At 68.2% G+C, this 57671-nt stretch carries 57 protein-coding genes (2 of these 57 running past the window's edge); 5 read left to right on the forward strand and 52 right to left on the reverse strand.

Annotated elements, in window-relative coordinates:
• The 29 genes from gltB to E3O46_RS04090 form a co-directional block, all read right to left on the reverse strand.
• Positions 1-182 carry the 5' portion of a glutamate synthase large subunit gene (gltB, locus tag E3O46_RS03950; RefSeq protein ID WP_134561150.1) on the reverse strand. Its footprint begins 4396 nt before the window's first position, so only the first 182 of its 4578 coding nucleotides appear in the window; the start codon lies at positions 180-182; its stop codon lies off the left edge, out of view.
• A gap of 125 nt (positions 183-307) precedes the next feature.
• Complete coding sequence (lgt, locus tag E3O46_RS03955; RefSeq protein WP_416173107.1) at positions 308-1291, reverse strand: prolipoprotein diacylglyceryl transferase; 984 nt, start codon at positions 1289-1291, stop codon at positions 308-310.
• A gap of 73 nt (positions 1292-1364) precedes the next feature.
• Entirely contained in the window at positions 1365-2207 is an 843-nt protein-coding gene (gene trpA, locus E3O46_RS03960; protein WP_420897716.1) for a tryptophan synthase subunit alpha, read from the reverse strand.
• Positions 2204-3421 (reverse strand): tryptophan synthase subunit beta, encoded by a 1218-nt coding sequence (gene trpB, locus E3O46_RS03965; RefSeq protein ID WP_134560083.1) that lies wholly within the window; start codon positions 3419-3421, stop codon positions 2204-2206. Before trpB ends, trpA begins: the two co-directional genes overlap by 4 nt.
• Positions 3422-4192, reverse strand: coding sequence for an indole-3-glycerol phosphate synthase TrpC (gene trpC / locus E3O46_RS03970; RefSeq protein ID WP_134448732.1), 771 nt, complete (start codon positions 4190-4192; stop codon positions 3422-3424).
• Between the two features lie 4 nt (positions 4193-4196).
• Positions 4197-4424 (reverse strand): DUF6704 family protein, encoded by a 228-nt coding sequence (locus tag E3O46_RS03975; protein WP_134448733.1) that lies wholly within the window; start codon positions 4422-4424, stop codon positions 4197-4199.
• Between the two features lie 98 nt (positions 4425-4522).
• Positions 4523-5170, reverse strand: coding sequence for a Trp biosynthesis-associated membrane protein (locus tag E3O46_RS03980; RefSeq protein ID WP_134448734.1), 648 nt, complete (start codon positions 5168-5170; stop codon positions 4523-4525).
• The gene (locus E3O46_RS03985; RefSeq protein ID WP_134448735.1) at positions 5171-6715 is read right to left on the reverse strand and encodes an anthranilate synthase component I; all 1545 of its coding nucleotides are present in this window, start codon (positions 6713-6715) and stop codon (positions 5171-5173) included. It abuts the gene before it with no gap.
• Positions 6712-7146, reverse strand: coding sequence for a phosphoribosyl-AMP cyclohydrolase (gene hisI / locus E3O46_RS03990; RefSeq protein WP_134561151.1), 435 nt, complete (start codon positions 7144-7146; stop codon positions 6712-6714). The genes E3O46_RS03985 and hisI overlap by 4 nt, the downstream gene beginning before the upstream one ends.
• Positions 7146-7907: an imidazole glycerol phosphate synthase subunit HisF gene (gene hisF / locus E3O46_RS03995; RefSeq protein ID WP_134448737.1), complete on the reverse strand. Its 762-nt coding sequence runs from the start codon at positions 7905-7907 to the stop codon at positions 7146-7148. The genes hisI and hisF overlap by 1 nt, the downstream gene beginning before the upstream one ends.
• Before the next feature lie 68 nt (positions 7908-7975).
• Positions 7976-8815 (reverse strand): ATP phosphoribosyltransferase, encoded by an 840-nt coding sequence (gene hisG / locus E3O46_RS04000; RefSeq protein ID WP_134448738.1) that lies wholly within the window; start codon positions 8813-8815, stop codon positions 7976-7978.
• 66 nt (positions 8816-8881) lie between these two features.
• Positions 8882-9145, reverse strand: a complete 264-nt coding sequence (locus E3O46_RS04005) for a phosphoribosyl-ATP diphosphatase (protein ID WP_134561152.1) — start codon at positions 9143-9145, stop codon at positions 8882-8884.
• Positions 9146-9157: 12 nt separating this feature from the next.
• The gene (rpe, locus tag E3O46_RS04010) at positions 9158-9826 is read right to left on the reverse strand and encodes a ribulose-phosphate 3-epimerase (RefSeq protein WP_134448740.1); all 669 of its coding nucleotides are present in this window, start codon (positions 9824-9826) and stop codon (positions 9158-9160) included.
• 105 nt (positions 9827-9931) lie between these two features.
• Complete coding sequence (locus E3O46_RS04015) at positions 9932-11323, reverse strand: RsmB/NOP family class I SAM-dependent RNA methyltransferase (RefSeq protein ID WP_134448741.1); 1392 nt, start codon at positions 11321-11323, stop codon at positions 9932-9934.
• Positions 11320-12237 carry a methionyl-tRNA formyltransferase gene (gene fmt, locus E3O46_RS04020; protein WP_134448742.1) on the reverse strand — a complete coding sequence of 306 codons (918 nt, stop codon included), beginning with the start codon at positions 12235-12237 and terminating at the stop codon, positions 11320-11322. The genes E3O46_RS04015 and fmt overlap by 4 nt, the downstream gene beginning before the upstream one ends.
• Entirely contained in the window at positions 12238-14307 is a 2070-nt protein-coding gene (locus E3O46_RS04025; RefSeq protein ID WP_134448743.1) for a primosomal protein N' family DNA-binding protein, read from the reverse strand.
• 2 nt (positions 14308-14309) lie between these two features.
• Entirely contained in the window at positions 14310-15503 is a 1194-nt protein-coding gene (metK, locus tag E3O46_RS04030; protein ID WP_134448744.1) for a methionine adenosyltransferase, read from the reverse strand.
• Positions 15504-15549: 46 nt separating this feature from the next.
• Positions 15550-16764 (reverse strand): bifunctional phosphopantothenoylcysteine decarboxylase/phosphopantothenate--cysteine ligase CoaBC, encoded by a 1215-nt coding sequence (coaBC, locus tag E3O46_RS04035; RefSeq protein ID WP_134560068.1) that lies wholly within the window; start codon positions 16762-16764, stop codon positions 15550-15552.
• A gap of 37 nt (positions 16765-16801) precedes the next feature.
• Entirely contained in the window at positions 16802-17059 is a 258-nt protein-coding gene (gene rpoZ, locus E3O46_RS04040; RefSeq protein WP_134448746.1) for a DNA-directed RNA polymerase subunit omega, read from the reverse strand.
• Positions 17060-17112: 53 nt separating this feature from the next.
• On the reverse strand, positions 17113-18033 hold the full coding sequence (gmk, locus tag E3O46_RS04045) for a guanylate kinase (RefSeq protein ID WP_134448747.1): 921 nt from the start codon (positions 18031-18033) through the stop codon (positions 17113-17115).
• Complete coding sequence (pyrF, locus tag E3O46_RS04050) at positions 18026-18892, reverse strand: orotidine-5'-phosphate decarboxylase (RefSeq protein WP_134561217.1); 867 nt, start codon at positions 18890-18892, stop codon at positions 18026-18028. The genes gmk and pyrF overlap by 8 nt, the downstream gene beginning before the upstream one ends.
• The gene (gene carB, locus E3O46_RS04055) at positions 18892-22179 is read right to left on the reverse strand and encodes a carbamoyl-phosphate synthase large subunit (RefSeq protein ID WP_134448748.1); all 3288 of its coding nucleotides are present in this window, start codon (positions 22177-22179) and stop codon (positions 18892-18894) included. Before carB ends, pyrF begins: the two co-directional genes overlap by 1 nt.
• Positions 22179-23315 carry a glutamine-hydrolyzing carbamoyl-phosphate synthase small subunit gene (carA, locus tag E3O46_RS04060; protein ID WP_134448760.1) on the reverse strand — a complete coding sequence of 379 codons (1137 nt, stop codon included), beginning with the start codon at positions 23313-23315 and terminating at the stop codon, positions 22179-22181. Before carA ends, carB begins: the two co-directional genes overlap by 1 nt.
• Before the next feature lie 94 nt (positions 23316-23409).
• Positions 23410-23958: a PH-like domain-containing protein gene (locus tag E3O46_RS04065; protein WP_134448749.1), complete on the reverse strand. Its 549-nt coding sequence runs from the start codon at positions 23956-23958 to the stop codon at positions 23410-23412.
• Complete coding sequence (locus E3O46_RS04070; RefSeq protein ID WP_134448750.1) at positions 23951-25291, reverse strand: dihydroorotase; 1341 nt, start codon at positions 25289-25291, stop codon at positions 23951-23953. Before E3O46_RS04070 ends, E3O46_RS04065 begins: the two co-directional genes overlap by 8 nt.
• Positions 25292-26242 carry an aspartate carbamoyltransferase catalytic subunit gene (locus E3O46_RS04075; RefSeq protein ID WP_134448751.1) on the reverse strand — a complete coding sequence of 317 codons (951 nt, stop codon included), beginning with the start codon at positions 26240-26242 and terminating at the stop codon, positions 25292-25294. It abuts the gene before it with no gap.
• Entirely contained in the window at positions 26239-26781 is a 543-nt protein-coding gene (pyrR, locus tag E3O46_RS04080; RefSeq protein ID WP_134448752.1) for a bifunctional pyr operon transcriptional regulator/uracil phosphoribosyltransferase PyrR, read from the reverse strand. Before pyrR ends, E3O46_RS04075 begins: the two co-directional genes overlap by 4 nt.
• An 81-nt stretch (positions 26782-26862) precedes the next feature.
• The gene (locus E3O46_RS04085; protein WP_134561153.1) at positions 26863-28563 is read right to left on the reverse strand and encodes an HNH endonuclease signature motif containing protein; all 1701 of its coding nucleotides are present in this window, start codon (positions 28561-28563) and stop codon (positions 26863-26865) included.
• Positions 28564-28856: 293 nt separating this feature from the next.
• On the reverse strand, positions 28857-29120 hold the full coding sequence (locus E3O46_RS04090; RefSeq protein ID WP_198413684.1) for a toxin-antitoxin system YwqK family antitoxin: 264 nt from the start codon (positions 29118-29120) through the stop codon (positions 28857-28859).
• Between the two features lie 164 nt (positions 29121-29284).
• On the opposite strand from E3O46_RS04090, the gene E3O46_RS04095 reads away from it, so the two are divergent.
• Together E3O46_RS04095 and E3O46_RS04100 are read left to right on the forward strand one after the other, a co-directional pair.
• Positions 29285-29962, forward strand: coding sequence for a CG0192-related protein (locus tag E3O46_RS04095; RefSeq protein WP_134561154.1), 678 nt, complete (start codon positions 29285-29287; stop codon positions 29960-29962).
• A 148-nt stretch (positions 29963-30110) separates the two neighbouring features.
• A complete protein-coding gene (locus tag E3O46_RS04100) occupies positions 30111-30317 on the forward strand; it encodes a hypothetical protein (protein ID WP_134449470.1) in 207 nt (68 codons plus the stop codon).
• Positions 30318-30333: 16 nt separating this feature from the next.
• Here the strand turns inward: E3O46_RS04100 and E3O46_RS04105 are convergent, their stop codons facing one another.
• The 16 genes from E3O46_RS04105 to E3O46_RS04180 all read right to left on the reverse strand — a co-directional run bounded on the left by E3O46_RS04105 (position 30334) and on the right by E3O46_RS04180 (position 47069).
• Positions 30334-31398, reverse strand: a complete 1065-nt coding sequence (locus E3O46_RS04105; protein ID WP_134561155.1) for a thioredoxin domain-containing protein — start codon at positions 31396-31398, stop codon at positions 30334-30336.
• 42 nt (positions 31399-31440) lie between these two features.
• Positions 31441-31881, reverse strand: a complete 441-nt coding sequence (nusB, locus tag E3O46_RS04110) for a transcription antitermination factor NusB (protein ID WP_134559877.1) — start codon at positions 31879-31881, stop codon at positions 31441-31443.
• The gene (gene efp, locus E3O46_RS04115; RefSeq protein ID WP_134449467.1) at positions 31881-32441 is read right to left on the reverse strand and encodes an elongation factor P; all 561 of its coding nucleotides are present in this window, start codon (positions 32439-32441) and stop codon (positions 31881-31883) included. The genes nusB and efp overlap by 1 nt, the downstream gene beginning before the upstream one ends.
• 182 nt (positions 32442-32623) lie before the next feature.
• Positions 32624-33049, reverse strand: a complete 426-nt coding sequence (locus tag E3O46_RS04120; RefSeq protein ID WP_134561156.1) for a DUF779 domain-containing protein — start codon at positions 33047-33049, stop codon at positions 32624-32626.
• A 132-nt stretch (positions 33050-33181) separates the two neighbouring features.
• Positions 33182-34705 carry an acetaldehyde dehydrogenase ExaC gene (gene exaC, locus E3O46_RS04125; RefSeq protein ID WP_134449465.1) on the reverse strand — a complete coding sequence of 508 codons (1524 nt, stop codon included), beginning with the start codon at positions 34703-34705 and terminating at the stop codon, positions 33182-33184.
• 80 nt (positions 34706-34785) lie between these two features.
• Positions 34786-36273, reverse strand: a complete 1488-nt coding sequence (locus E3O46_RS04130; protein ID WP_174774632.1) for a GAF domain-containing protein — start codon at positions 36271-36273, stop codon at positions 34786-34788.
• An 86-nt stretch (positions 36274-36359) separates the two neighbouring features.
• Positions 36360-37481, reverse strand: coding sequence for a 3-dehydroquinate synthase (gene aroB / locus E3O46_RS04135; RefSeq protein ID WP_134561157.1), 1122 nt, complete (start codon positions 37479-37481; stop codon positions 36360-36362).
• Positions 37474-38034 (reverse strand): shikimate kinase, encoded by a 561-nt coding sequence (locus E3O46_RS04140; RefSeq protein WP_322135774.1) that lies wholly within the window; start codon positions 38032-38034, stop codon positions 37474-37476. Before E3O46_RS04140 ends, aroB begins: the two co-directional genes overlap by 8 nt.
• 13 nt (positions 38035-38047) lie before the next feature.
• Entirely contained in the window at positions 38048-39268 is a 1221-nt protein-coding gene (aroC, locus tag E3O46_RS04145; protein WP_134449463.1) for a chorismate synthase, read from the reverse strand.
• Positions 39269-39331: 63 nt separating this feature from the next.
• Positions 39332-40702 (reverse strand): endolytic transglycosylase MltG, encoded by a 1371-nt coding sequence (gene mltG / locus E3O46_RS04150; RefSeq protein ID WP_241984959.1) that lies wholly within the window; start codon positions 40700-40702, stop codon positions 39332-39334.
• A 2-nt stretch (positions 40703-40704) separates the two neighbouring features.
• Positions 40705-41211, reverse strand: a complete 507-nt coding sequence (gene ruvX / locus E3O46_RS04155; RefSeq protein ID WP_174774631.1) for a Holliday junction resolvase RuvX — start codon at positions 41209-41211, stop codon at positions 40705-40707.
• A 3-nt stretch (positions 41212-41214) separates the two neighbouring features.
• Positions 41215-43869, reverse strand: coding sequence for an alanine--tRNA ligase (alaS, locus tag E3O46_RS04160; RefSeq protein WP_134561158.1), 2655 nt, complete (start codon positions 43867-43869; stop codon positions 41215-41217).
• A 57-nt stretch (positions 43870-43926) separates the two neighbouring features.
• Complete coding sequence (locus tag E3O46_RS04165; protein WP_134449459.1) at positions 43927-44160, reverse strand: hypothetical protein; 234 nt, start codon at positions 44158-44160, stop codon at positions 43927-43929.
• A 112-nt stretch (positions 44161-44272) separates the two neighbouring features.
• On the reverse strand, positions 44273-44647 hold the full coding sequence (locus E3O46_RS04170) for a DUF948 domain-containing protein (RefSeq protein ID WP_134449458.1): 375 nt from the start codon (positions 44645-44647) through the stop codon (positions 44273-44275).
• Between the two features lie 141 nt (positions 44648-44788).
• Complete coding sequence (rpsD, locus tag E3O46_RS04175; RefSeq protein WP_134449457.1) at positions 44789-45418, reverse strand: 30S ribosomal protein S4; 630 nt, start codon at positions 45416-45418, stop codon at positions 44789-44791.
• A 256-nt stretch (positions 45419-45674) separates the two neighbouring features.
• Positions 45675-47069, reverse strand: a complete 1395-nt coding sequence (locus E3O46_RS04180) for a replication-associated recombination protein A (RefSeq protein ID WP_134561159.1) — start codon at positions 47067-47069, stop codon at positions 45675-45677.
• 110 nt (positions 47070-47179) lie between these two features.
• Here E3O46_RS04180 and E3O46_RS04185 point away from each other — a divergent pair, with 110 nt between their 5' ends.
• The 3 genes from E3O46_RS04185 (at position 47180) to E3O46_RS04195 (ending at position 50030) form a co-directional block, all read left to right on the forward strand.
• Entirely contained in the window at positions 47180-47992 is an 813-nt protein-coding gene (locus tag E3O46_RS04185; protein ID WP_134449455.1) for a peptidylprolyl isomerase, read from the forward strand.
• 85 nt (positions 47993-48077) lie between these two features.
• Positions 48078-49310, forward strand: a complete 1233-nt coding sequence (locus E3O46_RS04190; RefSeq protein WP_134559867.1) for a DUF349 domain-containing protein — start codon at positions 48078-48080, stop codon at positions 49308-49310.
• A 105-nt stretch (positions 49311-49415) separates the two neighbouring features.
• Positions 49416-50030 (forward strand): hypothetical protein, encoded by a 615-nt coding sequence (locus E3O46_RS04195; RefSeq protein WP_134561160.1) that lies wholly within the window; start codon positions 49416-49418, stop codon positions 50028-50030.
• Here the strand turns inward: E3O46_RS04195 and E3O46_RS04200 are convergent.
• The 7 genes from E3O46_RS04200 to ruvC all read right to left on the reverse strand — a co-directional run.
• Positions 50017-52287 (reverse strand): RelA/SpoT family protein, encoded by a 2271-nt coding sequence (locus E3O46_RS04200; RefSeq protein ID WP_134449452.1) that lies wholly within the window; start codon positions 52285-52287, stop codon positions 50017-50019. The genes E3O46_RS04195 and E3O46_RS04200 overlap by 14 nt on opposite strands.
• Positions 52288-52416: 129 nt before the next feature.
• Positions 52417-53433, reverse strand: a complete 1017-nt coding sequence (secF, locus tag E3O46_RS04205; RefSeq protein ID WP_134449451.1) for a protein translocase subunit SecF — start codon at positions 53431-53433, stop codon at positions 52417-52419.
• Positions 53433-55151: a protein translocase subunit SecD gene (gene secD / locus E3O46_RS04210; RefSeq protein WP_134561161.1), complete on the reverse strand. Its 1719-nt coding sequence runs from the start codon at positions 55149-55151 to the stop codon at positions 53433-53435. Before secD ends, secF begins: the two co-directional genes overlap by 1 nt.
• A gap of 63 nt (positions 55152-55214) precedes the next feature.
• Positions 55215-55661: a preprotein translocase subunit YajC gene (gene yajC, locus E3O46_RS04215; protein WP_134449449.1), complete on the reverse strand. Its 447-nt coding sequence runs from the start codon at positions 55659-55661 to the stop codon at positions 55215-55217.
• Positions 55662-55739: 78 nt separating this feature from the next.
• Entirely contained in the window at positions 55740-56753 is a 1014-nt protein-coding gene (gene ruvB / locus E3O46_RS04220) for a Holliday junction branch migration DNA helicase RuvB (RefSeq protein ID WP_174774635.1), read from the reverse strand.
• A 53-nt stretch (positions 56754-56806) separates the two neighbouring features.
• Complete coding sequence (gene ruvA / locus E3O46_RS04225; protein WP_134561162.1) at positions 56807-57436, reverse strand: Holliday junction branch migration protein RuvA; 630 nt, start codon at positions 57434-57436, stop codon at positions 56807-56809.
• Positions 57433-57671, reverse strand: partial view of a crossover junction endodeoxyribonuclease RuvC gene (gene ruvC / locus E3O46_RS04230; RefSeq protein ID WP_174774634.1) — the end only. 361 nt of this gene lie beyond the right edge of the window; only the last 239 of its 600 coding nucleotides appear in the window; its start codon lies beyond the right edge, outside the window; it ends in the stop codon at positions 57433-57435. Before ruvC ends, ruvA begins: the two co-directional genes overlap by 4 nt.

The raw sequence follows: 57671 nt of genomic DNA on the forward strand, positions 1-57671 counted from the left end.
GCGCCGCGGTGTTCGAGGTTCCGGAGGGCGTCGAGGGCGATCGTGATGATGTCGTGCCCGGCGGTTCCGCGGAGTGTCGCGACCATGGCGAGCCCGCAGGCGTCCCGCTCGTCGGCAGGGTTGTACAGCCCCTGGGGCTGGGGAACGGTGCTGAAGCGGGAAAAGAGGGGTGACTGCGGCATGGGACCGTCCTCAGAGATAGCTGGCAAGTGGGGACGACGCTGGCCCGCGGGGGTGGAGATCATCTGCGTACAGTTGCGCGCCGACCCGTCGTACCGGGAGGGAGGCGGGAGCCGGGTGTACGGTCTCAGGCCTGGAGGCGCGGGTTGCTGGTGCTTGTGGCTGCAACGTCGCCCGATGCGGCGGGTTCGACGGCCTCATCACCGTGGTCCTCGAAATCCGTATCAAACTCTTCAGATTCTACCTCAGGGACGGGGCGCTTCCATTCCCGACCTGGGCGATAGACGCTGACTTCGAGTCCGGGGTGCCTGCGGCCCTGCACCACGATGAGGATGATGCCGAGGACCACCGCGATGATCGCTGCCCAGACGTTGGTGCGGATTCCGAAGAAGATCTCGCTCGGGTCGATGCGGATCGATTCGAAGAACGTCCGGCCGAGGCCGTACCAGACCAGGTACACACCGAAGGCGCGGCCCCAGCGGAGCGTGATCCGGCGTTCGATGAGGAGGATGACGATCACGCCGATCGTGTTCCAGATCATCTCGTAGAGGAAGGTCGGGTGGAACAGGGTGCCGGCCGGGAGCCCGACGGGGAAGGCCGGGTTGGTCGACGGCACCTCGAGGCCCCAGGGCAGGGTCGTCGGCAGGCCGAACAGTTCGGTGTTGAACCAGTTGCCGAGGCGTCCCATCGCCTGCGCGATGAGCATTCCGGGGGCGAGGGCATCCGCGAAGGACCAGAATTTCACGCCGGAGATCCGGCAGCCGATGTATGCTCCGACGGCCCCGCCGATGAGCGCACCGAAGATGGCGTTTCCGCCGTGCCAGATCGCGAAGACCTCCCAGGGGTTCGCACCGGCGTAGAAGTAGTCGGCAGGGTGGGTGAGCACGTGGTACGCCCGGGCGCCGACGATGCCGAGCGGAACGGCCCAGAGGATGATGTCGAGCACGACGCCCGGCTCGCCGCCGCGATTGCTGAGGCGCCTGCTCGTCATGACCGTCGCCGCGATGATGCCGGCCAGGATGCACAGCGCGTACGCGTGGATCGGGAACATACCGAGGTTGAAAGAACTCCACTCGGGGCCTGGGCTCGGAATGCTCAGCAGAAAAGACACCTGGGTATTACCTTTCGTAGCGGGGAAGCGTGGGAGCTCGCCTCGGTCAACTTACCCTAAACGGTCGCGTGCCCTAAACGGCGGCGCGGATCCCGGTCGCTCCGGCTGCAAGCCGGGCGGCCAGGGCTCCGAGGGCGGGGACTCCCCCGTCGGACAGCGCCTTGACCAGCGCGGAACCGACGATGGCGCCGTCCGCGTAGCCGAGGATCTCGCGCACCTGCTCCGGTGTCGAGATCCCGAGCCCGACGCACGCGCTCGTCGCGCCGGCGAGGCGCAGCCGGTCGATCAGGATGCGGGCGGCCGAGTCGACGTCGGAACGCGCCCCGGTGATGCCCATGGTGGAGACGGCGTACACGAAACCCCGGCTGACCTCGACCGCGTGGGCGAGCCGTTCGTCTGACGACGAGGGCGCGGCGAGGAAGACCCGGTCGAGCCCGGTGCGGTCGCTCGCCGCGAACCAGTCTGCTGCGTCGTCGGGGATGAGGTCGGGGGTGATCAGGCCTGCGCCGCCTGCGGCGAGCAGGTCGTCGGCGAAGCGGTCGACCCCGTACTGCAGGATCGGGTTCCAGTAGGTCATCACGAGGACAGGGGCGTCGACGCGTGCGGTGATCGCCGCGACGGCTTCGATTCCGTGGCGGAGCCGGAAACCGTTGGCGAGGGCCTGCTGGGTGGCCGCCTGGATCACGGGGCCGTCCATCACGGGGTCGGAGTACGGGAGCCCGAGCTCGATGATGTCGACGCCGTTCTCCGCGAGGGCGACGGCGGCCTCGATGCTCTCAGCGAGGGTGGGGAATCCGACGGGAAGATAGCCGATCAGGGCACCGCCGCCCTCTGCCTTGCGCCGGGCGATCGTGGCTTCGACCCTGCTGGTGCGGTTGGGCGTCATCGGTGTGCTGGTCTTCGTCGTTGCGGTCATAGCTGCTGTGCACCCTCGTCGAGCAGGTCGAAGTATCGGCCCGCCGTTTCCATGTCCTTGTCCCCGCGACCGCTGAGGCTGACCAGGATGGTCGCCTCCGGTCCGAGCCGTTTGCCGAGCTCGAGGGTTCCGGCGAGGGCATGGGCCGACTCGATCGCCGGGATGATGCCCTCCGTGCGGCTGAGGAGGCGGAACGCGTCCATCGCCGCGGCGTCGGTGACGGGCAGGTACGTCGCCCGTCCGATGGTCGAGAGCCAGGAGTGCTCCGGTCCGACCCCCGGGTAGTCGAGTCCGGCCGAGATGGAGTGCGACTCGACGGTCTGGCCGTCCTCGTCCTGCAGCATGAGGCTGCGCGCCCCGTGCAGGATCCCCGGGCGTCCCTTGGTCAGGGTCGCGGCGTGGCGCGGGGTCTCGATGCCCTCTCCGCCTGCTTCGTACCCGTAGAGGGCGACAGCAGGGTCGTCCAGGAAGGCGTCGAAGATTCCGATGGCGTTGGAACCGCCGCCGACGCACGCGGTGACGGCGTCGGGGAGGCGCCCGGTGAGTTCGAGCACCTGGGCGCGGGCCTCTTCTCCGATGATCTTCTGGAAGTCGCGCACCATCGCGGGGAAGGGGTGCGGACCTGCGACGGTGCCGAAGATGTAGTTGGTGGTCTCGACGTTCGTGACCCAGTCGCGCATGGCGTCGTTGATCGCGTCCTTCAGGGTGCGCGACCCGGTGCGGACGGAGACGACCTCTGCACCGAGGAGGCGCATCCGTGCGACGTTGAGGGCCTGCCGTTCGGTGTCGACCTCGCCCATGTAGACGACGCACTCGAGCCCGAACAGCGCGGCGACGGTCGCGGTCGCGACGCCGTGCTGGCCGGCGCCGGTCTCGGCGATGACCCGGGTCTTGCCGATGCGCTTGGTAAGAAGCGCCTGGCCGAGGGCGTTGTTGATCTTGTGTGACCCGGTGTGGTTGAGGTCTTCGCGCTTGAGGATCACCCGGGCGCCGCCGGCGTGCGCGGCGAACCGCGGCACCTCCGTGATGATCGACGGTCGGCCGGTGTAGCTCCTGTGCAGTTCCATCAGCTCAGCGGCGAAGGCCGGGTCGACCTTGGCCAGCGCATATTCGTTCGTGAGCTCGTCGAGGGCTGCGACGAGCGACTCCGGGACGAACCGGCCTCCGAAGTCGCCGAAGTACGGGCCTGTTTCGGTTCGAAGGGACGTGGACATTTAGACCGCCAGAAATTCGGTAAGGGTGAGGATGGGATCGTTCGTGACGAGCGCTTCGCCGACGAGGACGACGTCGGCGCCGGCGGCACGATAGTGGGCGACGTCCGCGGCCGTCTTGACCGCTGATTCGGCGACGCGGATGACACCGGAGGGGATCCGGTCTGCGAGGCGGCCGAAGAGCTCCTGGTCGAGCTGGAACGTCGACAGGTCGCGGGCGTTGACCCCGACGAGGCTTGCACCGATATCCAGCGCACGGTCGACTTCTTCGGCGCTATGGGTCTCGACGAGGGCCGTCATGCCGAGTTCGCGGACGAGGGCCTGGAGGGACCCGAGGGTGGCCTGGTCGAGTGCCGCGACGATGAGGAGCACGAGGTCTGCGCCCGCGGCCCTGGCCTCGAGGACCTGGTACGGCTCGCCGATGAAGTCCTTGCGGAGGACAGGGATGGACACGGCGGATCGCACCTGTTCGAGGTCGGCGAGGGACCCGAGGAAACGGCGTCCCTCTGTGAGCACGCTGATGGCGCTCGCCCCGCCGAACTCATAGGAGACGGCGAGGGCGGCAGGGTCCGAGATCTCGGCGAGGGTGCCCCGGGAAGGACTCGCCCGCTTCACTTCCGCGATGATCTTGACCCTGTCGGCCGGTGCGAGGGCGTGCAGTGCGTCGATGGCGGGGGCGCGATCGAGGGCCGCCGATTCGACGGCGGCGAACGGACGGGTGAGGCGCCGTTCAGCGGCGTCTGACAGTGCCCCGGCGAGGAGTTCGGACAGCACTCGGCTAATGACTTTCGTGCGGCGCTGCGTCGGCGACGCCGTAGCCCAGCCGGCTCAGTACGAACCCGGCGATCGGGCCGAGGACGAGGAGGACGACAGAGGCCCACACCAGCCACGGCACATCGAGGAAGAAGGCGACGGTGCCGATCGTGATCGCGACGAGCATGACGACGACAGCCGTCCAGGCCGCGATCGAGTGGCCTTCGCCTGGGTCTACCGACTCGAAGCTCATGGTTCTCCTTCTGGGCGTCAACTGCGTACGCATGGGCGTCATCTGCGGACGCGTGGATTGTGGGTCCTGGTGCGGCTCAAGTCTAGCGGCGGCGCCGATCACCGGTCACCGGCCGTTTCGGTGGGATCATCGCCGCGCGTGAGCCCGTCCCAGGTGATGACGGCATCCTCTCGCGCGTCTTCACCGGCGGAAGCAGCCGGCTGGCCGCCGGGTGCACCGTCCGCGGGCTCGAAGCGCACGGCCTGGTATCGACTCGTCGCGCCGGGCCAGCGGCGATTCGTGACGAGGATGCCGACACCGGCCGCGGCCATGATGACACCGGCCGCGAAGCCGGCGAAGGCCCAGGGTGTGAGGGCGGCCGCAGTGACGCCGTCCTGGATCGAGGCGTTACCCGCGATGCCCGTCGCTTTGGTGATCGCGGCCGCGCTCGCTGCGGCGGGGTTGCCGATGGCGAGGCCGGCACCGAGGGAGACCGAGAAGCCGAGAAGCACCTCGAGGGCGCCGAGTACGACCCGGATCACGGGGCCCGCGATCGTGAGTGCGCCGGCGAGGGCGAGCCCGGCGAGGGCGAGGGCGCTCAGCGCGCCCGCTGCGGTCGAACCGCTGATCGGCAGGTCGACGGTCGATGACCCCTGCACGACGCGCACGTCGATCCAGACCTGGCTCCAGGCGAGGAGCGCGAGTCCGCTCGCGGCGATGACGAGGAGCACCAGCCGGAGCTTGAGGGTGCGACCGGTTCGCTTCACCTAGTGCACCCGCTTCATGGCGTTGGCGATCGCGACGGCGCGCAGCGGTGCCGCGGCCTTGTTGACCGATTCCTGGAACTCGCTCGCGGGATCGGAGTCTGCGACGAGGCCTCCCCCGGCCTGCACCCTGGCCACACCGTTGCTGATCGTGGCGGTGCGGATGGCGATGGCCAGGTCCGCGTCCCCGGCGAACCCGAAGTAGCCGACCACTCCCCCGTAGACACCGCGCTGGGTGGGCTCGAGATCGTCGATGATTTCGAGCGCCCGCGGCTTCGGCGCCCCGGACAGGGTTCCGGCCGGGAAGGTCGCCCGGAACACGTCGATGGCCGTCTTCCCCTGCAGCAGGTTGCCCTCGACGGACGAGACGAGGTGCATGATGTGGCTGAATCGCTCGATGCGTTTGAACTCGGTGACCTCGACGGAGCCGGGTGCGCAGACCTTGAGCAGGTCGTTCCTGGCGAGGTCGACGAGCATCAGGTGTTCCGCACCTTCCTTGGGGTCACCGGCGAGCTCGGTCTCGAAGTCGGCGTCCTGCTCCGGGGTGGTACCGCGCGGCTTGGATCCGGCGATCGGGTGGGTGAACACGCGCCCGTTCTGGACCTTGACGAGGGCCTCAGGGGACGATCCGACGATCCAGTACGGTTCCCCTGTCGCGGACTCGAGGCCGAGCAGGTACATGTACGGGCTCGGGTTGAGGCTGCGGAGCACCCGGTAGACGTCGATCGGGTCGGCCGTGCACTCCTGGTCGAAACGCTGGGAGATGACGACCTGGAAGATGTCCCCGTCGACGATGTGCCGCTTGGCGGTGTCGACGGAGGCCAGGAAGTCGTCGCGGGTGGTGCGGGCGCGCATCGTCGCGGGGGCCGACATGTCGACCTCGGCGAGCCAGGCCTCCGCAGGCACGGCGAGCCTGGCCTGCATCGAATCGAGCCTGGCCTGGGCGGTCGCCCAGAGCGTGTCCGCGGCGTCGATCCCGTCGTTCAGGACGTTGGCGATCAGCTGGACCGTGCCGAACTTGTGGTCGATCGCGACGAGGTCTGCCACGAAACTGAAGGCCTGGCCTGGTACGTCATAGTCTGCGGTGGGCTGGTTGGGCAGGCGTTCCAGCTGACGAACGGCCTCCCAGCCGATGAACCCGACGAGACCGCCGGTCAACGGCGGGTGCCCGGGAAGCCGCGGCGTCTGCCAGCGGGCGTACAGGGTGGCGAGGGCCTCGAGCGGCGGCTGGGCCGCTGCCGGGCCGAGGACGCGTGCGGCGTCGACGCCGTAGGGGATCCACCGGGTTTCCGAACCCTGCTGGGTCAGGACGCCGAACGACGACACCCCGACAAAGGAGAACCGCGACCAGATGCCGCCCTGTTCCGCCGACTCGAGCAGGAAGCTGCCCGGTTGACCGGCCGCGAGTTTGCGGTAGATGCCGACGGGGGTCTCCCCGTCCGCGAAGAGTTCGCGGATCACGGGGATGACGCGGTGCCCTGCTACCAGCGCGTCGAACTGCGCGGCCGTCGTCGTGCCGGCCGTACTCGTCTGGGAATCCGTCGTCATGCGTGTTCTCCGTCTGTCGCGTCGGGGTCTGTCGCATCGGGGTCTGTCGCATCGGGGTCTGTCGCATCGGGCCTGGCGCCGTGGGCGACGTCGATGTCCCGCCCGTCGAAGCACGTGTGGGTTCCGGTGTGGCAGGCCCCGCCGACCTGGTCGACCTGGACGAGCAGGGTGTCTGCGTCGCAGTCGAACGCTGCGCCGCGCACGTACTGAGCGTGCCCGGACGTGTCGCCCTTGCGCCAGTATTCCTGGCGCGAACGTGACCAGAATGTCACGCGGCCCTCTGAGAAGGTCCGCCGGAGGGCTTCCTCGTTCATCCAGCCCAGCATGAGCACCTCGCGGGTGTCCCACTGCTGGATCACGGCGGGCAGGAGGCCGTCCGCATTGAAGACGGCGCACCCGAGGGCATCCTCGATGGTCTGCAGGGGTGTCATCAGCGCACCACGAGTCCTTCCCTGGCGAGTTCGTGTTTGACGTCTCCGATACTGAGTTCGCCGTTGTGAAAGACGGATGCCGCGAGGACGGCGTCTGCGCCTGCCCGGATCGCGGGCGGAAAATCTTCGACCCGTCCAGCGCCGCCGGAGGCGATCACGGGTACGCTGCTGATTTCGCGCATGAGGCCGATCAGCTCGAGGTCGAAGCCATTCTTGGTCCCGTCCGCGTCGATGGAGTTGACGAGCAGCTCCCCCGCTCCGAGTTCGATCGCGAGCCTGGCCCAGGCGAGGGCGTCGAGGTCGGTCTCCGTGCGGCCGCCGTGGGTCGTCACGACGAACCCGGATTCCGTGCGGTCGCTGCGCTTCACGTCGAGGGACAGCACGAGCACCTGTGAACCGAAGCGGTCGGCGATCTCGCCGATCAGGGCAGGGCGGAGGATTGCGGCGCTATTGACGCCGACCTTGTCAGCGCCGCTCGCCTGCAGCCGCGAGACGTCTTCGACTCCCCGGATCCCGCCGCCGACGGTGAGCGGGATGAAGACCTGCTCCGCTGTGGCGCGCACGACGTCGTACGTCGTCGCCCGGTTGTCGACGGTCGCGGTGACGTCGAGGAACGTGAGTTCGTCTGCACCCTGCTCGTAGTACCGTCGCGCCAGTTCGACCGGGTCGCCCGCGTCCCTGAGGTTCTGGAAGTTGACGCCTTTGACGACCCGGCCGTTGGCCACGTCGAGGCACGGGATGACCCGCACGGCAAGACTCACGATTGCACCTCCGGGGCTCTGCTGCCCAGTGTTGTTCCGCCCGTTGCTATTCTGCCCACAATCGGGTTCTACAGGCGGGCGTTGTGGATGGCGCTGATCAGGATGGCCCGGGCGCCGAGCTCGTAGAGGGCGTCCATGATGTGGTTGCTGTCGTGACGCGGGACCATCACGCGCACGGCGACCCAGTCGGGGTCGTGCAGGCTCGACACCGTGGGTGACTCGATCCCGGGGGCGAGCAGGCAGGCCGCGTCGAGTTTGACGAGCGGGATGTCGTAGTCCATCAGCACGTACTGGCGGGCGACGAGCACGCCCTGCAGACGGCGGAGGAGCGTGTGGATGCCGGCGTTCTCGTTCTCGGAGGTGATCAGGACCGCCGTCGATTCGAGGATGACCGGGCCGAAGATCTCGAGGCCGGCCTTGCGCAGGGTCGTTCCGGTCGAGACGACGTCGGCGACAGCATCCGCGACACCCAGCTGGACGGCGGACTCGACGGCGCCGTCGAGGGTCACGAGGGTGACCGTGACGGAGTGACGGGCCAGGAAGGCTTCGACGAGACCGGGGTAGCTCGTCGCGACGCGGAGCCCTTCGAGGTCACTCAGCTCGCCGAAGCGTCCGGCGGGGCCCGCGAAGCGGAAGGTCGAGTCGCCGAAGTCGAGGCTCGCGATCTCCCGTGCCGGGGAGCCGGAATCAAGCAGAAGGTCCCGGCCGGTGATTCCGACGTCGAGCGCCCCGCTGCCGACGTAGGTGGCGATGTCCCGCGGACGCAGGTAGAAGAACTCGACGCCGTTGCGCGGGTCGGACACGACGAGGTCGCGCGGGTCGCGACGCCCGGTGTACCCGGCCTCGTGCAGCATCTGCGCCGCGGTTTCGGACAGGGAGCCCTTGTTGGGCACGGCAATTCTCAGCATCTCAACACTCTCAGCAGGTCAGTTCTCGGGGTAGGGATGGCGGCGCCGGCCGCTGCGGCGGCCGGTTCAGAGGTGCTTGTAGACGTCGGCGAGGGTGAGCCCCTTCGCCAGCATCATGACCTGCACGTGGTAGAGCAGCTGGCTCATCTCTGCGGCGGTTTCCTCGTCGCTCTGGAACTCCGCTGCCATCCAGACTTCGGCAGCTTCTTCGACGATCTTCTTGCCGATGGCATGCACTCCCGCGTCGAGTTCATGGACGGTTCCGGAGCCTTCCGGCCGGTTGAGTGCTTTTTCGCCCAGTTCAGCGAAGAGGTTGTCGAATGTTTTCACTCCCCTAGGTTACTAGTGCGCGTGCGAGTGCGCGGTCGCAGCAGTCCTCAGGAGAGCGATCCGGGCCTCGGGATCCGGGAAACCGAACACGCTCGAGCCGGCGACGAAGGTATCCGCGCCCGCCTCTGCGGCCACGACGATGGTCTCCTCCGTGATGCCGCCGTCGACCTGCAGCCAGATGTCCCTGCCACTGGCCCTGACGGCATCCGCCACCGTGCGGAGCTTGCGCATGGTCGACGGCAGGAAGCTCTGGCCGCCGAAACCGGGCTCGACGGTCATCACGAGGACCTGGTCGAATTCGGCGAGGAACTCGAGGTACGGCTCGATGGCGGTGCCCGGCTTCAGGGCGATGCCCGCGCGGGCGCCTGCTGCCCGGAGCTTGCGCGCAAGCGCGACCGGGTTGGTCGTCGCCTCACCGTGGAAGGTCACGGAGAACGCTCCGGCCTCGGCGAATTTCGGTGCCCACCGTTCCGGATCCTCGATCATGAGGTGCGCGTCGACGGGCAGCGCAGAGACCTGCATGATGCGCTCGGCGACGGGGAGCCCGAAGGTGAGGTTCGGCACGAAATGGTTGTCCATCACGTCGACGTGCACGAGGTCGGCGGTGCGGATGCGACCGAGGTCGCGTTCCAGGTTCGCGAAGTCTGCGGCGAGAATGCTGGGGCTGATCCTGATCGGCATGCCTTCACCCTATCGCCGCAGGCATGCCACCCCACTCCGTGAGGTGTCGCACATCGACCTTCATTCGCCCGGCGAACGTCGATATGCGACACCTCACGAGTATTGCTAAGCGGTGCGCTCGAGCAGGGTGATGAACATCGCGTCGGTTCCGTGGCGGTGCGGCCACAGCTGCACGCTCGTTCCGTCGCCCGGCAGGTCGAGCGGGGTGCCGCTGAATCCCTGGACGACCGCGGCCGTGTCGACGGCCCGCACCCGGTCTCCCCACTTCTTCAGCGCCGTGGCGACAATGCCGCGGCTCTCCGCGATGTGCGGTGAGCACGTGACGTATGCAAGGAGGCCGCCGGGCTTCAGTGCGCCGAGCGCCGCGTCGATGAGGCCGGACTGCAGGTCGGAGAGTTCGGCGACGTCGCGCGGAAGCTTGCGCCAGCGCGCCTCCGGCCGGCGACGCAGTGCGCCGAGACCCGTGCACGGTGCGTCGAGCAGGATGCGGTCGAATTCCTCGGAGTGGTTGACGGCGATGCGGGTCCCGTCGAGTTCCCAGACCGGAACGGTGCCCGGGACCGCGGAGAGGGCGCGGCGCACGAGCGTGGCCCTCGCCGGAACGAGCTCGTTTGCAACGAGTTCGGCGCCACCCGCGCGCGCTTCTGCGGCGAGCAGGGCCGCCTTGCCGCCGGGTCCGGCGCAGAGGTCAAGCCAGCGTTCTCCCGGCGTGATGGGGCGTGCCCGGCTCAGGGTGAGTGCTGCGAGCTGCGAACCCTCGTCCTGCACCCGGATGCGGCCGTCGTGGTCGGTGACGAGGTGAACGGGGTCTCCGCCCGCGAGCATGAACCCGACCGGGGAGTACTCGTTGGGTCGGCCGAGGCCGGCGGTCTCCTCTGCTGTCGTGATGCCAGGCAGCGCGACCATGTTGACCCGGGGGGCGGCGTTATCGGCGATAAGCAGGTCTTCGAGTTCGTCCTCACGGCCTTCGAGGCGCAGCGACTGCCTGAATGCGCGCACGACCCACACCGGGTGCGAGTGTTCGGCGGCGAGCCGGTCGTCCGCGGAGCCTGCTCCGGCGAGGACCCGTTCGCGCCACTCCTCCGGGGTCGAGCGGGAGATGGTGCGAAGCACGCCGTTGGTGAAGCCCGTCGCTGCACGGGAGCCGACCTGGCGGGCCAGTTCGACGGATTCGTTGACGGCGGCGTGGGTCGCGACGCGCGTCGCGAGCAGCTGGTGGGCGCCGAGGCGCAGTACGTCGAGAATGGCCGGGTCGATCGCGGAGACCGGCCGGCCGGCCGCTTCCGCGATCACGAGATCGTAGTAGCCCTGCATGCGCAGGGTGCCGTAGGTCAGTTCGGTGGCGAGGGCGGCATCCGCCGTGCTGAGGGCGGCCCGCTGGATACGGGTCGGCAGCAACAGGTTCGCGTAGGCGTCCGACTCACGGACGGCCGCGATGACCTCGTAGGCGACGCGGCGGGCGGGCTGGACGAAGCCCTGGTGCTGTTGGACGCTCATGAGGCGACCACGTCCGTCGCCGCCATGCCGCGCCACCAGTCGATTGCCTTCATCTGTGTCTTTCCAGCCGGTTGCACCGTGACGAGCTCTAGCGGCTCCGTCCCGGTTCCAACCAGCACTTTCTTGTCGAATTCGCGAATCACGCCCGCCGGAAGCGGCTGGGCGCCGTGGGTCGGCGCGAGGTCGAGGACCTTGAGGCGCGCTTCGCCGAGCATGGTGAAGGCTCCGGGTTCCGGCGTCACGCCGCGCACCCGGTTGTAGACGACCTCAGCGGATGCGGCCCAGTCGATCCTGGCGTCGGCGAGGCCGAGCTTGGCGGCCGTGGTCGGCTCGCCCACCTGGGGCACCGCCTCGATCGTGCCGGCCTCGAGCTGGTCGACGACGTTCCTGAGCAGCACGGCACCGCTGTGACTCAGGGACTCGAGGAGCCCGCCGGCGGTCGCGTGCCGGGAGATCGGTTCGGAGAAGCTCGCGAACACGGCGCCGGCGTCGAGCTCGGCGACGAGCTGGAAGACCGCGGCTCCCGTCCGTTCGTCTCCGGCCATGATGGCGCGCTGCACGGGCGCTGCCCCGCGCCAGCGCGGCAGCAGGGAGAAGTGCAGATTGATCCAGCCGAGGCGGGGAACGGAGAGCAGGGGTTCCCGCACGAGCCCGCCGTATGCGACGATGACGCCGAGGTCGGGTTCGATGGCTTCGATTCGTTCCGTCGCCGCAGCGTCGAGGCGATTGGTCTTGAGCAGCGGAAGTCCGAGCCCGGCAGCGGCCTGCGCGAGGGGTGACGGGGTGAGCACGCGCTTCCGGCCGAGGGGGGCATCCGCCCGGGTGATGACCGCCGCGATGGAGTGCGGCGAGTCGGCAAGGGCCTGGAGACTGGGCACCGCCACCTGGGGCGTGCCCGCGAATACGAGTTTCATTTAGAGCAGCTCCGGGTCGTCGAATCGTACTTTGAGTGTAGGTGCCGGGCGGAAGGCGGCGCCCTTGGCCCGGCGGCGGCGCGCTGCATTGCGCACAATCGCAGCCTTCACGAGCCTCGCCACGTCGTCGCCGTCGACGTAGTTGAACCGCACGACGGCCCGGACGAGGGGGTCGACGGTTGTGACAGGACCGAGCACATCGAGGCCGGGAACGTCCGTGAGATCCTCGACCGCCGCTGCGACATCGGCGGCGGTCCCCGTCACAGAGGCGACGCGCACGGCGGGCGGGAAGCGCAGCTGCCTGCGGTCAGCGAGTTCTGCCGCTGCGAAGGCACCGGGCTGCCACGCGTTGAGCGCCGTCGCGAGTGCCCCGCCGACGCCGGCGAGCATGACGGACGCGCCGGGGGCGGCGAGGGCTGCTGCGTTGCTCCACCAGCGCAGGCAGTCCTCTGCGACGCCGAGGGACTCGCGGGCGAGCATCTTCTCACCGTCGAGCAGGAGGATCGCCCGGTAGCCGCCTTCGGGGATCGGCTCGGCACCGCGCGTCGCGACGACGAGGGCAGGGGCGGCCCCGATCTGCTGCAGCGGATGCTCCCCGTCGGCGACGAGGACCAGCGCGCCGGGAAAGGCGCGGCCCAGTTCCTCGGCGGTGCGCCCGGTTCCGAGGGACACCACCCGCAGGGACCTGCCCTCACAGTGCAGGCAGCTCCAGCCTGCCGCAAGCTTGCCGCACCAACGGCAGGACGGCACGGCGTTCGCGCTCGCGAGGGCGAGCGGTCCCTGGCAGTGCGTGCAGCGGGCCGATTTCTTGCAGGTCTGGCAGGCGAGGGTCGGCGCGTACCCGGGGCTCGCGACCTGGACGAGGACGGGTCCGTCAGCGAGGGCGGCCCTGGCCACCTGCCAGGCGGCGGAGGGGATCCGGTTGGTCCGCTCCTGGCGGTCGGGACTGAGCTGGAATTCAGTAGGGATCACCCGGGGATGCCGAGGGCTCAGGGGGTGCGCCTCGCCGAGAAAGCCCAGTTCGAGGAGCCGCTGCACGGGCACGCTGCGGGTGTGCCCGAAGAACATCAGTGCGCACCCGCTCAGGGCCTGGCGGACCAGTGCTGCGTCGCGGGCATGGACGTAGGGGCTGAGCGGTTCGGAGTGCAGGGGGTCCCCGTCGTCCCAGAGCAGGATCGCCCCGAGGTTGTGCGCCGGCGCGTAGACCGCAGACCGGTTGCCGAGGATGATCCGCGGGGTGGGTTCCAGGCAGGCGAGGAAGGCGCGGTAGCGCTCGGGGTTGGGCTGGCGGGCATCGACCCTGCTCACGGTTCCCGCGGGCGCGCAGGCATCGAGGGCGGCCTGGAGCTGGTCCTGGTCGCGGTAGTCGGGAACGCAGAGGATGGCGCTTCGCCCGCTCCGAACGGTTGCCGTGGCGAGTTCGGCCATCGTGGTGGCCCAGTGGCCGACGGTGCGCCCGTCCGGCAGGGCGACGAGGGCGGGTACGGCGGCCACGCTGAGGCGCCTCTGCTCGGCCAGGGCCGCGTCGAGCAGACCGGCCGGGTAGTCAGCGAAACCGGCGGATGCCGCCGGTTCGGCTTCCGGAGCAGGTTCGGCTTCGTCCTGCGCGGCTTCGTCCTGCGCGGCTTCGTCCTGCGCGGCGAGCCAGGCCTTCTCGACCCGCACAGCGCGAGGGGGGATCGCGAGCCGGAGCACGTCGCTCGCGTTGCCGGCCGCGCGGTCGGCGACGCGACGTGCGAGCCGCCAGACCTCCGCCGTGAGCACAGGGGCAGCGGACACGATGGCCTCGACCGGGCTCAGGGCGCCATGGAAGTCGGCGGCGGCGTCCTTCGGGGGCTCGATGCCGGACACCGGTGCGTTCAGGGTCGCGAGGACGGCTCCCCCGGCATCGAGGACCTCGATCAGGTAGCCGTCGGCGACGCGTCCGGCCGAGCGCAGGGGCACCCGGACCCGCACTCCCGGCCGCGCGGCCGCGGCGAGGTCGTCCGGGATGCCGTAATCGAAGAGATGGTCGAGCTGGGGCAGTGTCGACTCGATCAGGACGCGTGCCACGAGGCCCGTGCGTCCCATGATCAGATCCCGGAGGCGCTTCTCAGCTCGTCGACGCGGTCCAGCCTCTCCCAAGTGAACTCGGGGAGCTCGCGACCGAAATGACCGTATGTCGCCGTCTTCTGGTAGATCGGGCGGAGCAGGTCGAGGTGGTGGATGATCGCGGCCGGTCGCAGGTCGAAGACCTCGCGGATCGCCGCGGTGATCTCCTTGTCCGGCAGTGCCCCTGTTCCGAAGGTCTCGACGTAGAGCCCGACGGGCGCTGCTTTGCCGATCGCGTATGCGACCTGGATCTCGAGCCGTTCGGCCAGCCCGGCTGCCACGGCGTTCTTGGCGACCCAGCGCATCGCGTAGGCGGCGGAGCGGTCGACCTTGGACGGGTCCTTGCCGCTGAAGGCGCCACCGCCGTGACGGCTGGATCCGCCGTAGGTGTCGATGATGATCTTGCGGCCGGTGAGTCCGGCGTCGCCCTGGGGGCCACCGATCTCGAAGCGGCCCGTCGGGTTGATCAGCATGGTCAGGCTCGAGGAATCGAGTTCGACGCGGGACAGCACCGGGCGGATCACGAGCTCTTCGACCTCGGCGCGAAGACGCTCCGTCGTGACGGAAGGGGCGTGCTGGGTGGACAGGACGACGGTCTCGACGGTGCGCGGGATGATGCCGTCGTAGCCGATCGTGACCTGGGTCTTGCCGTCGGGGCGGAGGTAGTCGAGTTCGCCGGACTTGCGGACTTCGGCGAGGCGTTCGGCGAGGCGGTGCGCGATCCAGATCGGGATCGGCATGAGCTCGGGGGTCTCCCGGGTGGCGTAGCCGAACATGATGCCCTGGTCCCCGGCACCCTGGCGGTCGTAGTCTTCGGCACTCGCCTGTTCGCGGTGCTCGAAGGCGTCGTCGACGCCCTGGGCGATGTCGGGAGACTGGCCGCCGATGGAGATCTCAACGCCGCAGGAGCGGCCGTCGAACCAGACGTCGGAGGAGTCGTAGCCGATGTCGGTGATGCACTTGCGCACGATCGACGGGATCTCGACGTACGCTTCCGTCGAGACTTCGCCGGCGACGTGGACGAGGCCGGTCGTGACCAGGGTCTCGACGGCGACGCGGCTGTTCGGGTCCTCGGTGAGGAGGGCGTCGAGGATGCTGTCGGAGATCTGGTCGCAGATCTTGTCCGGGTGACCTTCGGTGACGGATTCGGAAGTGAAGAGGCGAAGATCGCTCATCTGGCCTGTCTCTGTGTCGTTGGTAGAAAAGTATGGATGGAGGGGATCAGCCGAGTCCGGCGACCACAACGTCAAGGATGCGTCCGGCCACCGACATTTTTGTCCCCGCGGCCTCCGCCACTATAACTCCGGCAGAATCGAGGATCCGAACCTCGTTGCGTTCCGCGGCGAACCCTTCGGTCCAGCCGACCCTGTTGAGAACAAGGTAGTCGCAGCCCTTGCGCGCGAGCTTCTCGCGGCCGAGGGAGAGGAGCCGGTCGGGGTCCGCCTCCGTCTCTGCCGCGAATCCGATCACGAGCTGACCGGTGGTCTTCGCCGCGGCGAGGCCCGCGAGGATGTCCGGGTTCCTGACGAGTTCGAGGGTGAGGGTGTCCCCCTCGTCGTCTTTCTTGATCTTGTCGCCGCGGACCGTGGCCGGGCGGTAGTCCGCGACCGCTGCGGCCATGATGACGGCGTCCGCGCCCGCAGCCGCGTCGGTCACGGCGGACTGGAGTTCGAGTGCGGTGCCGACGAGGCGGGTCTCGATGCCCGCGGGTACCGGGATCTCGAGGTTCGCCGCGATGAGCACGACCGACGCTCCCCGCGCGGTGGCGGCTTCGGCGAGGCGGACGCCCTGCTTGCCACTCGATCGATTGCCGAGGAAGCGGACGGGGTCGAGGGGTTCCCTGGTGCCGCCGGCTGTGATGACGATGCGCCTGCCGGAGAGGTCTCTGGCCGGGGTTCCCGGGTGAAGGGCGGCGAGGGCCGCAGCGACGATGACGTCGGGTTCTTCCATCCGGCCGGCACCGGAATCCGATCCGGTCAGGCGTCCCACGCCGGGGCCGACGACGATGACGCCGCGGTTCCGGAGGGTCTGCACGTTGTGCACGGTCGCCGGGTTGTTCCACATCTCGGTGTGCATCGCCGGGGCGATCACGAGTGGCGCGGTGCTCGCGAGGATCGTGTTGCCGAGCAGGTCGTCGGCGAGGCCGGCCGCGAGCTTGGCGATCGTGTTCGCCGTCGCAGGGGCCACCACGATCAGGTCCGCCGACTGCCCGATCGCGACGTGGCGGACTTCGGCGACGCCCTCGTAGAGGTCGGTGTGCACCGGGTTCCGGGAGATCGCCTCGAGTGTCGGCCTGCCGACGAAGCGCAGGGCCGCTGGGGTCGCCACCACGTGGACGGAGTCCCCGAGCAGCACAAAAGCGCGCACGATGTTGACCGCTTTGTACGCGGCGATGCCGCCGGTGATTCCGACGACGATCGTGCGTCCTTGCGACATCCTGCGCGCTTCTGGTGTGCTTCTGGTCTGCTTCGTGTTACTCGACGATCGGTCGGGAAACGAGCTTGTCTTCGTTGATTTCGCGGAGGGCGACGGAGAGCGGCTTGTCGTCAACGGTCGAGTCGACGAGCGGTCCGACGTTGTCGAAGAGGCTGCCTTCGTGCAGGTCAGCGTAGTAGTCGTTGATCTGACGAGCGCGCTTGGACGCGAAGATCACGAGCGCGTACTTGGAGTCGACCTTGGTGAGCAGGTCGTCGATGGGCGGGTCAATGATACCGGTGGGCTTGTTGGCCAAGGTGGCACTCCTTCAGAGCGTTTGCGGCGAGTAGACGGATAAGTCGGAGTGCGTTAAAGCAGCGAGGGTGCTTTACGCAGATTCATCAAGTCTACGACTTCCCGGGCCGCCACATTGACCTCCTGGTTGACCACACGGAAATCGAACTCGTCCTGGGCCGCCAGCTCGAGCTTCGCGGTCTCCAGGCGGCGTGCCTGTTCCGCGGGGCTTTCGGTGCCGCGGCCGATGAGGCGGCGGACCAGTTCATCCCAGCTCGGCGGAAGCAGGAAGACCATTCGCGCTTCGGACATGGCCGCGCGCACGGAGCGTGCGCCCTGAAGGTCGATTTCGAGGAGGACGCTGTGTCCGCTCGCGAGTGCCTGTTCCACGGGCTCGCGAGGGGTCCCGTAGCGGAAGGCATTGTGGACGACGGCCCACTCGAGCAGCTCCCCCGACGCGACCATACGGTCGAATTCGGCGTCGGAGACGAAGAAGTAGCTCTTTCCTTCGACTTCGCCCGGCCGCGGGGCACGGGTCGTCGCCGACACGGAAAGATGCACATCGGGGTAGTTCTCGCGGATATAGCCGGCGACGGCACCCTTACCGACCGCCGTCGGCCCGGCGAGCACGACGAGGTGTGCGTCGGTGGATCCACGACGGGACACGGTCCGGTTCGCGAGGAATTCGCGCAGGCGGTCGCGCTGGTGCTTGCCGAGGCCGCCGAGCCGTTTGGACGGCGAGATCTCGAGCTGGGTCATGATCCGGCGCATCTTCGTGACACCGATGGCCGGGATGCTGACGAGGAACTCCGTCGCGCGCAGGCGTCCTTCGACGCCGTCCGGATGCTCGATGGCGGCAGAGAGCACGGCAAGCGGCGTGCGCTTCCCTGCTGCGATCTCGGCCTTGACCGCTGCGCGCGCTCGGCGCGCTGCCACGGCTGCGCGCGATGCGGCAACCCGATCGACGTCTGGTGGGGTAGGGCGATTCTCAGCCACGGGCCGCTCCTGCTTCAAGTACTCGGCGTGCGATCGCCTGTCCGATTCGTTCCGGGCCTGCTGACAACACGCTACGAGATTCACTCACTATTACGGAATGAGCGTACCCCCCAAAGAGGTTTCCCAGATCAGCGACATGCGCACCCTGGTGACCAAATCCGGGAGCGAGGATCGGGGTGGCTCCTCCGACGGGTGCAACCGAGAGGTCGAGGCCGAAATCGGCGAGGTCGAGTGTCGCACCGAGCACGACGCCGATCGAGCCGAGCCGACCCGTTCCCCCCGCCCTCGCGTTGCGTTCGGCGACGTCGTCGAAGACGGCACGGGCCACTGTGGCACCGGCGTGCGGGCCGTCGGGGACGCGGGCGCGCTGGATGGCGCTCGCCTCCGGATTCGAGGTTGCCGAGAGCACGAAGAGCCCCTTGCCCGCAGCGGCGGCCCGTTCGAAGACGGGCTCGAGCGAACCGACGCCCATGTACGCGTTGACGGTGATCGCATCCACTTCGAGCGGGGAACCGGGGGTGAGCCAGGCCTCACCGTACGCAGCGACGCTCGTTCCGAGATCGCCGCGCTTCACGTCCGCGATCACGAGCAGTCCTGCTGCGTGGGCATCCGCGAGCACGCGTTCGAAGGCGAGGTACCCCCGCGACCCGAAACGCTCGTAGAAGGCGAGCTGGGGCTTGATGAGGCCGACCCTGCCTGCGCACGCGGCGACGACGAGACGCCCGAAGGTCTCGGCGCCGTCAGCGGTGTCCGGCAGGTTCCAGTCCGACAACAGCCAGGCGTGGGGGTCGATACCCACGCAGAGCTGGCCCCACCGGCCGAACGCGGCCTCGACACGGTCGCCGAACGTGGCGTCGATCACAGGGCGGCTTCCCGCGTGAGTGCATATTCCTGGAGCGATGTCACCTCGAACCCGCCTCGAATCGCGTCGATGGATGCGACGGCAGCGCTGAGCTCCGCGATCGTCGTGAACAACGGCAGGTCCGCGGCGACGGCCGCCGCCCGGATCTCGTAGCCGTCGGCACGGGCGGTGCGACCGCCGGGGGTGTTGATGACGATCTGAACCTCTTCGCGGCGGATCAGCTCGACGATCGACGTGTCTTCCTCATCGTGCTTCTCGCTGAACTTCGTGACGACCCTCGCGCGGATTCCGTTGCGCTGCAACACCTCCGCGGTGCCCTCCGTGGCGGCGATCTCGTAGCCGAGCTGCTGCAGGCGCAGCATCGGCAGGATGATCGCACGCTTGTCGCGGTCGGAGACCGAGACGAACACGGTTCCGCTGAGCGGGATTCCACCGTACGCGGCGAGCTGGCTCTTGGCGAAGGCGCGGGGGAAGTCACGGTCGATGCCCATCACCTCTCCGGTCGAGCGCATCTCCGGGCCGAGCACGGAATCGACGACGTGGCCTTCCGGGGTGCGGAACCGGTTGAAGGGAAGCACGGCCTCCTTCACGGCGACCGGCGATTCCATCGGGACGCGGGAGCCGTCGATGAGCGGCAGCTTTCCACTCGCCTTGAGTTCGGCGATGCTGGTTCCGACCATGATGAGCGCGGCGGCCTTGGCGAGGGTGATCCCGAGAGCCTTCGCGACGAAGGGCACCGTGCGGGAGGCCCGCGGGTTGGCCTCGAGCACGTAGAGCACGCCGGCCCCGATGGCGAACTGCACGTTGAGCAGGCCGCGCACGCCGATGCCCTGCGCGATCCCGAGGGTGGCCTCGCGGACCCGGTTGATCTCGGCACGGCCGAGGGTCACGGGTGGCAGGGTGCAGCTCGAGTCACCGGAGTGGATGCCGGCTTCCTCGATGTGCTCCATGACGCCGCCGATGTACAGCTCGGTGCCGTCGTAGATCGCGTCGACGTCGATCTCGATGGCGTCGTCCAGGAACCGGTCGACGAGCACGGGGTGCGACGGGCCGATGATGCCCTGGCCCTGCATCCGCTCGAAGTAGTCGGCGAGGGACAGGGAATCGTAGATGATCTCCATGCCGCGGCCGCCGAGCACGTAGCTCGGGCGGACGAGGACGGGGTAGCCGATCTCCTCAGCGACGACGACGGCACCGGTGAAGTCGGTGGCGACGCCGTTGCGGGGGGCGAGCAGGCCGGCCTCGTCGAGGATCTTCGAGAACAGGCCGCGCTCCTCCGCGAGGTCGATCGCGGTGGGCGAGGTGCCGAGGATCGGGATTCCCTCCGCCTCGAGCCCCTTCGCGAGCCCGAGGGCCGTCTGGCCGCCGAGTTGCACGACGACGCCGACGAGTTCGCCGCTCTGGCTCTCCGCGTGGATGACCTCGAGCACGTCCTCGAGGGTGAGCGGCTCGAAGTAGAGCCGGTCGCTCGTGTCGTAGTCCGTCGAGACGGTCTCGGGGTTGCAGTTGATCATGATGGTCTCGTAGCCGGCCTCGGAGAGGGCGAACGAGGCGTGAACACACGAGTAGTCGAACTCGACGCCCTGGCCGATGCGGTTCGGGCCTGAGCCGAGGATGACGACCTTGCGGCGGTCGCTGGGGACGACCTCCGTCTCCTCGTCGTAGCTCGAGTAGTGGTACGGGGTCAGGGCGGGGAACTCCCCCGCGCAGGTGTCGACGGTCTTGTAGACCGGGCGCACGCCGAGGATGTGTCGGACCTTGCGGACATCCGCTTCGCCGAAGCCGCGGAGCTCGCCGATCTGGGCGTCGGAGAAACCGTGGTCCTTCGCGGTACGGAGGATGTCCATGTCGAGCCGTTCGGCGGCGGCGACGTCTGCGGCGATCTCGTTGATCAGGACGATCTGGTCGATGAACCACGGGTCGATCTTGGTGGCTTCGAAGACCTGATCGATCGTGGCGCCCTTGCGGAGGGCCTGCTGAACGGTGACGATGCGGCCGTCCGTCGGGATCGAGGCAACCTCGAGGAGTTCCTCGAGCGTGCGGGTCTCCTCACCCCAGTGGAAGGACGATCCGCGCTTCTCGAGCGAACGCAAGGCCTTCTGCAGGGCGGATGCGTAGGTGCGGCCGATCGCCATGGCCTCGCCGACGGACTTCATGGTCGTGGTGAGGCGCGGGTCTGCGGCGGGGAACTTCTCGAACGCGAAGCGCGGGACCTTGACCACGACGTAGTCGAGGGTCGGTTCGAAGCTCGCCGGGGTGACCTGGGTGATGTCGTTCGGGATCTCGTCCAGGCGGTAACCGAGGGCGAGCTTCGCCGCGATCTTCGCGATCGGGAAGCCGGTGGCCTTGCTCGCGAGGGCGGACGAACGCGACACGCGCGGGTTCATCTCGATCACGATGATGCGCCCGTCGGCCGGGTCGATCGCGAACTGGATGTTGCAGCCGCCGGTGTCGACGCCGACGGCACGGATGATGTCGATGCCGATGTCGCGGAGCTTCTGGTACTCGCGGTCCGTGAGGGTGAGCGCGGGGGCGACGGTGATCGAGTCACCGGTGTGCACGCCGACCGGGTCGACGTTCTCGATCGAACAGACGACGACCGTGTTGTCGGCCGTGTCGCGCATCATCTCGAGTTCGTATTCCTTCCAGCCGAGGATGGATTCCTCGAGGAGGACCTCGGTGGTCGGGCTCTGGTGCAGGCCGTCGCCGACGATGCGGCGCAGTTCCTCTTCGGTGTACGCGAATCCGGAGCCGAGGCCGCCCATCGTGAAGGAGGGGCGCACCACGAGCGGATAGCCGAGGTCTTCGGCGAAGCCGATGGCCTCATCGACGGTGTGCGCGATGTGCGAGCGGGCGACGTCTGCGCCGGCGTCGAGCACGAGCTGCTTGAAGATCTGGCGGTCTTCGCCCTTCTGGATGGCCTCGAAGGACGCTCCGATCAGTTCGACGTCGTACTTCTCGAGGATGCCGCGCTCGTGCAACTGGATGGCCGCGTTGAGCGCGGTCTGGCCGCCGAGGGTCGGTAGGATGGCGTCGGGGCGTTCCTTCGCGATGATCGTCTCGAGGATCTCCGGAGTGATCGGCTCGATGTAGGTCGCATCCGCGAAGTCGGGGTCCGTCATGATCGTGGCCGGGTTCGAATTGACCAGGATGACCCTGACGCCCTCTGCGCGCAGCACGCGGCAGGCCTGGGTTCCTGAGTAGTCGAATTCGCAGGCCTGGCCGATGACGATCGGCCCGCTTCCGATGACCAGGACGCTGTTGATATCGTCGCGCTTGGGCATTACTTGGCGTCTCCTGCTCCGGTGGCCGCCGTGTGGGCGGTCACCATGTCCCTGAACCGATCAAAGAGGTAGTTGGCGTCGTGCGGGCCTGCCGCAGACTCGGGGTGGTACTGCACGGAGAACGCGGGGATGTCGAGGCAGCGGATGCCTTCGACGACCTGGTCGTTCAGGCTGTAGTGGCTGACCTCGACGCGGCCGAAGCCGGTGCGGGAGTCGCTGACGCCTTCGATCGGCATGTCCACGGCGAAGCCGTGGTTCTGCGACGTGATCTCGACGCGGCCGGTGGTCTTGTCGAGCACGGGCTGGTTGATGCCGCGGTGGCCGAAGGGGAGCTTGTAGGTGCGGAAGCCGAGCGCCCTGCCGAGGAGCTGGTTGCCGAAGCAGATGCCGAAGTACGGCACGCCGGCGCGGAGGACCTCCTGCAGCAGGGTGACGTGCGCATCGGACGCCGCAGGATCACCGGGTCCGTTGGAGAAGAAAAGCGCGGTCGGATTGAGCGAGAGCACGTGCTCCGCCGTGACCGACTGGGGCAGCACGAGCACTTCGAAGCCGCGTTCGGCGAGGTAGTTCAGCGTCGACGTCTTGACGCCGAGGTCGAGCACCGCGACGGAGCCGATCCGTTCGCCCTTCGCCGGAATCTGGAACGGTTCGACCGTCGACACCTGGTCTGACAGGTTGCGGCCGCGCATGGGGGCGCCGCCGCGGACGAGTTCGAGCTGCTCGCCTGCCGACAGGTCGAAGGCGGGCCCGGAGAAGATGCCGCTCTTCATGGCGCCGGCCGAGCGGATGTGCCGGGTGATCGCCCGGGTGTCGATGCCGCTGATCCCGACGACCTCGTTGTTCGTGAGGTCCTCGTCGAGGGTGCGCGTCGAGCGGAAGTTCGAGGCGATCCTGGCCGGTTCGCGCACGATGAACCCGGCAACCCAGATCCGGGAGGATTCCATGTCCTCGTCGTTGGCCCCGGTGTTGCCGATGTGCGGGGCGGTCATCAGGACGATCTGGCCGGCGTACGACGGGTCGGTCAGGGTCTCCTGGTAGCCGGTCATTCCGGTCGCAAAGACGATCTCGCCGAGGGTCTGTCCTCGGCTGCCGTATGCGTGGCCGACGAAGCGCCTGCCGTCCTCCAGGACGAGCACGGCGGGAGCCGTGGTCGGCGTGGTGGGTGTCTCCGGTGTCGTCGGTGTCGTCTCGTCGGGTGCCGCCTGGGCCTGGGCCTCGGTGTCGCTCACGCTACGCCTCGCTTTCGTCGTGCGCGTCCGGGTGCAGGGCACCCGCCGCTTCGGTTCGGATCGACGCGCTCACGCGGGCGCGGTCGGTGGGGTCAAGGATGCGGAAGTAGCTGTCGACGACCTGACCTGCGGCATCCGCTTGCGGCTGGAGGCGCCAGCGGAGCAGGAGCAGACCGCCGGTCTCGACGGCGCGGTCGATGGTCCAGGTGGCGTCCTCGAGTCCGGTGACGGCCGCCATCGGGATGAAGACCGGGTTCTCGCCGACGAGATCGAGCAGAACGCCGGTCCCGGTCACGGTGACCAGGGCGCGGGCCCGAAAGCCGAGGCCGCGGATGTTCAGGCGTTCGAGCTGTCGGCCTTCCCGTGTGGTCGCGACGTAGAACGCTTCGGCCGTTGCGAGCACGGCATCGGCCGATTCCGGTCCTGGGAGCGGGTAGCCCGCGGCCAGCGCGGCATCGCGGCGGGTGCGTGCACGCCAGCTTCGGAGCATGAGCGCGAGCACGGCGACGAGGACCAGACCGATCAGGATGGCGGGGATGGTGCTATCCATGCTGGGGTTCCTCTCGTCCGCCGAGTTCAGCGGGGGCCCTGAGGACCCCGTCGAGCACGGTCGCCGTGCCGCGGTGGAAGACGGCGACGACCCGACCGGGCAGGGTCATCGCGAGGTATGGCGAGTTGGTGCTCTTGCCGGCGAGGTCGTCCCTGCCGAACTCCCGGCTCGCTGCCGGGTCGTAGAGGGTGACGTTGGCGGGGGCGCCGACCTCGAGCGGCCTGCCCTGGCTCGCGAGGCGCCCGATCCGTGCCGGGGTGGCCGAGAGCACCCGGGACACGTCCCGCCAGTCGAGAAGTCCGGTGTCGACGACGGATGCCTGCACGACCGAGAGCGCGGATTCGAGTCCGACCATCCCGTTGGCGGCCGCATCCCATTCACAGTCCTTGGACTCGACGGGGTGCGGGGCGTGATCGGTTGCGACGATGTCGATCGTGCCGTCGGCGAGGCCGGCGCGGAGGGCGTCGACGTCTTCGCGGCGGCGCAGCGGCGGATTGACCTTGTAGCGGGCGTCGTAGCCGCGGACCAGGTCCTCGGTGAGGAGCAGGTGGTGCGGGGTGGCCTCCGCGGTCACGTTGATGCCGCGCGCCTTGGCCCAGCGGATCACGTCGACGGCGCCTGCTGTCGAGACGTGGCAGACGTGCAGGCGGCTCCCGACGTGCTCGGCGAGCAGCACGTCGCGCGCGATGATGGATTCCTCGGCGACGGCAGGCCAGCCGGCGAGGCCGAGTTCGCTCGAGAGTGCGCCCTCGTTCATCTGGGCCTTCTCGGTGAGGCGCGGTTCCTGGGAGTGCTGGGCGATGACGCCGTCGAAGGCCTTGACGTATTCGAGGGCGCGACGCATCAGCAGCGGGTCGGAGACGCAGAAGCCGTCGTCGGAGAAGACCCGGACCCGGGCGCGGCTGGTCGCCATGGCGCCGAGCTCGGCGAGCCGCTCCCCCGCGAGCCCGAGGGTGACGGCGCCGATCGGCTGGACCGTGACGTACCCGGCCCGTTCACCGAGGGCGAGTACCTGTTCGACGACGCCGGCGGTGTCCTGCACCGGCGAGGTGTTGGCCATTGCGAAGACGCTCGTGAAGCCGCCGATCGCGGCGGCCTGGCTGCCGGTGAGGATCGTCTCGCTCTGCTCGTAGCCGGGTTCGCGCAAGTGGGTGTGCAGGTCGACGAGTCCGGGAAGGGCGACGAGGCCGTCGGCGTCGATCACCGTCGCGCCGGCGTGTGAGAGCGCGGTGCCGATTTCCTGGATGCGACCGCCGAAGAGCAACAGGTCGGTGCGGGTGCCGTCGGCGAGGCTCGCGTTTCGGATCAGATAGCGGGTGGCCGTGTTGTTCATTTAGCTTTCCTCCCGGTCGCCCGACATGAGCAGGTACAGTGCCGCCATACGTATCGAAACACCGTTCGCGACCTGCTCGAGCACGGTCGATGCGGCCGAATCTGCAGCGGCTGAGGAAATCTCCAGGCCGCGGTTCATCGGGCCGGGGTGCATGACAATGCTAGTCGGCGCGAGCCGGGCGAAGCGCTCATCGTCGAGTCCCCAGCGCCGCGAGTACTCGCGGCTGTTGGGGAAGAAGGCCGCATTCATGCGTTCCTGCTGGATCCTGAGCATCATGATCACGTCCGGCCCTGCGTCGATCGCGTCGTCGAGATCGAAGCTCACCGCCGCCGGCCAGCCGGTCATGTCCATCGGGAACAGGGTGGGTGGCGCGACCATCGTGACGTCGGCTCCGAGCGTCGTCAGCAGCCACAGGTTGGAGCGCGCGACCCGCGAGTGCAGCACGTCGCCGACGATGGTCACCGTGACGCCGTCGAGGCCTTTGCCGCGCGACGCGGTTTTGTGCAGGCGACGGCGGATGGTGAACGCGTCGAGGAGCGCCTGGGTCGGGTGTTCGTGGGTGCCGTCCCCGGCGTTGATGATGCCGGCGTCGATCCAGCCGCTCGTCGCGAGTACCTGGGGGGCACCGGATGCCGGATGCCGGATCACGACGCCGTCTGCGCCGATCGCGGCGAGCGTCTGGGCGGTGTCTTTGAGGCTTTCGCCCTTCGAGACGCTCGAGCCCTTGGCGCTGAAGTTGATCACGTCAGCGCTCAGGCGCTTCGCGGCGGCTTCGAAGGAGATCCGGGTGCGGGTGCTGTCTTCGAAGAAGAGGTTCACCACGGTCTTGCCGCGGAGTGTCGGGAGCTTGCGCACCTCGCGCGTGGAGACATCCGCCATGTCTTCTGCGATGTCGAGGAGCGTGATGGCGTCGTCGCGACTGAGGTCCTTGGTGGAGAGCAGGTGCTTCATTCTGCGCTCCCCCCGTCGATGCTCACGAATTCGTCGCCGTCGACCTCGAGGAGGTGCACGTTGATGCGTTCCTCCGTCGAGCTCGGGAGGTTCTTCCCGACGAAGTCCGCGCGGATCGGCAGCGCCCGGTGGCCGCGGTCGACGAGGACTGCGAGGCGCACGATCGCGGGACGGCCGTGGTCGCCGAGAGCGTCAAGGGCCGCGCGGATGGTGCGGCCGGAGTAGAGCACGTCGTCGACGAGCACCACAGTCGCGCCGTCGATGCTCGCGGGTACGAGGGTGCGGGACGGTGTGCGGGTGCGGGTGTGGGCGAGGTCGTCGCGGTACATCGTCACGTCGAGGGAACCCGAACTCACGGGTGCCGCGGCGGGTTCGATCCGCTCGATGATGTCGGCGATCCGCCGGGCGAGTGCAACGCCCCTGGTCGGGATGCCGAGGATGACGAGATTGTCCGGTCCCCGGTTGGACTCCAGGATCTCGTGGGAGATCCGAGTCAAAGCCCGGGTTATTTCAGCCTGGTTGAGCACAATGCGTGACAAAACGAAGGCCTCCTTCCCCGCCTCACCGGACGGTTGTTAAAGGATGGCTGTTACCGCTGTTCAGCCTAGCAGCAGCCCCGGTCATGCGCGGTTGGGTGGTCCGGTGAGTACCTGGTGGGCGCGGTGCCGGTTCGGTGGCCGCCAGAGCCGTTGCGGATCGATCAACCCAGGGGCCCGCACTTGCGGTGAGCCTTTCACCATGCGGATCTCCCACCCCGAGGTGTCGATCGTGTGGTGGTGGAACCAGCAGAGTAAGACACCGTTGTCGACGTTGGTCGGGCCGTCTTTCGCCCAGGGCTTCACGTGGTGTACTTCGGCCCAGTGAGCCGGGGCTTTGCAGCCGGGGATGATGCAGCCGCCGTCCCGGGCGGTGATCGCCCGGCGTTGCGCCCGGTTGAAGTACCGTCGTTCCGGACCGAGCTTGAGCACCTCGTTGTGCTCGCCGAAGAGGACCCCTTGGAAGCCGCCGTCGCAGATGCGCTGGTGCACCGTCTTCAAAGACACGGGGGCCTCGACGCCGTCGATCCACCCCACCCCGACCCCGGAGGCGAGGTCCGCTGCATTCACGTGCACCATTACCGTCGGCGCTGACCCGCCCATCGACGGGGTGTCCTCGTCCCGGGCGGCGTGCTCGAACAACGCCCGGAGGATGTCCGCGCGTTTCTCCCCACTCGTGCGGGTGTCCGCGCGCCGCTCCCGGAGCTCTGCTTCGATCACGTCCAGATCCGGGCCCGTGTCGGCGCCGGTACCCGCGGTCTCGGCGCCGGGGATCAGCTGCCCCGAATCCATCAGGGCCTGCTCCTCGGCGGTGGGGAATGCGGGCCGGGAATGGAAGCTCAGGAAGGCGTCGAACATCGTGTTCATGATCCCGAACAGTTCCGGTGTCACTCCACCCTTCACTGGATACAACCCGTTCTTGAGTTGTCCGAAGCCGATGTTGGATTTCGCCTCGAAAATGTCCTCCTGGGGCAGTATCCCGTCGGGGTCCAGGGCCGCCTGCCACTGAGCGACCATGCCCCGGATCAGGTCCGTCGTCACCGGCACACCGGCCCCGGCCAAATCCTCGGTCTCCGGGGTGATCAGCCCGGCCGCAGAGGCGACCAGGGCCCGCTCCGCCGTGAGCAGGTCATCCGGGGCCACCCGGTGGCTGATCACCTGCAACCCCGCCACGATCAACTCCGCCGTCTCCACCCCGATCTCCCCCGCTGCCAGGGCGGCCCCGACGGTCGGGAACAAGGGCGGTAACCAGCTGCTCCCGCCGCACGGCCGCGGTAACACCGCGTCGCCGAGCTTCGTGCGCCGCTTCACTTCCCGGGCCGAGACCCGCGTCACCCGGGTGAGGACATCCCACGGGCCCGTGCAGCCCATCCGCCAGGCCAGGCCCTCGCGGCCGAGGACCCGGGCCCGCCGGTCCACATCCGTCGCGGTGCTCACCCGGGCCGCATCAACCGTCCGCCCGATCGCCTCCACCGTGCTCAGCGCCGTCACAGCTTCTGTGTCGCTGAGCAGCCCGACCGGGATCGCCGCCAGGGCGTCTGCGAGAACCGCCTGCGCCTCGGCGAGCCTTGCGACAGCATCCGCATGCACCGACGGCACCGAGCCGGCCAGACCCTCCGCGCCCTCGAAACCCTCGAAACCCTCGAAACCCTCGACAACCGCAACCGGATGGGCCGACTCCGCCGATGGGGCCAGCTGGTCGCCCGCTGCGGTGGGCTGGTGCCCCGCAGCCCCGGAACCGGGTGTCTGTGGGGTGTGTGACTGGGGATCTGAAGCTCCTGCCATACCCCGATTCTACGCCGAATCGAACACAAAGACGAGACTTACTCACATAATTTTGTGCTTCTCATTCCGAGTTTCACACCTGAAGACGGTTGATTCTCCTGCCCGTGGTTCCGAATTCAGGAGATCCGCCCGGGCGGGTAACTCGGGTCCGCGGACCAGTGCAGCCGATCCGACCCGGCCGCACGGAACTCCTGAGTTCGGGACGCTCACCGACGTGCGGAACATCGCGCAGCAGAGGTCCGAGATCCTGTCGGCCGGCTGCGGGAGGGCGCGGAATCGAGTCAGTGAGCGACTCAGCGGAAGCGGGTCTCCTTGACGAGGCTGCCGTCCCTGGCCCAGGTGCGCCAGACGCCGATCTGGCGGCCGCGGTCGAATTCTCCCGTACGCATCAGCGTGCCGTCTGTGCGGAACCACTCCCACTCACCGTGGAGTTCGCCATCGAGGGTGCTCCCGCTCGCCTTGGTCTCACCAGTGGCATAGTGGTCGACCCGCGACGTGGGCGACGACGCGTGCAGACCGTCTGGTGCAGCGGACGACGGGATCGGCTCTGGGCTCACGCCCCCAGTCTGCCAGCCGACGGCTCACGCCGACAGTGGCGGAGTGACCTCAACGCCGCCGACCAGTCGGCGACGTGCGGACGGATGCGGACTTCCCGGCTGTTCTAGGCGCCTCCGGCCTGACAGCCCTTTCTGCCAGGCGGACGTGCCCTACCATCGAGGTCATGGCACTCATCCACCGGGCCCAGCTTCGGCCGTCCAAGCTTGAACTCGTCGAACCCTGGCTGCGGATGCAGTCCTGGTTCGCCGGCGATCCCTCCGCCCCCCTGACGGCCGTCGCGGCATACCGTTTTGACGATCCGGCGGGTGAGGTCGGCATCGAAACGCTGCTCGTGCGTGCCGGCGACGGTCCGGTGCTCCAGGTGCCGCTGACGTATCGCGATGCGCCCCTCGAAGGCGGCGACGCCTGGTTGATCGGCACGATGGAACACTCGGTCCTGGGTCGTCGCTGGACATACGACGCCACCGGGGATCCCACCTACATCGCCGCGCTCGCAACGACCATCCACCGCGGCGGCACCCAGGCCGACGAGTTCGTCGACGTCGACGGGGACCTCGTCTTCCGGGAGTCCACGGCGACGGTCGCAGGCAGCGGGACCACGGATGCGTCCACCCCGGCACTGTCGTCGACGACAGCTCTCTCGACCAGGGACGAGCCCGGTTCGACCGTGGTCGAGGCCGGCTCCCTGCGCCTCGTCGTACTCAGGGTGCCCGGCAGCCCTACTGCGGAGACGAGCGTTCTCGCGGCCCGGACGCCCACCGGCGGCGTCCCGGAGCACCTCTCCGGCACCTGGGCCGATCAGCCGCGCTCACGGATCCTGGCCCTGGCCATCGCACTCTGACCTGCCCGCCTGACCTGCTCCGCCTGGACCACGCCGACACCGTCACCGGGTGTTCACCGAACAGAAGTTGCGGTCGGGCCCGGCACACGTCAGGATTGTCCCGCGGCAGGCATCCGCTGGCGAAAGCACGTACAGATGAAGGATTTGAATGGACCGGACGGACCTCGTTCAGTTGTTTTCCGTCGTGGACGCCGGCCCGGCGCGCTGGGAGGTCCGTCACGATGTGACCGATGAACTCGCGGGCATCCTCGAGCGCACGCCGCGCGGGTTCCTGCTGGTCAACGAAGACGGGCAGCGGATCGGCAGCTTCGACTCGATCGCGAGCGCCCTCGAAGGCCTCTACGCCGTCCTGTAGCCAGGCCGGATTGCGCTCAGGCGCCCGACGACCCCTCGGTCGTCGACTGGCCGGATCCTGAGCCAGAGTCGAGGAATGCCTCGAACTCACGGCTGTCGGTCAGTCCGCCCGGGTACTGCGCCCCGTCGACGAGCACGGTCGGCGTGCCCTGGATCGAATCGATCTCCGCTCCAGGGATGGGCCCGTTGAGGGCGGCATCGGTGTTGGCCTCCGACCACATCTGGTAGTCGCCCTGCGCGATGCAGGCGGAGATGTCCGTACCGGCCGGCGAAAGCGCAGCGAGTTCAGCGTCAGTGAGGCCCTGGGTGTTCTCCTGCGGCTGGTTCGCGAACAGGGCCGCGAGGTAGTCGAGGGTCGAGTCCGGAGCGAGTGTTGCGACGCAGGTGAGCGCGGAGGATGCCCTGCTCGAGTAGTACGTGCCCTGGGAGGCCTGGTCGAGGAAGGTCAGCGCGTGCAGGCGCAGTGTGATCGAGCCGTCATCGACGCGGCTCGCGAGCAGCGCTCCGTTGGTCGCCTCGAACTGGGCGCAGTACGGGCACATCGGGTCGATGTACTCGTCGACGATCTGGCTGCCGGTGCCGACGGACACGTAACCATCGTCGAAGTGGGCCGCGCCGAGCGTGCCACTCGGCAGGAGGCCCTGCGAGGCGTCCGGTTCGCTCGTCGCCGAGGTGACCGGCCCGCCGAAGCCGCCGTGCTGGGCCATGTTCAGGAAGACCCGACCGAAGGCCGCAGCGAACAGGATCGAGAGGACAATGAGGACGGCCGTGGACGCCAGTCCCACGTAGCCGATCACAAGACCCGCGATGGCGAGGCCGCGCCCCCGTTCACCGCGGCGTGCGATCTGGCCGAGCGCGATGTGCCCCGTGATCACGGCGACGAGGGACACGACGAACGCGGACACGAGAGAGACGATCGCGAGCGTGTTCGTGCGGGGCACCTGGGGGTACTCCTGCTGCCGGTAGTCCTGCTGCGGGTACGGCTGGAGCGAATCCTGATGCGGCGTTCCCTGCTCGGGGGACGCCGGCAGACCGGACTGGTCCGGGTAGGACGGGAACGGCTCTGGATTGTCGTTGCTCATGATCTTCCCCTGGACGAACGGTACGGGACGGTGCGGACGAGCCTAGGGTGCTGCGGGAGCAGCCGACGCCGGCGGGGCCGTCTGCGCGATCCTGCCGAGCAATCCGTTGACGAACCCGGCCGAATCATCCGTCGACAGGATCTTCGCGGCCTCGACGGCCTCATCGATCGCGACGGCGTGAGGAACGGCATCGTTGAACAGGATCTCCCAGATCCCGATCCGCAGGATGGCACGGTCGACGACCGGCATCCGCTTGAGCGTCCAGCCCTGCGAGTAGGTCTCGATGAGTTCGTCGATCTCCTCGCGGTGATCGACGACGCCGTCCACGATCTCGCGCGCGTACAGCCAGGAGGCCATCCGCGCGGGTTCGCTCGCGGCCCGCTGCGCCTCGGCGGCGAGCGATTCGGGGATCGTGGTCTGCCGCACGTCGGCGGCGTACAGGATGTCGAGCGCGCGCTTACGCGCCTTCGTTCGTGCGCTCACTAGTTGACGCGGCCGAGGTAGTCACCGGTGCGGGTGTCGACCTTGACTTTGGTGCCCTGTTCGAGGAACAGCGGGACCTGGATCTGGAACCCGGTCTCCACGGTGGCGGGCTTGGTGCCGCCGGTGGAGCGGTCGCCCTGCAGGCCGGGTTCCGTGTACGTGATTTCGAGCACGACGGATGCCGGCAGCTCGACATACAGCGGGTTGCCGTTGTGGAGGGCGATGGTGACGTTCTGGTTCTCAAGGAGGAAGTTCGAGGCCTCGCCGACGACGACGTTGGAGACGGTGAGCTGGTCGAAGTCGGAGACGTCCATGAAGACGTAGGAGTCGCCGTCCGCGTACAGGTACTGGAAGTCCTGGCGGTCGACGTTCTCGGTCTCGATCTTGGCTCCGGCGTTGAAGGTGCGGTCGACGGTCTTGCCCGTGACGACGTTCTTCAGTTTGGTGCGAACGAAAGCGCCGCCCTTGCCCGGCTTGACGTGCTGGAAGTCGGTGACGGCCCAAAGCTGGCCGTCCATGTTGAGGACGACGCCATTTCGGATATCGGCGGTTGATGCCATGGAAAGCGTTTCCGTTCATTCAGTTCAGTTAGGAAGGTGCGCGGCCGAATCGGCCTCAAACGAGTGTAGTTGCCCGGAGGCTGAGAGCCAAAGGCGGGCCAACGGGCACTCCGCAGGTTCGGCCACCCCCTGTCGCGAGTCACGAACGACCGGGGATGGGCACGACCTTCCCGAACGAGCCCTCAGCCGAAGCTTTCCATCAGGCGGGACCGGATCAGGAAACGCACGCCGCGCGGAGCCTCGAGGGAGAAGCCGCTGCCCCGGCCGGGGACGAGGTCGACCGTCAGGAACGTGTGGCTCCAGTATTCGAACTGTTCCGCCGACATCCAGAAGTCGACGGTCTGGGCCGTTTCACCGGCCGGCGCGATGTCGAGCCGGCCCAGCAGCACGTCGCGGTCCGAGGTGATGAACTCCCCGGCCGGGAAACACATCGGCGAACTGCCGTCGCAGCATCCGCCCGACTGGTGGAACATCAGCGGTCCGAACTCGGCCCAGAGCTCGCGCAGGGTGTCGACGGCGGCCGGCGTGAACTCGACGCGCGGCGTGGTCTCCCCCGGAACCGTGACGGAGGCGATGACCGTGGTTGTTGAGGGCGCTGCTGGCGACATTGCCTGGCCTTTCATCGTTCGATTCACGCTCGATGGTCATCGGGCGGGATGTGCACCAACGGTAGTCGAGCTGCGGGACGGCCGAAAGGGGCCACCGGTCGATACCGGCGGCCCCCTTCGGCACGATGCCGTTTAGAAGAAGCCGAGGGGCTTCTCCGAGTAGGACACGAGCAGGTTCTTGGTCTGCTGGTAGTGCCCGAGGGCGAGCTTGTTGTTCTCGCGGCCGATGCCAGAGCTCTTGTACCCGCCGAACGCGGCGCCGGCAGGGTAGTGGTGGTAGTTGTTCACCCACACCCGGCCGGCGTGGATGTCGCGCCCTGCCCGGTATGCCACGTTGCCGTTCCGGGACCAGACGCCCGCGCCGAGCCCGTAGAGGTTGTCGTTGGCGATCGAGATGGCGTCCTCGTAGTCGGAGAAGCTCGTGACCGCGAGGACCGGCCCGAAGATCTCCTCCTGGAAGATGCGCATCTTGTTGTTGCCCTCGAAGATGGTCGGCTGCACGTAATAGCCGCCGCTCAGGTCACCGCCGAGGTCGACACGCTCACCGCCGAGGGCGAGACGGGCGCCCTCCTGCTTGCCGATGTCGATGTAGGACAGGATCTTCTCGAGCTGGTCGTTGCTCGCCTGGGCCCCGACCTGGGTGTCGGTGTCGAGCGGGTTGCCCTGGATCGCCTTGCGGGTGCGCTCAATGGCGCTGCCGAGGAAGCTCTCGTAGATCGGCTTCTGCAGGAGCGCCCGGCTCGGTGCCGTGCAGACCTCGCCCTGGTTGAAGGCGAAGAGCACAAAACCTTCCTGGGCCTTGTCGTAGAAGCTGTCCTGCTCCTGAGCGACGTCGCTGAAGAAGATGTTCGCGCTCTTGCCGCCGAGTTCGACCGTGGCAGGGATGATGTTGGCGCTCGCGTACTGCAGGATGAGGCGGCCCGTCGTGGTCTCGCCCGTGAACGCGATCTTGCGGATCCGCGGGGAGGACGCAAGCGGCTTGCCCGCCTCGAGGCCGAACCCGTTGACGATGTTGAGCACGCCGGGCGGCAGGATGTCGCCGATCAGTTCGATCAGCACCATGATCGACACCGGGGTCTGCTCCGCCGGCTTCATCACGATCGCGTTCCCTGCCGCGAGGGCGGGGGCGAGCTTCCAGACGGCCATCAGGATGGGGAAGTTCCACGGGATGATCTGGCCGACGACGCCGAGCGGCTCGTGGAACTGGTACGAGACGGTGTCGTTGTCGAGTTCGGCGTGGTCGCCGTCCTGCGAGCGGATCGCAGCAGCGAAGTAGCGGAAGTGGTCGCTCGCGAGCGGCAGGTCGGCGTTCAGCGGTTCGCGGATCGGCTTGCCGTTGTCCCAGGTCTCTGCGACGGCGAGCAGTTCCTTGTTCGCGTCGATGACGTCGGCGATCTTGTTGAGCACGGCGGCGCGTTCCGTCGCCGTCGTCTTGCCCCAGGCCGGCGCGGCCCGGTGGGCGGCGTCGAGCGCGAGTTCGATGTCCTCCGCCGTTCCGCGGGCGACCTCGGCGAACGGCTTCCCGTTCACCGGAGAGATGTCTTCGAAGTACTGGCCCTTGACGGGCTTGACCCAGCCCCCGTTGATCCAGTTCTCATAGCGGGGCTTGAAGGTGACTTTGGCGCCCGGGGTCCCGGGGTTGGCATAGACGGTCATTTCTCTCCTCGTCGACGACGTTGTCGGTGGGGTCCGCCTGCTGCGGACCTGGCCCGAGCGTACGCGGAGGGACCGTTGCGTCAGGGTTGCGGGAGGTTGCGCCCGCCACCCGGGGCGCCGGTTTCGGCGAGGTCCGCCTCGATCTTCGCGAGGCGAGCGACGACGGATGCCCGTTTCGGCGACCGGGGCGGCAGCAGTTCCAGGCACGCGCGCCAGACCTCCTCGTCCCAGGCCGCCTCGTCGCTGCGGGCGTACTCGAGGAGCAGGTCGGGGCTCGCGTCGCTCAGCAGCGCCTGCCGCAGCCGGGAACTGATCTCCGAGCGGATCTCGACGATGCCGGGGGCGACGGAGGCGGGCAGCAGCGGCCCGCGGTAGGTGCCGAGCGCCACCCGGTGGGCGCCACGTTCGAGTAGGGCGAGCACGCGTTGCGCATCCAGCTCGACCGGCGAACCGAGACGGTACGGCCGGGAGGCGATCGAGATGGGCGGGGCCGTCCCGTCGAGGACCTTCCGCAAGCGAACCATCTCCGCGCGCAGGTTGTCGACGGAGTTCGACTGGTCGCTCAGCAGCTGGGACAGCCGGTCGGCGGTGAGGCCGTCCCGGTACCAGGCGAGCAGGGTCAGGATCTCGGCGTGCCGCGGACTCAGTTCGAAGGACCCGAGGCCGTTCTCGAGGAACCCGGTGTCGCGCCCGAGCACGGACACCCGCGCATTCGTCGGGCGTCTCTGGGTCGTGGGCGGCGGCGCCTGCGTGAATCCGGCGACACGCACGATCGCGCGATCGCGCGGGCCTCCGTGCCCTGGTCCGTTGTCGTTTCGATCGCGGAGCCGCTGGATGCGCAGTTCGGCCTCCATCGCCCAGGCCGCGGCCTCGACGAGCGGAAGGGTCTGCGGACCTACGGCGTCGTCCCCTCCCGTGACGTCGATGACGCCCAGGATGACGCCGGAATCGGGGTCGTGGATGGGCACGGCCGTGCAGCTCCACGAGTGCGCCAGCCGGTTGAAGTGCTCCGCCCGCTGGATCTGGATTCCGTGATCGAGCGCGAGCGCCGTCCCAGGGGCACTCGTCCCGACCCGGCGTTCCGACCAGTCGGCTCCCTCGACGAACAGCATGCCTTCCGCCTGGCGCCGCACGGTGCGGTCGCCGTCGATCCAGAGCAGCCTGCCCGACTCGTCTCCGATGGCGACGATGAGACCGGACTCGAGCGAATGCCGGATCAGGAGGTTCTGGACGACAGGAAGCACCGCGGAGAGCGGATGCCGGTCGCGCAGCTCCCTGAGCGCGTCGGACGACAGTTCCGGCTCGGGTGCCGGGCGGGCGGGATCGATCTGCAGTGACAGGGACCGTTCCCAGGATTCCTGGACGAGCCTGCGGACTCCGCCGCGGGCATCCGCGTGACTGGTCGAATCGGCGTGGGCTTCCGCGCCGAAGCGCGGAAAGAGGCGGGCCGGCCCCGCACCTGCTCCGGCACCGAATGCCGAGCCGAATGCGGACTCGTGCGCCCTGGCCAGTTTCAGCACGACATCCCGAACGGGTTCGCCTGTCGACCCCACGGTCCACTGGTTCACTGTCTGTCCTCCGATCGACTCTGGTCGGCGACCGGGTCGCTGCCCGCTCAGGGCATCATTCTAGGACCCATTCCTCGACGACGACGCTAGGAGCCGATTTCCTGGTACGCGGCGAAGAGCAGCGACGTGTCGGGGCCCTCGAGCACCGTCGGCTTGCCGATGTCGTCGAGAACGATGAAACGCAGCATTCCGCTGCGGGTCTTCTTGTCGCGTTGCATCGTCGCAAGCAGGGTGTTCCAGCGGCCGACCGGGTAGCTGGTCGGCAGGGTGAGCGATTCGAGGATGCTGCGGTGCCGGTCGGCCGCCTCGTCGGACAGCCGTCCGCTCAGCCGGGCGAGCTCCGCGGCGAACATCATGCCCACAGAGACCGCGGCGCCGTGCCGCCAGCCGTACCGTTCGGCGTGCTCGACGGCGTGGCCGAGGGTGTGCCCGTAGTTGAGGATCTCGCGCAGGCCGGATTCCTTGAAGTCAGCGCCGACGACGCGGGCCTTCATCTCGATCGCGAGTTCGAGAACGCGGCGGAACTGCGGCGTCTTCGGGTCGGTCACGGCCGCGACATCCGCTTCGACGATGTCGAGGATCTCGGGCACCTGGATGAAGCCTGCCTTCACGATCTCGGCGAAACCGGCGAGGATCTCGTTGCGGGGCAGGTCGTCGAGGGTGTCGAGGTCGCAGATCACGGCGGCGGGTGCGTAGAAGGTGCCGACCAGGTTCTTGCCTTCGGCGGTGTTGATGCCGTTCTTGCCGCCGACGGCGGCGTCGACCATGCCGAGCACGCTCGTCGGGAGCTGGACGAGGCGAACGCCGCGCAGCCAGGTCGCCGCGACGAAACCGGCGAGGTCGGTCGCGGCTCCGCCGCCGAAGCCGATCACGGCGTCCGTCCGGCTGAAGTCGGCCTGGCCCATCACCTGCCAGCAGAACGCGGCGACCTCGACCCGCTTGGCGGCCTCGGCATCCGGGACCTCGGCGATGAGCACCTCGTAGTGCGCGAGCAGGCCCTCGCGGAGGGCGGCGGCGCGCGCGCCGAGCGTGGAGGTGTGCACGATGAGCACCTTGCCGACCTTCGGGCCGAGCTGTTCCGCGACCTCGGAGAGCAGTCCCCTGCCGATGATGACCGGGTAGCTGTCGGTTCCGGACACCGTGATGACGGTCGTCCCGGTGGTCCCGGTGGTCTCGGTGGTCTCGGTGGTGTTGTGAACGTCAGTCATGCGTGTTCTGCCCTCTCTGGGTCCAGGCCACGACATCGTCGGCGATGGAGTCCATCTGGCGATTCGAGGTGTCGATGTGGAGACCGGCAAGCTCTTCGTAGAGCGGGCGGCGAAGTTCGTAGATGCGGATCCAGTCGGAGAGCCCGCCAGCAAGCAGCGGTCGTTTGCCGCCCTTGATCCGGCCGGCGACGGCCTGCTCCGTCACGCTCAGGTAGACGACCCGGCACCGGGCGAGGTCGGCGCGGGTACCCGGATCGAGCACCGCTCCCCCACCGAGGGAGACGACGGCCCTGGTGGCGAGGGCCTGGCCGACGGCGATCCGTTCCAGCGCGCGGAAGTGTCCTTCGCCGTACCGGCTGAAGAGGTTCGCGATGGACCCGTGTCCGGAGACCACGAGCGCGTCGGTGTCCACGAACGGAACGCCGAGCACCCGCGCCACCCGCTTGCCGACCCTGGTCTTTCCGGCGGCCATCGGCCCGATCAGCACGAGCGGGAAGTCCGGGAGGTCACCGTCCCCTGCCGGTTCCGGCACGGCGGGCAGGTCCGCTGTCACAGTGCCGCCGGGATCACAGCGAGGCGTCGCTCGACGCGCCCGTCTTGAGGTTGCCGGGGATGTGTGCGAGGTAGGACTCCAGGTTCCGCCTGGTCTCGTCGATCGAGTCTCCGCCGAACTTCTCCAGCACCGAGTTGGCGAGAACGAGCGCGACCATGGCCTCGGCGACGACGCCTGCGGCAGGAACGGCGCAGACATCCGACCGCTGGTGGTGGGCGGGGGCCGCCTCGCTCGTCGTGACGTCGACGGTGCGCAGTGCCCGGGGGATCGTCGCGATCGGCTTCATGCCTGCCCGCACCCGCAGCACGGTTCCCGTGCTCATGCCGCCCTCCGTACCGCCTGCGCGGTCGCTGACCCGCTGGATGCGGCCGTCGGACTGCACGAGCTCATCGTGCGCGTGCGAACCGCGGCGGGTCGTGGTGAGGAAGCCGTCCCCGACCTCGACGCCCTTGATCGCCTGGATGCCCATCAGGGCCGCCGCGAGCTGGGAGTCCAGTCGCCGGTCCCAGTGCACGAACGAACCGAGACCGGGCGGCAGGTCGTATGCCAGCACCTCGACGACACCGCCGAGGGTGTCTCCGTCCTTGTGAGCCTGGTCGACCTCGGCCACCATCAGCGCGCTGGTCGCCGCGTCGAAGCAGCGCAGCGGGTCGGCGTCGAGCATCCCGACGTCGTCCGGGTGGGGCAGCGGAGCGTCTTCGGGCACGCGCACGGGCCCGATCGACAGGGTATGGCTGACCAGGCGGATGCCGAGCTCGGCGAGGAACGACCGTGCGACGGCACCGAGGGCCACCCGTGCGGCGGTCTCGCGAGCACTGGCCCGTTCGAGGACGGGCCTGGCTTCGTCGAAGCCGTACTTCTGCATGCCGACGAGGTCGGCGTGACCCGGCCTGGGCCGGGTGAGCGGGGCGCCGCGGCCGCGGGTGCTCTGGGCTTCGCCCGGCGCCGTCTCGACGGGGTCAGCGCTCATGACCTCTGACCACTTCGGCCACTCGGTGTTGCCGATCCGCAGCGCGACGGGCCCGCCGAGGGTGAACCCGTGCCGGACACCGCCGGAAATGGTGAGATCGTCCTGCTCGAACGTCATCCGGGCGCCCCGGCCGTAGCCGAGTTTGCGGCGCGCGAGATCGAGGCGGATCGAATCGAGTGTGACCGGGATCCCTGCGGGCAAACCCTCGACAATGGCGATGAGTTCGGGGCCGTGGGACTCTCCTGCGGTGAGCCAACGAAGCATGCCCACTATCCTTCCACAGGCTTTCCGTGGTTCTCGCGCTCAGGAAGCGGGGGTGTCGTGCGCTCAACCATATTCGGGGTGGTCCTTCATCCAGGCCTGCCATTGGGCGACACCGGCTTCGTGTTCGGCTGCGGTCGTCGAGAAGATGGTCTCGCCGGTGTCGAGGTTCCAGGTCACGAAATACAGCCAGGTCCCGTCTGCGGGGTGCAGGGCTGCGTTGATCGCGAGGTCCCCCGGGTTCGAGATCGGGCCGACCGGGAGTCCGGGGTGGACATAGGTGTTGTATGCGTTGCCCGCGTCGGCGCGTTCGGCATCCGTCGTCGTGACGACGTTCGTGTGGCCGGTGCCGTATGCCACCGTCGCGTCGGACTGCAGCAGCCCGCTCTCCCACTGAGCCGGGTCGAGCCGGTTGAGGAACACCCGGGCGACCTTGGGGTAGTCGGCGGCGAGGCCGGCCTCCCGCTGGATGAGTGCGGCGAGCACGATGGTCTTCCACCGGTCGGCGGGCGCGACCCCTGCGGAGTCGAGGGCCTGGAACTGGCGGTCAACGAGGGTCTTGAGCGCGTCCTTCGCGGTGATGCCCGGAGCGAAGGTGTACGTCGCGGGGAACAGGAAGCCCTCGAGGGTCGTGGCCTCTGCCGGAAGGCCGAAGGCCGCGACATCGGTGGACGCCGCCTGGAGGTCGGCGAGCGGGAGGTTCGTCCCCTCGCTGACCAGTTGGAGGATGTCCGCCTCCGCCGTTCCTTCCGGGATCACGACGGTCTGTTCGAGCTTGCTTGCAGGGTCCTGAAGTGCGGTGAGCGCGGCGCTCGCGCTCATCTTCGTCATGAGCTGGTACGCGCCTGGCTGGAAGACCGGAGCGGGGGTGACCTTCAGCAGCAGCTTGTAGAAGGCGTCGTAGCTCTTGACGACGTCCTGGGCCACCAGCGTGTTCGCCACGTCCGATCCGGTCTCACCGTCATGGATCATGACCACGACCTTCGTCTCGCCAGACCCGGAGTAGTCGGCGGGACCAGCGAGGGTCGCCTGGAGCTGGGAGATCGGGCCCTGCAGGGCGAAGAAGGCCCCCGCCACGAGCGCCACCAGCACGACGAGGGCGATCAGACAGCCCCACGCGCCCTTGCGACGCCGCTTGGGCGGTCGCGGTGGCTCGGAGCCGAGTTGGGAGCGACGGCTCGATCGTGAGGTCGACGGAGCCTGGGCGGTCGTGCGGAGCGACCGGCGGGTGGGGAAGTCACCGCCGTCGGCGGGGGCCCCTGCGTGGCCCGGCTCGCCGGACGCCGTCGTCCCGGCGTGCGGAGCCAGCAAAGATGCCCAGGGATTGACCGGGGTTTCCTCGCCGGGAGCAGGAGTCGGAGGAGTACCGTGCGCGTGGGGCGCCGCTGAGTTCCGGCCTGCCGGGTCGTCCCGGGGGTCGAGCGGTGGGTGGGACACGATCAGGACCCTTCGATCGGGGCGGCTGGCGACGGTGGCGTGGCGGGAACGGCCGGCACAACGGCAGAACCTGGCGGATGCCCGAGACCGCGTTCGGTGTCGAGAGCATGCTGGAGGATGATGGTGGCCGCTACCTGGTCAATGACCGGGCGCTGTGTCTTCGCCTTCCGGCCTGCCGTGCGGAGGACTCCCTGGGCGGCGACGGTCGAGAGCCGTTCGTCGACGAGGCGCACGGGAACGGGAACGGCCAGGGCGAGCACCTCCGCAAAGCCGACGGCGTCCTGTGTCGACGCGGTGTGGTTTCCGGACAGGGCGAGCGGGAGGCCGACGATGACCTCCATTGCGCCGAGATTCTGGACGACGGCGATGATGCGGGCGACATCGGTGACGCCGTTCCCGTCCCGGGGAACGGTTTCGACCGGGGTCGCGAGCATGCCGTGCGGGTCACTCATCGCGAGACCGATCCTGGCCTTGCCGACATCGACTCCGACCCGCACGCCATGCCGCATTCTTCAGCCCGCGATCGTGGTGCGGACGGCGACGAGGGCGCTCGCGATCTTGTCGACGTCGGTTCCGCCGCCCTGGGCGAGGTCGTCCTTGCCGCCGCCCCCGCCGCCGAGGATGCCGGCGACGAGCTTCGCGAGGGCCCCGGCGCGCTGGCCCGTCTCCCGCGCTGCAGCGTTGGTGGCCACGATGATGACTGGTTTGTCGTCGACGACGGCCGCAAGCGCGACCACCGCAGGGTCGGAGCCGAGCTGCGCCCGGGTTGCCGTGACCAGCATCCGCACCTCATCGGGAGAGTGCAGGGTGCCGAGGTTCTCGGCGACAAGGCGTACTGCCCCTGCGCGCTGGGCGGTCGCGACGAGTGCGGGGACGCGCTCGGTCAGCGCTTTCGCCTCGAAAGCCGCGATCTTCTTCTCCGCGGCCTTGAGGCTCGTGAGCAGCTCGCCGATGCGTTCGGGCAGTTGTTCCTTGGGAGTCTTGAGGTTCGCGGTCAGCTGGGAGACGATCGCCCGCTCAGCGGCGAGGTCCCGGAAGGCCTCGAGGCCGACGAGGGACTCGACGCGGCGGTTCGTGGACCCGACCGAGGCCTCGCTGACGAGGTTGATCATTCCGATCTCGGCGCTCGAACCCACGTGGGTTCCCGCGCAGAGTTCCCGTGACCAGGGTCCGCCGATGTCGACGACGCGAACCCGGTCGCCGTACTTCTCGCTGAAGAGCGCCATGGCCCCGAGTGCCTTCGCCTCGGCGAGGGGAAGCTCACGGGTGACGACGGGCAGGTTGTCGCGGATCGCGTTGTTGGAGATCTCCTCGATCTCGCTGCGGGTCGCGGCAGAGAGCGCCTGGTTCCAGGAGAAGTCGAGACGGAAGAATCCGGCCTTGTTGTACGAGCCGGACTGGTGCGCGTTCGGGCCGAGGACCTGGCGCAGTGCCGCGTGCAGCACGTGGGTTCCGGAGTGCGCCTGCCGGGCGCCGCGTCGCCAGTCGGGATCGACGACGCTCGTCGCAGGGTCTCCCACGCCGACCTCACCGCTAGTGACGTGCACCTTGTGGCTGATCAGGCCCTTGACGGGCTTCTGAACGTCGAGGACCTCGAGCTCGTAGCCGCGGCCGACGATGAGGCCGGCGTCGGCCTCCTGGCCGCCGGACTCGGCGTAGAGCGCGGTCTCGGCGAGGATCACTTCGGCGATTTCGCCCGCGACAGCCTTCGTGACGGATGCGCCGTCCACGATGATCCCGAGCACGCTGGACTCGGTCTGCAGCTCCTCGTATCCGGTGAACACCGTCTCGCCTGACGCACGGAAGGCACTGTAGACGGAGAGGTCGGCGAGGTGGGTCTTCTTGGCCTTCGCGTCCGCCTTCGCCATCGAGCGCTGCTTGGCCATCAGGGCGTCGAATGCCGACCGGTTGACGCTCAGCCCGGCTTCTTCCGCCATCTCGAGGGTGATCTCGATCGGGAACCCGTAGGTGTCGTGCAGCAGGAACGCGGTGTCCCCCGGCAGTTCGGTCTTCTTCGCCTTGATCGTCTTCGCGACCGCGACGTCGAGGACCGTGCTGCCGCTCGCGAGGGTGCGGAGGAAGGTCTCCTCCTCGGCGTATGCGCCCTGGCTGATCCTGGCGTAGTCGCCGTGGACCTCGGGATACGCGCTCATCATGGCGTCCCGCGCGGCGGGGAACAGTTCGGGGAAGGTCGCGACGTCCACGCCGAGCAGGCGCATGGCGCGTACCGTGCGGCGCATCAGCCGCCGGAGGATGTAGCCGCGACCCTCGTTGGACGGCGTGACGCCGTCGCTCATCAGCATGAGCGAGGACCGCACGTGGTCTGCGACGATGCGCATGCGTACGTCGTCGTCGTGCACGGCGCCGTAGCGGCGTCCGGAGAGGGCGGCAGCGAGGTCGAGGACCGGACGGACCTGGTCGATCTCGTACATGTTCTCGACGCCCTGCTTGAGGAAGGCGACACGTTCGAGACCCATGCCGGTGTCGATGTTCTTCTTCGGGAGGTCGCCGAGGATGACGAAGTCGTTCTTGCCGGTCCCCTCGCCTCTGAGGTACTGCATGAAGACGAGGTTCCAGATTTCGACGTACCGGTCGTCGTCCGTCGCCGGGCCGCCGTCGGCACCGTACGCGGGGCCGCGGTCGAAGAAGATCTCGGAGCAGGGGCCCGCTGGGCCCGGCTGGCCGGTAGACCAGTAGTTGCTGTCCATTCCGAGGCGCTGGATGCGGTCCTCCGGCAGGCCGAGGGCGCGCCAGTAGCGGAACGCCTCGTCGTCGTCCTGGTAGACGGTGACCCAGAGGTCCTTCTCCTGGAATCCGTAGCCGCCGTCGGCCTCCGACGTCGTCAGGAGCTCCCAGGCGTAGCCGATGGCCTGTTCCTTGAAGTAGTCCCCGAAGGAGAAGTTGCCGTTCATCTGGAAGAACGTGCCGTGGCGGGGTGTCTTACCCACCTCTTCGATGTCGTTGGTCCTGATGCATTTCTGCACACTCGTCGCACGGGGATACGGCGCGGGGACGAGGCCGGTCAGATAGGGCACAAAGGGCACCATCCCGGCGACGGTGAACAGGAGGGTGGGGTCGTCGCTGACGAGTGACGCCGACGGTACGACGGTGTGTCCGCGGTCGGCAAAGAAGTCGAGCCAGCGCCCGCGAATTTCAGCAGTCTGCATGGGTTCCGTAGTTCGTTGAAAATGAATAGGCGAAAAAGTAGCGAGGGCTGAGCGGGCTCAGGGGCGGGTCGTTCCGCCGAGCGCGTCCGTTCCGGCGTCGGCGACGTCGCCGAGCGCGTCGCGCAGCTCGGCTTCGCGCTTGCGGTAGCCATCGGAGATGGCCTCGCCGAACTCGCGGGCCTTGGTGTCGAGGTCACTGAAGAACAGCTTGCCCTGACGGGTGTTGTTGGCTTCATGCGCGATCAAGAATCCGATGCCGACCCCGATGACCAACCAGATGAAATTCTTCATGACAAATGCTCCCTGAACGGTGTGGAGACCCTGATAAGAAATGCGCGATGGCCGCGCGTGTGGTGCGGCCGGCGTATCCCGGACTCGACCAGCCTCTTTCCAGCGTAGCCGACTACCCGCGCCGACGGCCTGCGCGCGTCGGGGATGCGGCGCGGAAACCCGCCCTGACGGCGGCGGAGAAGCCTGCGAGTTTGATGAGCGGTCCGCCGACGGTCGCGGCGAACAGTGCGACGAGTGCCGAGACATTGCCCGTCACGTCCGCGACGTTTCCAGTGATCGTGTCGACCCTGGCCAGCTGTTTGTTGGTTTCCTGCAGGGTCGTCGTGGTTTCGGAGAGGAGCGGCGTGACGTTCTGGCTCAGCTCATGGATGGCCAGGGTCGTCTCATCGAACACCCGGCCGAGCTTCAGCAGCGGGACCGCGAGGAGCCCGACGAGAACGGCAAACACGACGGCGGCGGCGAGGCCCGCGATATCTCCACCTGACACTGGTGACTCCATCCATTCCGAGAGGGGCATGCATTGGCACCCGGCGTGCTGCACCGGTTAACGCACGAAGCGGACCACCCCGTAGGGGGTGATCCGCTCTCCAGCGTAGTTCAGATGCCGTCTGACAACGGGCAGGGGAACCTAGCGGGCTGCGTAGTACTCGACGACGAGCTGGACTTCACACGTCACGGGGATTTCAATGCGCTTCGGGCGACGCACGAGGCGGGCCTGCAGCTTGTCGATCTCGACCTCGAGGTACGGCGGGAGCTTCGGGAGCACGTCGACGTGTCCGCCGGCAGCGGCGACCTGGAACGGTTCCATGCCCTCGCTGCGAGCCTTGACGTGGATGAGCTGGCCCGGCTTCACGCGGAAGGATGGGCGGTCGACGAGCTGGCCGTCGACGAGGATGTGACGGTGCACGACCATCTGGCGGGCCTGAGCTGTCGTGCGGGCGATTGCCGCGCGAACGAGGAGTGCGTCGAGGCGGGTCTCGAGGATCTCGACCAGGTTTTCACCGGTCAGGCCCTGGGCGCGACGAGCTTCTTCGAAGGCGATCTTGAGCTGGGCTTCGCGGATGCCGTACTGGGCCCTTAAGCGCTGCTTTTCGCGGAGACGCACGGCATAGTCGGAATCGGTCTTGCGCTTGGTGCGACCGTGCTCGCCCGGAGCGTACGGACGCTTCTCGAGGTAGCGGGCGGCCTTCGGGGTCAGGGCGATGCCCAGGGCCCGCGACAGGCGGGTCTTACTGCGGGTACGTGACTTGGTAGACACGGTGTCCTTTCAATGGAACGAGCAACAGAAAAGGTGGAATCCAGGGCGCCCGCACGTGAGCAGGCGTCATGGGAGATCAGAGGGGTGTGCCACGGGGTGCCCGGCTACAGGGCTCCCTCTCCAACCTGGAATCGGACGCAGCCGCATACCGATGCCAGTTGTAGGCCTGAAAAGAATACCACACCGGACCCCGGCGGCCGTGCCGGTGCGGGACGGGGCGCGGGAGTGCATTCGGCCCTGTCGCGCGCGCCCGCCGTCAGTCGCCGCGGATGATCCGGCGCAGCTTGCCGAGGCGTGCCGAGACTTCGCGTTCGTTGCCGTGTTCGGTGGGTTGGTAGTAGCGGACCGCCTTGAGTTCGTCCGGCGGATACTGCTGCTGCACGACTCCGACGGTGTCGTCGTGCGGGTAGCGATAGCCCTTGCCGTGCCCGAGTCGTTTGGCGCCGGCATAGTGGGCATCGCGCAGGTGCTTCGGCACCCGGCCGGTTTTGCCGGCGCGGACATCAGCGATCGCCGCGTCGAGCGCCATGTACGCGGCGTTGGACTTGGGTGCGGTCGCGAGGTGCACGACGGCCTGGGCGAGCGGGATCCGCCCTTCCGGCATCCCGATCAGCTGCACGGCGTCGGCTGCGGCGACCGCGATCACGAGGGACTGGGGGTCCGCCATGCCGATGTCCTCCGAGGCGAGGACGATGATGCGGCGCGCGATGAACCGCGGGTCTTCCCCCGCCTCGATCATCCTCGCGAGGTAGTGCAGGGATGCGTCGACATCCGATCCGCGTACCGACTTGATGAAGGCACTGATCACGTCGTAGTGTTCGTCGCCGTTGCGGTCGTAGCGCAGCAGCGCCCTGTCGACGGCGAGGGCGACTGTGTCGCTCGTGATGACCGGTCGAAGGTCCGGCTCCGGCGCTTCGGGATCGACACCGTCATCGTCATCGTCATCGTTCACGGTGCCCGATGCTGACGTCCCTGACAATGCAGAGACGGATGCCGCCTCGAGCGCCGTGAGCGCACGGCGGGCGTCGCCGGAGGCAAGCCTGATGATCGTGGCACGGGCGTCCGGTTCCAGCACGAAGCGATCGGCGAGACCCCGGGCATCCGTCACGGCCCTGTCGATGACGACCCCGAGGTCCTCGTCGCTGAGCGTTTCGAGGGTGAGCAGGAGGGACCGGGACAGCAAGGGCGCGATCACGGAGAAAGAGGGATTCTCGGTCGTCGCGGCGACGAGGATGATGACCCCGTTTTCGACCCCGGGCAGCAGTGCGTCCTGCTGGGCCTTGCTGAACCGGTGGATCTCGTCGAGGAAGAGCACGGTCGACAGTCCGTAGAGGTCGCGGCTCGTGCGCGCCTCCTCCATCACCTGCCGGACGTCGCGCACGCCGGCGGACACGGCGGAGAGTTCGACGAAACGACGGCCGGAGCTGTGCGCGATCGCCTGGGCGAGGGTCGTCTTCCCGGTGCCCGGCGGACCCCAGAGAATCACCGAAACCGCGCCGCGCTCCCCCGACTTGTCACTGGCCAGGCTGACCAGGGGCGAACCTGGGGTGAGAAGGTGCCGTTGGCCGGCGACTTCAGCGAGGGTCGTCGGGCGCATCCGTACCGCGAGGGGTGTTGCGCCGCTGCGCAGTCCGGGTTGTCCATCGACCATGCCTCAAGCGTAGTTCGCACCGCTGACACCGGCGTCCGAGCTGCGGTCCTCTCGTTGTAGAGTTCAAGCTGGTTGCGGAACGAGTCCGCGCGGATTCCCGGAGGACAGCCGTGGCAGCGAACAAGAAGCAGGATCGCGACGAGCGCGAGGCCCGCATCCGGGTTCGCGCATACCAGGCCCGCCGGGCTGTTCACGAACACCAGCAGTCCCGCCGCCGCAGGGACAACATCGTGGCAGGCATCGCCGTCCTCGTCGTCGCCGTGCTCGCCGTCGTCGCCCAGGTCTACTTCTTCAACGGCGGTCCCGGCACCCCGGCGCCGAGCTCCTCCGCAACGGCAGCACCCACGGCCACACCGTCGGCGACCCCGACCGCTGCGGCCGGCGCGAACACCGGAACCGTCCCTCCGAGCACGCTCGCCGAGGGCCGCACCTGGACGGGCACCCTCGGCCTCAACGGCATCAACCTCGGGATCGAACTCGACGGCGCGGCGGCCCCGCAGGCGGTCTCGTCCACGATCAGCCTCGTCCAGTCCGACTTCTACTCCGACCTGACCTGCCACCGCCTGACGACCTCGGGCATCTACGTGCTCCAGTGCGGCGACCCGGCAGGCGACGGCTCAGGCGGCCCCGGATACAGCTATGGGCCCGTCGAGAACGCGCCGGCAGACAACGTCTACCCGGCGGGATCGATCGCGATGGCACGCCAGAGCGCCAATGGGTACAGTCAGGGCAGCCAGTTCTTCATCCTCTACGAAGACTCGACCATCCCGGCGGATGCCGCAGGCGGCTACACGGTGATCGGCCATGTCACGAGCGGGCTCGACCAGGTGAAGGCGCAGATCACGGACGCCGGAGTCGCAGACGGTTCGACGGACGGCGCCCCCAAGGTCACCACGTTAATCAGCGCCTTCAGCGTCCAGTAGTTCCAGCCGTCCGGGCCTTGCAATAGGCTTGACCGGGTATTGGCCCAGTGTGGGCACACACACATCGACATCTAAGGTGAGACTCTTGACTACGACAGATCAGCAACCATGGGGTCGCGTAGACGAATCCGGCACGGTTTTCGTGCGCGAAGCGTCGGGCGAACGCGCGGTTGGCCAGTATCCTGACGCGACGCCGGAGGAGGCCCTGGCCTACTTCGAGCGCAAGTACGTCGAACTCAACGGACAGGTCACCCTTCTGGAACAGCGCGCCAAGGGCGGCGCACCGGCTGCGGACATCGCAAAATCGGTCTCGCACCTCGCGAAGACCGTTGCGACCGCCAACGCCGTCGGCAACCTCGCGGCCCTCGTGGAGCGTCTCGGCGCCCTCGGCGGCGCCGTCAGCGAACTCACGGAGCAGCAGGGTGCCGAATCGAAGGCCGCCGCAGTGGCCGCCGTCGCCGAACGCGCCGCGATCGTCGAGGAGGCCGAGGCGCTCGCAGCAGAAGACCCGGCCAAGACGCAGTGGAAGCAGACAAGCGCAGCCCTCGACGCACTGTTCGCCAAGTGGCAGGCGCACCAGCACGATGCCCCTCGCATCCCCAAGGGTGAGGCCAACGAGCTCTGGAAGCGTTTCCGCGCTGCACGCACGACCATCGAGCAGAACCGTAAGGCGTTCTTCGCCGAGCTCGACACGGCGCACAAGGACGTCCGCAACCGCAAGCAGCAGCTCATCGAGCAGGCGGAGGCCCTCGCGCCGAAGGGCGCAGACGGGATCCCCGCCTATCGCACGCTGCTCGACGAGTGGAAGCTCGCCGGCCGCAGCGGCAAGAAGCAGGACGACGCCATGTGGGCGAAGTTCAAGGCCGCCGGCGACGTGCTGTACTCCGTCAAGTCTGAGATCGACGCCCAGGACGACGAGGAATTCGCTGGGAACCTCGTCGAGAAGCTCGCGCTCCTCACCGAGGCCGAAGCGCTCCTCACCGAAACCGACCGCACCAAGGCCCGCACCGCGCTCAGCTCCGTGCAGCGCCGCTGGGACGCGATCGGCAAGGTTCCCCGCGACTCCGTCAAGGTCGTCGAAGATCGCATGCGCAAGGTCGAAGCGGCCGTCCGCAAGCTCGATGACGATCACTGGGTGCGGAACAACCCGGAGACCAAAGCGCGTACGGAGGGCCTCGCCGGCCAGCTGCACGACGCGATCGCCAAGCTCGAGGCCGAACTCGCGACCGCAGAGGCAGGAACCGATGCCCGCGCGATCACGGAAGCCCGCGAGGCGCTCGAGGCCCGCAAGGCGTGGCTGAAGGCCATCGGCCAGTAGGCCGCAACCCGCGGAGTCCGTCCACAAGCGACGGGGCTCCGGCAGCTGTCCACAGATGCCGGAGCCCCGTCGCTTTCGTGTACTCCCGGGGCGCACCCTGTCCAGGTGCCCATCCGACTCCCCGACGTCCTTTCCCCGCGCGATCTCCCCCTCGCGGAGCTCTCGAGCCTGTGCCTGGACGGAGAGCTGTTCCGCGTCGGCGACTTCTGGAGCCCGGTGGACCTCGCGGAAGACCGGGACCAACGGGCGCGGTCCCTCGCCCTCCTGGTGCCGGCCAAGGCGATCGCGGAACGGCTGACCGCCGCGTGGATCTACGGCCTCGCTCCCGAGCCGGGGCGCCACCAGTTCTGCGTGCCCATCACGGCGCGGGCGTACTTCCCGCCGTCACCGCGTTTCGGCGTCCGCGAGGTCGCCTGTGACCTCGAGAACACGATCCGCGTCGGCGCCCGCACCGTGCGCAGGGACGGTATCCTGCCGGGCGGCCTTCTCGTCACCCGGCCGCTGCGCACCGCACTCGACCTCGCGCGCTGGCCTCCCCCGGAGTCTCCCGCCCCGTCAGCCCTGATCGGTGCACTGCTCCGCCTGGCCGGCCACCCGGACACCTCGGCGGCGAGGCGCACCTGCGCCATCGACCGCCTCCCGTACACCCACAGGGCGCTCGTTCAGCTCGACGCCGCGGAAACGGCCATGCAGGCGCTCGGAGAGCCTACCCGTCGTTGACGCGGTAGACGTCGTAGACGGCGTCGATGCGACGCACGGCGTTGAGTACCCGGTCCAGGTGGGTCGTGTCACCCATCTCGAAGACGAAACGGCTGATCGCCAGCCGATCGCTCGAGGTGTGCACGGTCGCGGAGAGGATGTTGACGTGATGTTCGGAGAGCACCCTGGTCACGTCCGACAAAAGTCCTGAGCGGTCGAGGGCCTCGATCTGGATCTGGACCAGGAACAGGCTCTTCGACGTGGGGGCCCAGTCGACCTCGATCATCCGCTCCGGCTCCTTGAGCAGCGACTGCACATTGCGACAGGATGCCTGGTGCACGGAGACTCCGGCGCCGCGAGTGATGAACCCGACGACCTTGTCTCCCGGAACCGGGGTACAGCAACGGGCGAGTTTGACCAGGATGTCCGGGGCACCGCGGACGAGGATCCCGGAGTCGCTGTTGCGCAGCGTCTGGGTGCGTCCGTTCGGCGCGAACGGCAGATCGGTCGCATCGCTCTCCTCGACGCTCTGCAGGGTCGCGACGACCTTCTCGAGCACCGACTGCGTGCTGATGTGCCCCTCGCCGACGGCGGCGTAGAGCGCGGAGACGTCCTCGTACTTCATCACCGCTGCGACCTCGGCGAAGGAGTCCTGGTTCATCAGCTTCTGCAGGGGAAGGTTCTGCTTGCGCATCGCGCGGGCGATGGCGTCCCTGCCCTGTTCGATGGCCTCGTCGCGGCGTTCCTTGGTGAACCACTGCCGGATCTTGTTGCGGGCCCTCGGGCTCTTGACGAAGTTGAGCCAGTCCTTGCTCGGCCCCGAGTCCGGGTTCTTCGAGGTGAAGACCTCGACGACGTCCCCGGTGACCAATGGGCTCTCGAGGGGCACCAGCCGCCCGTTGACCTTGGCACCCATGGTGCGGTGGCCGACCTCCGTGTGCACGGCGTAAGCGAAGTCGACGGGGGTCGCTCCCGTCGGCAGGCCGATCACCCGGCCCTTCGGGGTGAAGACGTAAACCTCTTTGGCGCCGATTTCGTAGCGCAGCGAGTCCAGGAACTCGCCGGGGTCCGCGGTCTCGGCCTGCCAGTCGGAGATGTGCGCGAGCCAGGCCATGTCGGTGTCGCTCTGCGGGCCGGGCCCCGAGCTCTTGCCCGTGGTCTGTTCCTTGTACTTCCAGTGCGATGCGACGCCGAACTCGGCACGCTGGTGCATCTCCTGGGTGCGGATCTGGATCTCGACGGCGCGACCGCTCGGGCCGAGCACCGTCGTATGCAGGGACTGGTAGAGGTTGAATTTGGGTGTGGCGATGTAGTCCTTGAACCGGCCGGGCAGCGGCGTCCAGCGGGCGTGGATCGCACCGAGCACGGCGTAGCAGTCCCGAACCGAGTTCACGAGGACACGGATGCCGACGAGGTCGTAGATCTCGTCGAATTCGCGTCCCCGCACGACCATCTTCTGGTAGATCGAGTAGTACTGCTTGGGCCGTCCCGCGACCTTGCCGCGGATGCGCGCGGCCTTGAGGTCTTCGACGATCGCGTCGATGACGTGCTGCACGAACTCCTCGCGCTGCGGGGTGCGCTGCTTGACGAGGCTTTCGATCTCGGCGTAGAGCTTCGGATACAGGACCGCGAAGGACAGGTCTTCGAGCTCCCACTTGATGGTCTGGATCCCGAGGCGGTGCGCGAGCGGGGCGTAGATCTCGAGCGTCTCCGTCGCCTTGCGCACCGCGGACTCTGCGGGAACGAATCCCCAGGTGCGCGCGTTGTGGAGCCGGTCTGCGAGCTTGATGATCAGTACCCGGATGTCCTTGGACATCGCGACGATCATCTTGCGAACGGTCTCGGCCTGGGTGCTGTCGCCGTACTTGACCTTGTCGAGCTTCGTCACGCCGTCGACGAGCATCGCGATCTCGTCGCCGAAGTCGGCGCGCAACTGGTCGAGGGTGTACTCGGTGTCTTCGACGGTGTCGTGCAGCAGGGCGGCGGCAACGGTCTTCGGGCCGATGCCGAGGTCTGCGAGAATCTGGGCGACGGCGACCGGATGGGTGATGTACGGTTCTCCGCTGCGGCGCACCTGACCCTCGTGGGCGCGTTCCGCTGCGGTATACGCGCGCTCGATGATCGACAGGTCGACCTTCGGGTGGTGCATCCGCACGGTCCGCAGCAGGGTGTCCACGGCGCCGACCGGCTGGGCGCGGGAGAAGATCCGCGGAACGAGGCGTCGGAGGGAAGCGGCGGGCAGCGGCGCGTTCGGTGGCGGTGTCGTCGTTTCCGTCATCTCACACCTCGTTCGCGAGCGCCCGGCCATTCCCGGGCATCCAGCAATTATCGCGCCTTTTTCGACCGCTCCGTGCCGCTCCCCTCGAATTAGCCGGGGAGCGGCGCTATTGGCGGTGATCCGGTGCGGCTAGACGGTGACGCGCACGTCCGTCTTCGGCGCGGAGGACGCCTTGGCGCGCAGGGCGAGCGCCTTCTTGTCACGCTTGCGCACTCCGGGTTCCATCGTGCGGAGCTGGGCGTACAGCGGAGATGCGATGAAGATGGTCGAGTACGCGCCGGCGATGATACCGATCAGGAGCGCGAGCGAGATGTCGCGCAGCGTTCCCGCCCCGAGCACGAACGCGCCGATGAAGAGGATCGAGCCGACCGGGAGGATCGCGACGACGGAGGTGTTGATGGAACGCACGAGCGTCTGGTTCACCGCGAGGTTGACAGAGTCTGCGAAGGTCCTGCGCGATTCCGGTCCGTCTTCGCGGGTGTTCTCTCGGATCTTGTCGAACACCACGACGGTGTCGTAGAGCGAGTAACCGAGAATCGTCAGGAACCCGATCACCGCGGCCGGGGTGATCTCGAACCCGGTGATCCCGTAGAACCCGGCCGTGATGATGAGGTCGTGCAGCAGCGCGACCATCGCGGCGAGGGACATCTTCCAGGTCCTGAAGTACAGGGCCATGCCGATCGCGGCGAGGACGAGGAAGATCCCGAGGCCCCTGAGTGCCTGACCGGTGATGTCAGCACCCCACGACGGGCCGATGAACGATGCCGTGACCTGCTCGGCGGGCACGCCGTACGCGTCGGCGAGTGCTGTGCGCATCTGCCGGGTCGCGTCGCTCGACAGCTGGTCCGTCTGAATGCGGATGCCGGTGGTGCTGACGTTCGACACCTTCGGGACCGCGGAGGGCTCGATGCTCGTCACGGCCTTGACCGCGAGCGACTGGTCCTGGGTCGCGACGTCGCTCACGACGAATTCGGAGCCGCCGGTGAATTCGATACCGAAGACGAAGCCGCCGCGAAGCTGGGGCACCACGAGCGCGATCAGGATGGCGATACCGGCCAGGGAATACCAGACCTTGCGACGCCCGATGATGTTGAAGGAGCGCTTGCCGGTGTGCAGGTCGTTGCCGAACTGGGAAAAGCTCGCCATTAGGAATCCTTCCCGTCGGTCGACCGATCCGAGGAGGATCCGACGAGTTCTGATGCTTTCCGCTCGGCGATGGTCTGGCGCTTCGCGGCCTCACGGCTCGCGGACGACAACTTGGCGGAGGCGACCTCGTCTGAGGGCCGGAACTTCGCCCTCCCCCGGTAGGTGGCTCCGAGAGCCCTCGGGTCCAGGCCGCTGAACCGGTGGCCCTCGTTGAAGAAGCGGGTCTGGGCGAGCAGCTGCAGGACCGGGTGGGTGAAGAGCGCAACGACGACGACGTCGACGATCGTCGTGAGCCCGAGCGTCAGGGCGAAGCCCTTCACGTTTCCGACGGCGACGATGAAGAGCACGCCCGCGGCGAGGAAGTTGACCGCGTCGGAGGCGAGGACCGTGCGGATGGCGCGCTTCCAGCCCGCTTCCACGGCCGATTCCAGCCCGCGGCCGTCGCGCAACTCGTCGCGCACTCGTTCGAAGTACACGATGAACGAGTCCGCCGTGATTCCGATGGCGACGATCAACCCCGCGACACCGGCGAGGGAGAGCCGGTAGCCCTCACGCCAGGACAGGATCGTGATCAGCAGGTAGGTGATGACGGCGGCGACGACGAGCGACGCAACCGTGACGAAACCGAGCAGTCGGTACTGCAGGAGCGAGTACAGGACGACCAGGATGAGTCCGATCAGGCCGGCGATGAGGCCGCTCACGAGCTGGGTCGAACCGAGGGTCGCCGAGATCGTGTCCTGGCTCTGCACGGTGAAGCTCAGCGGCAGGGCTCCGAACTTCAGCTGGTCCGCGAGAACCTTCGACGATGCCTGATCGAAACTGCCGCTGATCTGGGCGTTGCCGTCCGTGATCACGGCGAGGGTGCGTGGCGCGGAGATGACCTTGCCGTCGAGCACGATCGCGAACTGGTTCTGCACGCCGGTGAGGCCGCTCAGCCGGGTGCTGACCGTCGCGAAGTCCTTGGTGCCCTGATCGTCGAACTTGATGTTGACGACCCACTCGCCGGTGGTGGCACCGGACTGGGTCGTCTTCTGGCCGTTGGTGGCGTCGGAGACGTTCTCGCCGCTGACCTCCACCGGCCCGAGGATGTACTTGACCGAACCGTCTGTCTCACAGGTCACGAGCGGCTGGTCGGCCGGTGCGACGTTGGAGGTGTCGATGGTCGAGCAGTCGAAGGCGTCGTACTGCGCCTGGAGCGCCGGGGTCACCCAGCTGAGATCGCTGCCGTTCGTCGGTACGGCCGTCGGCGTGCTCGACAGGCTCGGGTCGACCGTGGCTACCGGAGTCGGCGTTGCGGTGCCGTCGGCGCCGACAGCTGCCGTCGACGGGGCGACGGCGACCAGGACCGGGCGGAACTCGAGCTTCGCGGACGATTCGATCCGGTTGATGGTTGCGTCGTCCGGGATTCCCGGGATCGACACGACGATGTTCTGGCCGCTCGTGTTGATCTCCGCCTCGGAGACACCGGAGGAGTCGATGCGCTGCCGGATGATCGACACCGCCTGGTTCAGCTGCTCCTGGGAGACGGACTGACCGGACTCGAGCTTCGGCGCGAGGATGATCTGCGTGCCACCCTCGAGGTCCAGGGCCAGCTTGGGCGCCCAGGACCCTCCGGCGGTGAGGACACCGAAGAGGTTGACTGCGACCAGGCCGATGACGATCACCCCCAGCCACGTCAGGGAACGCCAGGCCTTCTTGGCCGGAGTCGACTTTGCCACCTTGGAACTCAGCTTTCTATACGCGTGCGGGCGCCACAAGGACGCGAGCCGGGCGAGGGTTGGTTACGCGTCGCCCTTGGTGGGGTCGCTCTTGGTCGAATCGGTTGAGGGGGCCTCGTCGGCGATGCGCTCACCGAACTCTGGTTCGCCCAGGAGGATCGCGTCGTCTTCATTGAGCCGGGCCGCGCGGGCGTCGTCGGTCGACGACTCGAGTTCGGCATCGGCTTCGTCGGCGGACTCGTCGGTGACGGCGGGCTCGACGACGCGGGAGATCGCCTGGCGGTGCATCTGGACGACGGTTCCGGGAGCAATCTCGAGCTCGACCTTGTTTGCTTCCTCGTCGATCGACAGAATGGTTCCGTACATACCGAAGTTGGTCATGACGTTCGCGCCCGCGACCATCTGCGACTGCAGCGACGCCTGTTCCTTCTGGCGCTTGCGGCCGTTGCGGAACATAAAGAACACCAGCAGCGCCAGTACGGCGAGCATGACGAGAGTCAACGGATCCATAGTGCAGCAAAGCCTTTCAGTTGCGGCGCGGTGGCCGAAGCGTGTGCGTACATGCGGCTCGGAGCGAACCACATCGAATTATAGGTCATCAAGCGGAAGGGCGGGTTGGCGGCCGACGTCGTTCGGATCGGCGAGCCCGAAGTGCCGCCAGGCGGCTGCCGTGGCCACGCGGCCACGCGGGGTGCGCGTGAGGAAGCCTATCCGTACCAGGAACGGCTCAACGACCGACTCGACGGTCTCGGCTTCTTCCCCCACCGAGACGGCGAGGGTGTTCAGTCCGACCGGCCCACCCCCAAAACGGGTAAGGATGATGTTCATGACCTCGCGGTCGAGCCTGTCGAGGCCGATCGGGTCGACGTCGTAGAGCTCGAGGGCCGCGTGGACGGCCGCCAGGTCGGCGGCACCGCCATGGACGAGGGCGTAGTCGCGCACCCTGCGCAAGAGCCGGTTCGCGATACGCGGCGTTCCCCTGCAGCGACCGGCGATCTCCGCGATGGCCTCCCTGTCGATGTCGAGGTCGAGCATGGTCGCCGCGCGGGCGAGGACCTGTTCCAGCTCCTGGCTGGCATAGAACTCGAGGTGCGCCGTGAACCCGAACCGGTCGCGAAGCGGGTTCGGGAGCATCCCGGACCGTGTCGTCGCGCCGACGAGGGTGAACGGGGCGAGGTCGAGCGGCACGGACGTGGCGCCTGCGCCCTTGCCCACCATGATGTCGATGCGGAAGTCCTCCATTGCGAGGTAGAGCATCTCCTCTGCGGACCTCGCCATCCGGTGGATCTCGTCGATGAAGAGCACTTCGCCTGGCACGAGGGAGGACAGCACCGCTGCCAGGTCGCCGGCGTGCTGGATGGCCGGACCGCTCGACATGCGCAGCGGGCGGTTGCCCTCGTAGGCGATGATCATGGCGAGCGTTGTCTTGCCGAGGCCGGGAGGGCCGGCGAGCAGGATGTGGTCTGGTGTGCGATTCTGCATCGTTGCGGCGGTGAGCATGAGCTGCAACTGGCCGCGCACCTTCTGCTGGCCGACGAATTCCGCGAGGCTCCGCGGGCGGAGCGCGCCCTCGAATGCCAGCTCGGCCTCACCCTCGAGCAGTGGGCTCGTGAGCTCGACCCCGGGGTCCGGCGTCGCCGCGAACTGGTCCGATGTCACTGCCGGTCCTCCGAAGCCTGGTGCGCCGGTCCGAGCCGGGCGAGGACGAGCCTCAGCAGGGCGGCGACACCGATCAGGTCGGGTTCGGCGGCCTCGGCGAGGGTCTCCCTGACGGCTTCCTCCGCGACGCGCTCGGACCAGCCGAGGCCGATCAGGGCGGCCTGGACGCTCGCTGCGGGGCTTGCCACGGCAGGACGCCTGGTGCGGGGTGCGCCGTCGACGGCCGAAACCACGACCTTGCCGGCCAGGGACAGGATGATGAGCTTCGCGGTCTTCGGCCCGATGCCGCTGACCTTGCGGAAGACGGCGTCGTCTTCACCTGCGACGGCCTGGGCCACCTGGTTCGGGGTGAGCACGGCGAGTACGCCGAGCGCGGACTTCGGGCCGACCCCTGTGACGCCGATGAGAAGTTCGAAGACGGACAGCTCGTCGGCGGTCGCGAAACCGTAGAGGGTGAGCGAGTCCTCCCTGACCAGCAGGGTTGTCAGCAGGCGCGCCTCGCTGCCGTGCCGGAGGCCGAGGGCGGTCGTCGGCGTCACCTGCACGGCGAGCCCGACTCCCCCGACCTCGAGCACCGCCGTCGAGCCAACGGCGGAGAGGACGAGTCCACGTACGGAAGAGATCATCGCTTAAGCCTACGGGGCACCGCCGACGCTGCCGCTCCGCGCTCCGCGGCGCGCCACGCAGCCTGTGCCGGCGTGAGTGCGCCGCCCGCGAGCCCGTCCGTCGTCGGAAGGGTGCCTCCTGATGCCCCGGTTCGCCAGGCGTGGCAGATGGCCAGTGCGAGTGCGTCCGCGGCATCCGCCGGTTTCGGGACCTCGCTGAGGCCGAGCACGCGGGCGACCATGGCGCCGACCTGGG

This window comes from Cryobacterium glucosi, assembly GCF_004402235.1.
GTDB classification, from domain to species: domain Bacteria; phylum Actinomycetota; class Actinomycetes; order Actinomycetales; family Microbacteriaceae; genus Cryobacterium; species Cryobacterium glucosi.

Bases quoted from the DNA above. Each gene is read 5' to 3' on its own strand.
- trpA (WP_420897716.1), bottom strand. From the start codon at position 2,207: ATGACCGCAACGACGAAGACCAGCACACCGATGACGCCCAACCGCACC.
- trpB (WP_134560083.1), bottom strand. From the start codon at position 3,421: ATGTCCACGTCCCTTCGAACCGAAACAGGCCCGTACTTCGGCGACTTC.
- E3O46_RS03975 (WP_134448733.1), bottom strand. From the start codon at position 4,424: ATGAGCTTCGAGTCGGTAGACCCAGGCGAAGGCCACTCGATCGCGGCC.
- E3O46_RS03985 (WP_134448735.1), bottom strand. From the start codon at position 6,715: ATGACGACGGATTCCCAGACGAGTACGGCCGGCACGACGACGGCCGCG.
- hisI (WP_134561151.1), bottom strand. From the start codon at position 7,146: ATGACACCCCTGCAGACCATCGAGGATGCCCTCGGGTGCGCCGTCTTC.
- hisG (WP_134448738.1), bottom strand. From the start codon at position 8,815: ATGCTGAGAATTGCCGTGCCCAACAAGGGCTCCCTGTCCGAAACCGCG.
- rpe (WP_134448740.1), bottom strand. From the start codon at position 9,826: ATGCCGATCAGGATCAGCCCCAGCATTCTCGCCGCAGACTTCGCGAAC.
- E3O46_RS04015 (WP_134448741.1), bottom strand. From the start codon at position 11,323: ATGAGCGTCCAACAGCACCAGGGCTTCGTCCAGCCCGCCCGCCGCGTC.
- fmt (WP_134448742.1), bottom strand. From the start codon at position 12,237: ATGAAACTCGTATTCGCGGGCACGCCCCAGGTGGCGGTGCCCAGTCTC.
- E3O46_RS04025 (WP_134448743.1), bottom strand. From the start codon at position 14,307: ATGGGACGCACGGGCCTCGTGGCACGCGTCCTGATCGAGTCGACACTG.
- metK (WP_134448744.1), bottom strand. From the start codon at position 15,503: ATGAGCGATCTTCGCCTCTTCACTTCCGAATCCGTCACCGAAGGTCAC.
- coaBC (WP_134560068.1), bottom strand. From the start codon at position 16,764: ATGTCGCAAGGACGCACGATCGTCGTCGGAATCACCGGCGGCATCGCC.
- carB (WP_134448748.1), bottom strand. From the start codon at position 22,179: ATGCCCAAGCGCGACGATATCAACAGCGTCCTGGTCATCGGAAGCGGG.
- E3O46_RS04065 (WP_134448749.1), bottom strand. From the start codon at position 23,958: ATGGATAGCACCATCCCCGCCATCCTGATCGGTCTGGTCCTCGTCGCC.
- E3O46_RS04070 (WP_134448750.1), bottom strand. From the start codon at position 25,291: ATGAACAACACGGCCACCCGCTATCTGATCCGAAACGCGAGCCTCGCC.
- E3O46_RS04075 (WP_134448751.1), bottom strand. From the start codon at position 26,242: ATGAAGCACCTGCTCTCCACCAAGGACCTCAGTCGCGACGACGCCATC.
- E3O46_RS04085 (WP_134561153.1), bottom strand. From the start codon at position 28,563: ATGGCAGGAGCTTCAGATCCCCAGTCACACACCCCACAGACACCCGGT.
- E3O46_RS04095 (WP_134561154.1), top strand. From the start codon at position 29,285: ATGGCACTCATCCACCGGGCCCAGCTTCGGCCGTCCAAGCTTGAACTC.
- E3O46_RS04100 (WP_134449470.1), top strand. From the start codon at position 30,111: ATGGACCGGACGGACCTCGTTCAGTTGTTTTCCGTCGTGGACGCCGGC.
- E3O46_RS04105 (WP_134561155.1), bottom strand. From the start codon at position 31,398: ATGAGCAACGACAATCCAGAGCCGTTCCCGTCCTACCCGGACCAGTCC.
- efp (WP_134449467.1), bottom strand. From the start codon at position 32,441: ATGGCATCAACCGCCGATATCCGAAATGGCGTCGTCCTCAACATGGAC.
- E3O46_RS04120 (WP_134561156.1), bottom strand. From the start codon at position 33,049: ATGTCGCCAGCAGCGCCCTCAACAACCACGGTCATCGCCTCCGTCACG.
- exaC (WP_134449465.1), bottom strand. From the start codon at position 34,705: ATGACCGTCTATGCCAACCCCGGGACCCCGGGCGCCAAAGTCACCTTC.
- aroB (WP_134561157.1), bottom strand. From the start codon at position 37,481: ATGACTGACGTTCACAACACCACCGAGACCACCGAGACCACCGGGACC.
- aroC (WP_134449463.1), bottom strand. From the start codon at position 39,268: ATGCTTCGTTGGCTCACCGCAGGAGAGTCCCACGGCCCCGAACTCATC.
- ruvX (WP_174774631.1), bottom strand. From the start codon at position 41,211: ATGCGGCATGGCGTGCGGGTCGGAGTCGATGTCGGCAAGGCCAGGATC.
- alaS (WP_134561158.1), bottom strand. From the start codon at position 43,869: ATGCAGACTGCTGAAATTCGCGGGCGCTGGCTCGACTTCTTTGCCGAC.
- E3O46_RS04165 (WP_134449459.1), bottom strand. From the start codon at position 44,160: ATGAAGAATTTCATCTGGTTGGTCATCGGGGTCGGCATCGGATTCTTG.
- E3O46_RS04180 (WP_134561159.1), bottom strand. From the start codon at position 47,069: ATGGTCGATGGACAACCCGGACTGCGCAGCGGCGCAACACCCCTCGCG.
- E3O46_RS04200 (WP_134449452.1), bottom strand. From the start codon at position 52,287: ATGACGGAAACGACGACACCGCCACCGAACGCGCCGCTGCCCGCCGCT.
- secF (WP_134449451.1), bottom strand. From the start codon at position 53,433: ATGGCGAGCTTTTCCCAGTTCGGCAACGACCTGCACACCGGCAAGCGC.
- yajC (WP_134449449.1), bottom strand. From the start codon at position 55,661: ATGGATCCGTTGACTCTCGTCATGCTCGCCGTACTGGCGCTGCTGGTG.
- ruvA (WP_134561162.1), bottom strand. From the start codon at position 57,436: ATGATCTCTTCCGTACGTGGACTCGTCCTCTCCGCCGTTGGCTCGACG.